This window comes from Dyadobacter jiangsuensis (assembly GCF_003014695.1).
Taxonomy (GTDB): Bacteria; Bacteroidota; Bacteroidia; order Cytophagales; family Spirosomataceae; genus Dyadobacter; species Dyadobacter jiangsuensis.
Genome location: NZ_PYAS01000006.1, coordinates 57,672 through 115,342, shown reverse-complemented (window position 1 = coordinate 115,342; position 57,671 = coordinate 57,672). Strand labels below are relative to the sequence as shown.

Genomic DNA, 57,671 nt, shown 5'->3' with positions numbered 1-57,671 from the left:
AGGGATTGTTTCTTTTTTCAAAGCCAATGGTGGTAGGCTCCATATGGCCGGCGTACACCGTGTAATCGTCGGGCAAAGTGAACATTTGCTCCCGGATACTGCGCAGCAATGTGGCGTGGTCTCCGCCGGGGAGGTCGGTACGACCAATGCTCATGCGGAACAGCACATCGCCACCGATCACGAATTTTTCGGCTTCATTGACCAATGCGACGTGGCCGGGCGCGTGGCCGGGTACGAATATGATTTTGAGCGATGTATTGCCAAATTCAATCGTTTCGCCTTCTTTGATAAAGCCGTCGATTTCAGGCTCTTCAAATGCGGAAAAGCCGTAGTTGGAAGCATAGGTTTTGACGGCCTTCAAAAGCGGCTCATCCAGCTTATGCAGGACAAACGGGATGTCATATTTCCTTTTGAGCGCCGCCACGCCCAACACATGGTCGATATGCGCATGGGTATTTACGATCTGCACGGGTTTCAGACCGTGTTGCTGCACAAAATCCGTGAGTTCGTTTACTTCCGAGCGGTCGTAGCAGCCTGGATCAATGATGATCGCCTCGCCGGTTTCGTCGTATAGCAGATAGGTATTTTCAGAAAATGGATTAAATACAAATGTTTGGACCTGTACCATTCCGGTAGGGATATGTGGATTAATGAATGGGCGCGAATTTACAAAACACTTTACAGTTCTTTGAACCGCGCTATAATGCGGTCGAAGTAAAATATGGTGGTATCCTTATAATCAGAGTCGGTTCCGGCGTAAAACCATAGCTCACCACTGTTGTTGGTGGTTACAGTAACAGGTTGTCCGTCATTGGAATACCTTAATAGCGTATAATAGCGTGTGTCGAGATTGGTGCTGGCAATGCTGCCGCTCAGCAGCACATCCTTGCCCACCTGCGTGCCTGTGCCCTTGTCCAGGTTAAATGCATATACACCCGAGGTCAGTTTCTCAGTCAAAGGCTCAATGGTGGACACGCCCGATTTGAACGTCACCTTGTCGACCACGGCGCTTGCTGTGTATTTCGTTGCCAGATCGACCTGAAGCGTCATTTCATAAGGCTTGTTAGGCTTGAAACCGGTGACGCGCTTCTTGATATAACTGAACATATTGCCTTTGGAATACCTCGACAGAATCCGGAAGCCATATTGGGTGGTATCGAGGCCCCGCGGAAGCAGCGCCGTGGCCGCCACGGTGTCCAACTGGCTCGAATCGGCTGTTGAAGCGTATCCGGCGTATTCGGGAATCCAGCCATTTTCCCCGGTTGTCCCCGATTGGAAATTGGAATCGACGGTAATGCTCGCGTCGAGACTGTCTTCATTACAGCTCCACAATCCGGCCGCAGCCAGGATGGCTATCAGAATATATTTTTTCAAAATGAATAGCAGTTTGCAAAGAGAACGAAAGACCCGGAAACAGCCTTATGCGTTGTAACTGGTAAAATTAAGACAGCGTTCACCAAAAGCCTATCCGATGATGAAAATTGCCGGAATTTTATGCAAATCAGGCTTTTGTACCTTCCATTTCCGAACAGGCATGGTCTTGATCAGCTCGTCCGGCGCAGTGACGTTCGCGGCAATGCACAATGCCAGGTCGGGGGAGCATGCTTCAATCACCGCTTCCAGCAGCTGGTTGTTACGGAAAGGCGTTTCCATGAATATCTGCGTCTGCTGATATTGCCTCGCGTTTCTTTCCAGGTTTTGTAATGCCTTTTTACGCTGTACTTTATCGATCGGCAGATAACCGTGAAATGCGAACGACTGCCCGCTCATTCCGGAAGCCATTAGCGCCAGCAGTATGGACGATGGTCCTACCAATGGCACCACGCGTATCCCCAGCTCGTGTGCAAGGCGCACAGCCACCGCGCCCGGGTCGGCGACGCCCGGGCAACCCGCTTCCGATATAACACCGGCACTTTTGGAAAGGCTTCGCAGCGATGCAACTGTTTCCGTTTCCGGAGTATCCTTGTTCAGTTCAATGAATGTCAGTTCGTCGATCACCTTGCCGAGTTTCAGGCTGCTGATGAAGCGCCGGGCAGTGCGGATATTTTCCACGAAGAAAACATCCAGGTGCTGTATAGCATCTTTAATCTGAGGTGCAAGGACGTCGTTTTGGGTGCCTTCCGCCAGTATTGTAGGGATTAAGTACAGAGAAATCCCGGAATCGTTCATAGGTGTCTCATTTTTTTAATTCTTTCCAACCAAAAGTGCTGATTGTGAATCTACGGAGTAAATAAAATTATTTAATAAGTATGAAAAGACTATTATACATACCCTTGGTCCTGGTGTGGGTATTGTCTTGTAAAAAGGATAGTTTCAATGATCTTTCGCCCAATTCTGCTTTCACGACGGTGTCGGGCATTTGGCATTCCATCGAAGTCGAAAGATCCTCACTCGATAATAAAAGTACGTGGGAGCCAATCGAAGCTGCCAAATCTGATTCATTGATATTTCGAACCGACGGCGTGGTACTTAATGCCGACGGCACGCCACGGTGCTGCGCACCTGCCACGATGATCATCAATGGCACCCTGGTCGATGTGAAGCCAAGCACCGCATTGCCTAATAACCCGCTATGCGAGCTGCTGAACTGCATTCCCTGCCCCAGCTGGGAGATATCGATCAGTGATGATCAACTGATTATCGCTTCGTGTAACTCGCCGAGGGTGAAATACGTCAGATAGCCGTATTCAGAAATTCCAGCAGGGTGCTGACAAACGCTTTCGGCTGCTCAGCCTGCACCCAGTGCCCTGCTCCTTCGATTGTTTTCAGTTGTGCATTCGGAAACAGGTCTAGAATACCTTCCAGATCTTCGTCCAGTACATAATTGGAATTGCTTCCCCGCATGAACAGCGTCGGAGTTTCCACAGGCTTGTCCGATTTGATCTGCGCGCCTACATTAGCCATGTCGGTCGTGAGTAATGGCAGGTTAAAGCGCCACGCGAACCCGCCCTCGTCCTTTCTGTACAGGTTTTTCAGCAAAAACTGCCGCACGCCCAATACCGGTTCATATTCACTCAGCAGCTCATCGGCCTGGTTACGGCTTTCGATCTCATCAATGGGGATCGCATTCAGGCCTTTCAGTATTTTGGTATGATGAATAGGGTAGGCTTTGGGGCCGATGTCGACAACCACCAGGGCATCGAATGTGCCGGGATAAGTCACTGCGTACTCCATTACCGTTTTTCCACCCATTGAATGCCCGATCAGGATCGGAGATTCTATATTTTGTTGGTCCAGGAATTCTCTCAAGTCGGCTGCAAGCGTCGGGAAATTGAGCGGGCCTTCGTGCGGAGAGCGCCCGTGGCCGCGCTGGTCGACCAGATAGACGCGGTAACCCTGTTCGGAAATCGTTTTTCCGATGGTAAGCCAGTTGTCCAGAAAGCCGAACACGCCGTGAAGGATGATCAGGGGCTTGCCAGTTTCGCCTATTTGTTTGAAATTGAGTTGCATAATGTTGTTGAACTTTGGAATAGGGTTGGAGGACCGCCGACAGCTGACGGTCGACCGCCGATCTCTGGTCATCCGCTGTTGGCCAACGACAAGAAATCATGATCGGCGGTCAGCGGTCGGTTGTCGGCCGTCGATCGTCTTACAGCACAAAGGTTGCAAGGAATTCCGGTATGGAAAAAAATCCCGGCTTTCAAAAATTTAACAATTTGTTAAATGCCGGTTACCTCATGGTACAATAATTGCTTGTTTCGTAGATAAAAAATCTTTTTTCTGCCTCCAATCTGCTCTTCAAAAGCCTTTGGCCCTTCTCAGGATTTGTTAATGATTTGATAAAATGAAAAATATTGAAGTATTGGTGCACGAATCTGCATTATTTCAATAGATCAGCTAGTTATGAAGACTAGTATTGCATTTTAGTAGGATTTAGCCTTTTGTTTGTAAATGTAAAAAGCTATTATTTTGCATCAATTATTCATCCTCCTTGAATGAATCCGCTAGTATTCTTACAAACCAAATCACCAAATTTATGAACGGGAAAAGTTTACTCTTCCGGGCGGTGTGCCTCACGGTTACCGCACTTCTATTCTCTCTATTTGGACCGGCGGCGCAAGCCCAGGTTACTTCATCAGCGATTACGGGACGTGTTGCAGACGGCAAAGGCGAGGTGCTCCCAGGCGCCACGGTCGTTGCGATCCACGAACCATCAGGAACAAAATACGGCTCGGTAACCAACGAGCAAGGGCTTTACACAATCCCCGCGGTACGTGTGGGCGGTCCTTACAAAGTGACCGTCTCTTTCGTAGGCTTTAATGAACAATCTCAGGAAAACATTTTCGCTAACCTCGGTACGGCTGCCAACGTCAATTTCGAACTGAAAGACGGCACCACCGACCTCGCGGAAGTGATTGTTACCGGTGCAGGAAGCGATATTTTCAGCTCCGACCGTACCGGTGCCGCTACTACTTTCAACAAAGGCCTCATCACGAGCCTCCCTACACTCGGGCGTACGCTCAACGACATTACCAAGTACAATGCGTACAGCAACGGTCGCTCTTTCGGTGGCCAGGATAGCCGCTACAACAACTTCACCATCGACGGTTCGGTGTTCAACAACGGTTTCGGTCTCGGTAACGAGGCGCAGGCAGGTGGTCGTACGGGTTCTACGGCGATCTCTCTGGACGCGATCGAAGAGGTACAGATCAACATCGCTCCTTACGACGTACGCCAGTCGGGCTTCGCGGGTGCAGGTATCAACGCGGTAACGCGCTCAGGTACCAACGAATTCTCGGGTTCGGTTTTCCACTTCTTCAAAAACAAGAGCCTGGCAGGAAAGAAAATCGACGGTACTGAATTCAAGGTTGCTGAATTCAATGAAAAAACAACCGGTTTCCGTCTGGGCGGTCCGATTATCAAGAACAAATTGTTCTTCTTCGTAAATGGCGAGTTTGTAAAACGTTCAAGCCCCGCACTCGATTACGTATTGAACCGCGGACAATCGGGTAGCAACGTGTCGCGTACGACACTCGCGGACATGCAGGACCTGGCTTCGTTCATGCAAGAGAAGTTTGGTTACAATGTAGGCGCATTGGATGGCTTCAACAACGAGAACACCAGCAAGAAATTCCTCGGCCGTATCGACTACAACATCAGCGACAAGCATAAGCTGACACTGCGTTACTCGCACCACGATTCGGATTCGGACGTGCTGATCAGCCAGAGCAACAGCTCAAACACAGCAGGTTTCGGTAACCGTACCAACTCGCTTTCAGCTATTTCTCCGCAAAACACAGGTTACATCATTCAAGACAATACCCGTTCATTCGTAGCGGAATTGAACTCGAACTTCGGCGGTAAATTTGCCAATAACCTGATCGCTACTTACAACAAACAGATCGAAGACCGTAAATACAAGGCGCCGATCTTCCCGACGATCGAAATCCAGAAAGACGGATCTACCTACACCACCATCGGTTCAGATCCATTTACACCTAATAACCGTTTGGATTACGCGACTTTCAACATCACCGACAACCTGACCTATTTCGCAGGAAAGCATACCCTTACTGCCGGTGCGTCTTACGAGCATTTCAAGTCGAACAACTTGTTTTTCCCGACTTCAAATGGTGTTTGGGTGTTCAAATCGATTCAGGATTTCAAGAATGCGGCGAATGCATACCTGGCTAACCCTAACCTGACAACCGCTCCTGATACCGTCGTTCGTTTCAACTACCGCTACTCATTGCTTCCAGGCGGCGCTGCTCCATGGCAGACATTCAAAACACAGACTTTCAGCTTGTACGTACAGGATGAATTCCAGGCTACGCCAAACTTCAAGCTGACAGCCGGTCTGCGCGCGGACTACATCAATATGCCTAATACTTCCAAGCAGTATTATAATGCCGTTGTAGACACCATTGCATTCAGATCCCCAAATGGTGACCGTTATAATGTGAATACAGGTAATGTTCCAAAATCACGCATTTACCTTTCGCCACGCGTAGGTTTCAACTGGGACGTAAAAGGCGACCGCACCACGCAGGTTCGCGGTGGAACCGGTTTGTTCCTTTCCCGTATTCCTTACGTGTTGATTTCGAATCAGTTGGGTAACAATGGTGTGAACTCTGCTACGGTTGCAGGAGCCAATACTACTGCGTTTCCATTTACACTGGATCCAAGCCGGTACAACCCCCCATTGCCATTGACCGAGCCATTGAAAGGCTATCAGGTGAATGCATCGGACGAAGACCTGAAATTCCCACAAATCTGGAAAAGCAACATCGGTATCGACCAGCAGCTGGGCTGGGGTGTAGTAGCAACTGTGGAAGGTATTTTCAACAAAAACTACAATTCGCTCCGCTACATCGACGTAAACCTGAAAGCGCCTAACGCACAGTTTACAGGTCCTGATACCCGCGATCGATTCCCGGCTTCCGGTCTGAGCGGCAGTGCGGCAACAGCAGCGCGTATGATTTCAAGCCAGGTTTCAAACACTTACGTGCTGACCAACACCAACAAGGGATATTCTTACTCTTTGACTGGTAAACTCGAAAAACCTGCTACCCGCGGTTTCGGTGGAATGGTAGGTTATACTTACGGTATGGCTAAGGACATCGCTTCGGTTTCTTCTACGGTAGAAGGTAACGTACCGGGTGTAAATGGCTTGAACTACCTTGACCTGGCTTATTCAGGTAATGACGTTCGTCACCGTTTTGTAGGTTATGTTTCTTACCGTAAGGAGTATGGTGGTAAATTTGGTGGTGCTACGATGGTAACATTGGGTGGTGTATCTTCAAGCGGTACCAAAATCTCCTACATCAGCTCAACCGATATGAACGGCGATGGTCAGAATAACGACCTCATCTTTGTTCCGAACAAAGCAACCGACATTACTTTCCAGACGCTGACTACCACTGTTGACAAGAAAGTTTACACATTCTCGCCAGAGCAACAGACAGAGGCATTCCAGAAATACATCGACAACCATCCTTATCTGAAAGAACGAAAAGGCAAATATGCAGAGCGTAATGGTGGTGCTTATCCTTGGCTGACTCGTTTTGACATCACTGTGGAGCAGGATTTCTACGTGAAAGTGGGCAAGAAAGACAAGAAGAATATCATCCGTCTCCGTGCCGATATTTTCAACGTTGGTAATATGATCAACAACAAATGGGGTGTAGCGAATCAGGTAACTGCTTCTTCAAACAGTACACAATCCAACCCGCTTAACTTCGCGAGCGTAACCAAAGAAGGTGTTCCTACCTACCGCATGGGTACGCAGGTGGTGAATGGCGAGACAGTTCTGCTTCGTGACGCGTTCGTGAAGTCAAGAACGATCAACGACGTTTGGCAGGCCCAGTTGGGTATCCGTTATATCTTTAACTAGGAATAGCAAGCCTTCTAATAGCAACGAGCCCGCATTATTGCGGGCTCGTTTTGTTTATATCGATCCTTTACTACGGTGCGCTGCACCTTCTACAAATCTTACGGCGCTCTGCGCCTTAACGCTGGACCATAGGTCTTTTTCCTCCTTTCTCCCTTTCTTCCGTTCTCCCTTTCCTCCATCCTCCCTTTCCTCCCTTTCAGTCCTTCTTATAAAAAATACTCTGCACCAAAATCGGATTATCAGTACAGATGATATCCGGCCCGCCCGAGTCCCGGAGCTTTTGGTATAAGGGCCTCGATTCCGCAACTTGAAGCGTATCGATGTTGCCATTGGTGCCGAGTGAAGATGTTACGTTCAAATCGTGAATGCGTTGGTAAAAAGAGCTTTCCTGTAATTCCCGGGGCGTGAGCGCTACAATTTGCTCCAATGGTAAGCCCGACTGCTCAACGGCATCTATATGTTCCGGGCTGTTGAAGCCGACCGCGAGCATGAGCTGCGGCGCTAGTTGATGCGCCAGTTGCGCTTCTTTTAATGAATAGCAGATTAATACGGATTTGTAAAGATTCCCGGTGCCTTGCAACATTTTGATGGTTTGGGTAATGCTCGTTTCCGGCTTTTTGTCGACAATCAGTACGAAATTCTTGCCGGCCGACCAGTTTAACACCTCCTGAAATGTGGGTATGGGGTGTTCCGTCATGGAACCATAGGGATCTTTTAGCCTCAGTTTGCTGATTTCTTTCCACTTCTTCTTACTCAGCAAACCTTTCCCGTTGGTTTTTAATGCAAGGTCGTCGTCGTGAGAGATCACCAGCAGGCTGTCGGCGGTTGCGCGGACATCTATTTCCAGGAGCACGCAAGGGACTTTGGAATAGGTCCGTTCGAAAGTGGCCATGCTGTTGCCGGGATAGCCGTCTTCCGTACCACCCTGATGAGCCATGATTAATGGCGTGGTGCGTTTGCCCGGTTTCAGATAGCTTTTAAGCGCTTCGGCATCTTTGAACCGGCAATCGCCGGTTTGGGCCTGGGCAGTGTGTGAAAGGGCAGCCAATAGCAGCGCTGTAAGGACCTGCCGGGTTGGTTTCTTCATTTTACGTCACATTATTTGATTCGGTATGGAGTGGCCCGTGCTTAGAAGCGTCGCGAATGGCGGAGCCGTTGATAGCGGGGTCGGTGATCGCAGAATCTCCACCTTTTTCGGCTTTCAAAATCGATTCCACTCCTGCACGGTAACCTTCGATGATCAGCCGGGAAATGTCCTCCGAGTTGAAATGCTGCAAATCGAGAAAGAGCGGTGTCAGAGGCCTTACCACCGTCAACTTCATGGGTTTGCCCCGCAAGTTCGAGCGGTCGACGTACGACTCGGCCCATTGGATATTGTTGTTGACGATCTGGTTCACGGTAATATCCCTGACGCGCTCGATCAATGTGATCAGGTTGCGTGTATTGATGCCTTCGGGCTGGTAGAGCAGGGGAGAGTGGCAACCGATCAGGATGATTTCCGTGGCGCCGTCCTCGATGGCCTCACGTATGGGCGCTACCTCGCGTAAGCCACCGTCAAGATAAAGCTGGTCGTTGATTTCAACGGCCGGCATCAGCATCGGTATGGACGAACTGGCGTACACAAAATCCACATAATGCGGGTCCTGCGTGGAAACATATTTCATTTCCCCGGTTTCGATATTTACGGCCCCGGCTTTTACTTTAACAGGCGTATCGCGGAGGTAGTCGTCGTTGAGGTGCTTACGGATGAGGTGGTGCAGCGGCGACGGGTCCACGATGCCGTCGAACCGGCTCATGAGCGTATTCATCCCCAGCATTACCCTGGAGCGCAGCGTAGAAATATCCTGCGGTTGGGTGATATTCTTGATCCAGAATTCGAGCAGCTTACGGCCTGCCAGCGGCCAGTCTATCTTCTTATTTTCGGCCATTTGCTTGCCGGTTTCATTTGCCAGAAATGTGGCATTCAGCGAGCCTACGGAAATTCCGTACACCATTTCAGGTTCAAAGCCATTTTCCAGGACTGCCTGGATCACACCTACCTGAAATGCTCCTTTCATGGACCCTCCGCCGAGAACGAGTGCTTTCATATCGACTGGTTTACGTGGTTTAGTTTGTAATTCGGCCATTGGCCGCGGGGTTTTGCCGGTTTTCGGCGCGTTTGCCTTTGTCCAATTCTAAACATTTTCGGTTTAAAATTGATGTAAACAGAAGATTTTATTCCAAATTTGAAGATCAGAGTTCAGAGGGTTAAACGAACATATTCACAAACTCATGCCCCTGTTCGCGTCCTTTTATTATCAGGAGGGACCTTTTAGCCCTCGTACATGAATATGACCCTTTCAATAAAGGATATCCAGGCTCCTATTGCGGATGAAATGAAAGCTTTCGAGCAGAAGTTTCGCCAGTTTATGAAAAGCGAAGTAATGCTTTTGGACCAGATCATGAACTATATCGTGAGGCGGAAAGGTAAACAGCTGCGCCCGATGTTCGTGTTCCTGTCCGCGGGAGTTTGTGGTGATATTGCCGAATCGACCTACCGCGGTGGTGCGATGATCGAGTTGCTGCATACGGCTACTCTGGTACACGACGATGTGGTGGACGACTCGAACTACCGTCGTGGATTCTTCTCTGTCAATGCATTGTGGAAAAACAAGATCGCCGTACTGGTGGGGGACTACTTACTGTCACGTGGCTTATTGCTTTCGGTCGATCACGAAGAGTTCAAAATCCTGAAAATCGTTTCTACTGCCGTTCGCGAGCTCAGCGAAGGCGAGTTGCTGCAAATCGAAAAGGCGCGGAGACTGGATATTAATGAAGAAGTTTACTACGAAATCATCCGGCAGAAAACCGCTTCGCTGATCGCGTCATGCTGCGCAGTCGGGGCCAGCTCGGTAGGCGCTGCAAAGGAAGTGGTGGACAAAATGCACGCATTCGGCGAGAAGGTGGGTATGGCGTTCCAGATCAAGGACGACCTATTCGACTACGGCGAAGACGAGATCGGCAAGCCGCTGGGCATCGATATCAAGGAGAAAAAAATGACGCTCCCGCTCATTTACGCACTCAACCACGCATCCTGGATGGAAAAACGCCGCATTATCAACATTATCCGCAACGAAAGCCACAAGCCCAACAAGGTAAGCGAGGTCATCGCATTCGTGAAAGAATCGGGCGGATTGCGTTACGCGCAGGAGGTGATGGAAAGGTATGTGAAGGAGGCGCTCACGTTACTTAATGAATTCGCCGATTCGCCGCACCGACGGTCGCTGGAACAGCTCGTTCAATATACGATTGAGCGGAGCAAGTAAAATTTTGAATGAGTGAATGTGTGAATGAGTGAATTTTGAATGACCGAATGATTCAATGGGTTGCCGTGGAATGGAATGCGTGAATCGCGTAGCGATATAATATTGGTAGTAAATAATGTCGCCCGTTTTTCAAAATCCCGTCAGGGATGCAACAACAATAACACGTGGCTGCGTAATTCCGGAGCATTGTTGTTACATGCCTAACGGCATTTAGTGCGGCACATTGACTCATTGCTCATTGAATAGGAAAATATATAAGTAAGTATAATAATATAACTAGCCTTTTAGTTATGTTTGTGTGCTCACTTAATATTGCCTGTCATGAAAATATTCCTAACTATTTTTCTTCTCTTCGCCGGCTTTGGATTGCTGGCGCAGCCTGTGGTGCTCAGTCGCAAAGATGCGGAGGCGAAAAAGCTCTGGCGCAAACTCGACAAGGACTTCGATAGGCCCGATGGCGCTCAACTGGAAACGCCGTTCAGTATGCAAAAGGCATTTCAGGATATGTATGAGCAAATGCTCGACAAAGAGAAATTCAGCAATCTTACTTTTTGGAACACCCTTTACCTGAATGCGGAAGGGAAAATCGACTACCTCATTTTCGACATCGGAACCCAGCGTTTCAGGATGATGAATGGCAATCAGGAGGACGGGCCTAAAAATAAGGACTCGCTGTCGGCTATTATCTCAGCCAAAATTACGCCTTACCTTGCCAAGATCGTCTCGCGGAGGACCGTGGGCTCGAAAGCCGTGCTGACTACATTTGTGAGTTTTCAACCCGAAGCGTCACAAGAACGGGAAACGCAAAAAGACAGCACAATAACCGGCCTGGCGAAGGCGCTGGCGATGAAAGATACGCTGAAAGTAAAGTCGCTGAACCTGGGCCAGAGCCTGTTGACAGCCGTTCCCGACGTGGTATACCGCTTTCCAAATGTGGAAGAGTTGTTTTTGGTTGACAATGACATTGAAACCGTGTACCTCGACATGGCCCGACTGCCGAAACTGCGGCACCTCGATCTGAGCAAGAATATATTGCGGGACAACAGCATTAATATCAGTAAAAACAAGTCGTTGCAACTGCTCAACCTGCAAAAGAACCTCATTACCGACATTCCGCGTGCAGCACGGAATTGCAAAAGACTCGAAACACTCTGGCTCGGAAACAACCGGATAAGCGGCCTGACTGATGCTAGTTTCCGGAAACTGAAACCCGTGAAAGATATTAATTTCTACAAAGCCGAACTCACTGCATTACCCAAAGGCATCGGCAAAATGCGCAACCTGGAAGTGCTGGATGTTTATTATAATAAGCTCGAAACCTTGCCGAAATCAATCACGAAGCTGAAACGCCTGACTCACCTCGCTGTTTCCCATAACCAGCTCACTGCATTGCCCAAGCGTATCGACAAGCTGAAAAGCGTGCATACGCTTTATGCCCATCATAACCATTTGAGCAAGCTTCCCGAGCGCATTACCCGCATGAAGGAATTGCGCATTGTCGACCTCGGATACAACTGGCTCACCACATTTCCGGCCGAACTGGTAGCATTCACCAATTTGCAGGAACTCGATCTGTCGTCCAACAACTTCCCGGATTTCCCCGTGCAGCTTTTGCAGATCCGGAAGCTCGACAAGCTGCATTTACGTGGCAACCCGTTTTTAGGACAGGATGCCGAGCGTAAATACAGCGAGCAGTTGAGTCAGCTTAAAAGCAAGAATATCGAGGTGTTCTATTAAAGATTCCACCAATAGGTGAATTTGAGAACGATCGCGCGGTTCTTGACCCGGAAGTTCTCAGGCAGATAGTTGTCGGTATAAACGATAAAAAGATCGGACGCCGGCTTGTAGCGCCATTGCAGACGGGCATTCAGGTTGATATTGTCGGCCTGGTTGTTGTACTGCATGAATGTCGTGAAAAAGAGGCTGTTCGTAAAGGTCACGTCCACGCGTGGGCCTACGAGCCAGAGCTGGGTGCGTTTCCAGGGCTCGGGAAGGCGGATATCGTTGTAATTACCGGCCATCGTAATGGCTACGTAGGGCTGCACGCGGTAACCGAGCTCAGCTTTGAGGTTGTTGCGCTTGCCATTCTGGTAATACCCGCCCAGGATACCCGATGCGAGGTAGGTAAATCGGTTCTGCGGACCGGAAACGATGTCGAAACCAACGGCTTTCCAGTTGTGTTCGGTACCAGTGGCCAATGTGGAGCCGCCCAGGTTCGTAGGATCGAACGGGCGCAACAAACGCACGTAATTGCTCGAACCCCACAGTGCTATCGTCGCACGGTTGATGAAGTTGATGTTGTAGGACAAAATGAATTCCTTGTCGCTCACATCAAACTTCTTATCCCAGTAAATATTGCTCACGAGCTTGGGGCCGTGGCTGATGATTTTGTTGTGCTTAATGAAAAACAAATAGGCGACGTTGGGGCTGATTTTGTAATAGCCCATCCGCACGGCATTGGGCACGTAACCTACTTCCGCATTGTAATTCTTGCCCACATACTCGTGCTGCCATTGCCATATTAAGTTCGCTTTGGTGAATTTCAGGTCGGCGGCGTGGGTGAAATCGTCGGAGGATTTGCCCGGCGTGAACGATTTCAGGAACATTACCTTTCCGGTCCAGAGGTTTTTGGCGCTCGCCAGGTTAAACTCCGCACCGATGTTCCGGTTGTAACGGTTGGTGGCTGAATGCCTTTCCAGGGTGTAATTAGTCGCGTCTTTGTTTACGAATATGAACCGCACATTGGAACGTGCCAGCAACTGCCGTTGCAATGCGAACACGGCGTAGTTGTTGTGGGGTGTCAGCGTATCGTTGGCGCCGGTTTGCACATCGAGCACACCTATGCGCCAGTTTTTATTGATTTTACCGCTCATTCTGGCACCAAACTGGATCGGCACCCCCAGACCAATGCGCCGCGAGAAGAACGGCCGGATGGTAGCGTACCCGAAATTGGCAAAAAGATCGGCGTTTTCGAGGAAGAATTGCCGGCGCTCGGGGAAGAACAGCTCGAAACGGTCGAGGTTGGTTTGCTGCACGTCCACATCCACCTGTGAGAAGTCGGGATTGACGGTCAAATCGAGATTGAGCGACGGCGTTAATCCGATTTTTACATCACCCCCTATCGTGGGTTTGTATTTGGTAGGAAGGTCGTTCTGGTGGTCCTTGGTCATGCGCATGGCCGCGTAGGGGATCACCGAAATGTTCGGGCCCGGCGTCGGTGGAGGCGTGTCCCACACGAGTACACCCGTATACGCGAGCGACGCGGAGGGGAACTGGCGCGGCACCGGCGCCCAGGAAGATTTTTCGGAGATCGTCAGGTCCTGACGACTGAAATTGATTCCCCAGCGCGAAATACCGGGCTTGTAACGGATACTTTTAAACGGAATGGCTGCTTCCCACACCCATTTGTCGTCCTCGTTCTTCACAGCGCTCACCCATTTATTATCCCAGCTGAGATCGACGGTACCGCCGTCGCCCTGCTGGCCGTCCCAGGGCGCACCTGCCGCATTTGCACCGAATGAAAAACCGTTGGTTTTGTCATCGAAGGTGTCCATAAAAAGCAGGAAGTTATCGTTTTTCCCGAATGCAAAGTCGCGTTTGAGCGACTCGACGATCAATGAGCCATTGACGGGCTTGTAGTTGACCACCAGGATGTACAGGTTGTGTTTGTCATAACACAGTTTCACGTCGGTCAGCGCCTTGGAAAAGCTGGTATCCATCGGCGTGATCATAAAAAAGTCTTTGGCTGTTTCGGTGGCAGACCATGCCGCATCGTCTGCTACGCCATCAATTTTGATGGGTGAAGTGGCAGAATGGATGTGGTACTGGTAGTTTTCGTTCGGCTTCTGGGCAATGCTTTGGAAAATGATGAAACAGAAAATGAAAGGGGTTAGGATAAAGGTACGTAGCACTTGGTTCAGGGGATGTTTAGGAATATAAAAGGTTCATGGATACTCAGTTTCTGAACCAGCGGGAATCAGCATAGAAAGTCCCGAATGGTACCAGCGAAGAAAGGAACGATAAAGCCGATTTTTTGAACGACCAGCTTTTTTCAGTGGCAACCTGGATGAGCAGGAGGACAAAGAGGATGAAGAGTACACCGTGCGCCATGCCCACAATACGCACAGCCTGCGGGATACCCGCAAAGTATTTAAGGGGCATTGCGACGCCCAGGAGTACGATAAAAGAAATGCCTTCAAGAAATGCAATGATGCGCAGGCGGCCTAATGCCGATTTGATCAGTTCGGATACCATAGGAAATCAGAATAGGGAAATACAATTTACCGGCAAAGATACACATCAAGCTCCTTGAAACGCAGGAAGTTCGAAAAAGCTTTTGCCCGGAAATGTTACATTTTGTGATTATGTAACTGGTAGTTTAAATAAATTTTGACAAATATCTGTTTTATAAAATTTTATTCTGCGTAATGTTTGTTTTTAGTCTAAAAATTGCATTATTGGCAATAAGAGCACCTTATTTCGATATTATGAAACGAATCTACCAAACATGGCTTTTCGTGTTCCTCTCCTGTTATTGTTATGCGCAGGGCCTGAAAGTGACCGGGAAGGTTACCGATGAAAAAGGGGACCCGCTGACTGGCGCCTCCGTTCTGGAAAAGGGTACCGGCAATGGTACCGTTACCGATGGAAATGGCGCATACAGCCTTACCGTGGGCTATAACAATGCGACGCTCGTGGTGACCTACGTTGGTTACAACAAACTGGAAAGAGAATTGAACGGCGCTGCCAGCCAGGATTTTGCGCTGGCAGACGCCACGGTACTGAACCAGGTAACGGTGGTCGGTTCACGAAACCTGAACCGCTCCTCGACCGACACGCCCGCGCCCGTGGATGTGATCGACATCCGCGAGGTAACCACCAAGCAGGGGCAGCTGGATGTGAACCAACTTTTACAGTTTGCTGCGCCTTCTTTTAACTCCAACCGCCAGACAGGCTCCGACGGAGCCGACCACGTCGACCCGGCTTCGCTGCGCGGGCTCGGTCCCGACCAGACGTTGGTACTCATCAATGGTAAACGCCGGCATCAGTCCGCATTGGTCAACCTCTTCGGCTCGCGCGGGAGAGGGAACACCGGCACCGACCTGAATGCCATTCCCGCCGCCGCCATCGAGCGTATCGAGATCCTGCGCGACGGCGCGGCTGCACAATACGGCTCGGACGCCATTGCGGGGGTGATCAACATTGTTTTGAAAGAAACGACGAACCAGCTGGCCGTGAATGCAAACGCCGGAATGTTCAAGGCGAAGTATCGTTTCGACGACAAGTCGTTTGATGGATTGAACTACAATGTCAATGCAAACTACGGTGTGAAGATCGCGAAAAAGGGGTTCCTCAACGTGACAGCCGACTATAACTCCCGCGACCATACCAATCGCGCCAACACGGTGGCCAGTGAATCGGACCTTGCCCGCCGGCAGTATGGCGATCCAGAGATCCGCAATGCGGCGGTGTACTATAATGCGAAAATACCGGTAGGCAGTAATTTCCAGGTTTACAGCTTCGGGGGCCTCAACGAGCGTAAGGGTGATGCGTACGCGTGGACGCGCTTCGCGGACGACGACCGGAATATCCCTTCCATTTACCCAAATGGCTTTGATCCGATCATTACCAGTAAGATCAAGGACCGCTCGGTAGCAGCAGGTATTCGCGGCGTCTGGAAATCGTGGGATATTGATTTGAGTAATACCTATGGTTTCAACAAGTTTCATTTTGGAGTTAAAAACTCGCTGAACAGGTCGTTAGGCGAGCGTTCGCAGACTTCGTTCGACGCGGGCGGTTTTCAACTGGGGCAAAATGTGGTTAACCTGAATATCAGCCGGTATTATAAAACCTTTATGCAAGGCCTGAACGTTGCTTTCGGGGCCGAATTCAGAAAGGAACGCTACAAGATCTTTGCGGGTGAGGAGGCTTCTTACCGCAACTATGATCCCGAATTTGCAGGCGGCTCCCAGGGGTTCCCCGGTTATAGCCCGGCGGATGTGACGAACCGCAGCCGTTCCAATGTAGGCGCTTATGTAGATCTGGAAGCCGACGTTACCAAGCAGTTCCTGATAGATGTAGCCGGTCGTTTCGAGCGTTACAGTGATTTCGGTAGTACTTTAAATGGTAAGCTGGGCTTGCGCTATAAGGTTACCGAAGCATTGGCGCTGCGTGGGTCGGTGAGTACAGGCTTCCGTGCGCCGTCGCTGGCCCAGAAGTATTTCAATTCGACATTTACCAATTTCGTGAACGGCCAGCCTGTGGAGGTGCTGCTTGCAAACAACAATAGCGCCGTAACGAAGGCATTGGGCATTCCCCAGTTGAAACAGGAAACATCCTTGAACGGCAGCCTGGGGATCACCTTCACGCCGGCCGCAGGACTTTCTGTAACGGTCGACGGGTATTATGTGAAAGTAAAAGACCGCGTGGTGTTGACGGGCCAATTTAGTGATGACGATGAGGATATCGGCGATTTGCTGAAAGCCCTGCGGGTAGGGAAGGCGCAATTCTTTACCAATGCATTGGAGTACACAACCACCAAAGGAGTGGACGTAATCGTGGCACATTCGGCGGCGCTGGGAGCCGGGAGGCTCAGCACCACCGTAGCTGCGAACTTTAACTGGATGGAATTAGGTCCGGTGAACACGGTACCGAAGCTGGCCGGCAAAGAAGACATTTATTTCGACGAGCGCGAACGCCGTTTTGTACTGGCCTCGGCACCGCCTTCAAAAATCAACCTCACTTTCGACTACTCCGTGAGCAAGTTCAGTGCCATGCTGCGGTTTATCCGTTTCGGCGAAATCAAGTTGGCGAACTGGGACTATATGATCGATACATATAGTCCCAAAGTTCAGACAGACCTTACTCTGAATTATAAGTTTACCAAAAATGTGTCACTGTCGATCGGCGGCAGCAATATCTTCAACGTGTACCCCGACAAGTTCCAGCCCGCCCTGACCGAATCGGGCGGTGCCTGGGACCCTGTGCAAATGGGTAGCAACGGGGCGTTTTTCTTTACCCGGCTTGGATTGAGGTTTTAAACCGCTGTAATCTCTGCCGCTGCCATTTCGCCGGTGACCACCGCGCCTTCCATGAACCCCTGCCAGTCGGCGAGGTGTTCACCGGCGAAAGAGGTGTGCAGGAAAGGTTTCTGCAATGCAGGACGGGTGGTGTACCACTGGTTCAACCCGTACATGGCATATGCGCCTTGTGAAATCTTGTCGGTTCCCCAATAGTAATTGGCTTGCGACTCGATCAACTTTTGAGCCTTCGGGAAATAGGGGTTGAGCGTTTGGCCCAGCATTTGCTTTTTCCAGTCGTCGTTTTGCGCGGAAATGAGCTCAGCTTTTTCCCCGATCGTGTAGGAAATCAGCACGCCCTTTTGCGATGGCTGATTTTTGGTAGCGTGGTAAAAATAATGCGGTGTCTGGTCGGTAATGAGGTCGAAGCTTTCGTCCTTCCAGAAACGTTTTTTGAACAAAATGGCATTCTTGTTGATGCGTGCATATTGCAGCTCGTTAATGGCCTGAATCTTCTCTGCCGGCAAGCCGGGTTCCCATTGAATGTTCCGGATCGCAAATGTCGGAATGGCGCAGATAAGCTTGTCGGCTTCGAAAGTCTTGCCATTTTCGCAGGTTACCTTCACCGTATCTTTTTGTTCGATGCGTTTCACGGCATGGCCGGTCAGCACGCGATCGTTTCCAATCTCTTCCGCAAATTTCTTAGCGAGCATGGTATTGCCGCCCTGCATCTTCAAATCCATTTCGTTCTTTTCGCTGCTTTCTGCGAATGTGGCCAGCGCAATGTAGGCCGATACGTGCCGGATACTCTCGCCGAAATCGGTGCTGTCGAGCAGTTCCCGGAAGATAAGGTCTTTGCCCTCGCAGCCATTGTTGACGAGGTAGCGCCACCAGTCAATGCTGTCGAGTTCGACTTTCTGTTTCTCGTCCAGCTTTTTGTAGCCTTCGAGCAGCGTTTTTATTTTAGCTTTCCAGTTATCCGTGAAATCCCACGCATTGGCCTTGGAATATTGGTTCTGGTAAATGAGATGGGTATCGAACTGGTTGTTGAGGAGTGGTATTTTAAATTGGTCGCACAACGCGCGCACCCGCTCGTGGGAGTTGCCTACCCACTCGGCGCCGAGTTCGACAACAAGGTTTTCTTTGGGATCAATCGTATGGGAGAATACCCTGCCGCCGATACGGTTCCGGGCTTCGAGCACCGTGACATCGACATTTTTCTGTTTCAGGGCATAGGCGGCGGCCAGCCCGGCGAAACCGGCGCCGATCACGATCACGCGGGTTTGTTTGCCAATGTAAATGTTTCCGAAAGAGCGGGAAGAAATAATTGAAGCACCTGCGAGCAGGGCTGATTGGCGCAGAAACTCGCGCCGGGAGGTCTGTTGCGGCTTGTCCATGATGTAATGAGGTCGATTGAGTGCCGCAAATTACAGACCTATATACGCAACTCAAATAAACCTTTAGCGAGAGGCTGGTTTACTTAGTTTCTGGTATTCAAAAGAAAAGCGTTCCGGTTTTTGAAGGCCGGAACGCTTTGTAATGTATTTCAAATGAATCGCTTATGCGGTTTGCACTTTCGGCTTTGCTTTGGCCTTAGGTTCCGCAGCTGCGCTTTCCTTGTTACGCATTTTGACGAAATCCCTGAACCGGCGGATGGTAGCCATCACGAAACCGATAACGAGTACGAATGTACCGAGCCACAGGATGTTGATCAATGGCTTTTCGGTCGCTTTCATGACGATGAAATCGCGCTGGGTGGTATTTACACCGAACGTGAACTGGCCTGTTTGCGGGTTGATTTCGTTGAATTGAATGCGCATGCCCAGCTCGTCGCTTACTTCCGGCTTGCGCGCCACCATGCGGTCGCGGATTACGAAAGAAGGTGTCACCACAAACTCCTTGTCCTTATCCAGCACGCGGATGATCGCCTTCACAGCCGCATCGCCCGGACCGAGTTTGATCCCTTCCACATCTTCGGTGCGCACCACGTTGTCGAGAATGGCCACGTAGTCGTTTACGAAGAATGTATCGCGAAGGTTGATCGTAAAGTTCTCGCTCTGGCTCCAAACCGGCTCTGCGGTCGGGTTGGTCACCATTGAAACGTAGGTGTACAAATCCTTATCCACCTTGCGCTGAATATCCGGCGAAGACACGATCCCTCCCATACGCGGGTTGATCTGCACGCGCGGGAAGAGGGTGAATATCTTGCCCGAAGGCTCGCGGTATTCGATTTCGTAATAGAAGTTTTCAGGGAAGATTTCGAGTGTATCACCCTTTTTGTTGTACTTCTTTCCATCGATTTCAATGTCACGCAAAGCTACGGCGTGGAAATCACCTTCAACAATATCCACCCAGCTCTTTGGAATGTAGCCCGGGATGTTGCGTGGCTCTACGCGTACGTCGCGCCAGGTGAGCATATAATCACCCATTTTCTCAGGTTTGTTGAGCCAGAGGGTGATGTTTTCCTTATTCTCCTTGTTGTCGTTGGCTGTAAATTCCTCACTGCGGGAGATCATCAGGCCTGAGTTGTTGATCGAAACGACTTTGGTATAAGCCGACGAGAACAAAATACCAATCAGCATCAGCGCCACACCAATGTGCGTAATTGCGCCGCCCGAAAGGTTATAATTTCCACGGATAATGTTCAGCAGGATATTGCCGTTCGCCACGATCGCAAAGATCGAAGTCGTTAGCAATGCGATGTATTGAATATCGCGAACCTGTTTGAATGTAATGACCGCCGCGCTGATCAGCAATGCCACCAATAGCGGGTTGTACAATGCCTGCAACTTGCCTTTGCCTGTTTTTTTCCACCAGAAATACTGACCTACGCCCGTCAAAACGATGATCAATGCAAAGAACCAGAGCTGGAATTTGTTATAGTGCGCCACCTGGTCGGCAGGTAGTGCCATATTCAATACGGCACCGAATGCTTCCGCGATTTTGTTATAAACCGGAATGGAAGTGGTAGCGATGATCTGGAAGCCGGAAAGGCAAAGTAGTGTAGCACCGATAAAAATCCAGAATTCCTGTGAGTAGGTCGAAACCTCTTCTTCATCACTCGGCAAAGACTTCCAGCGTGCCACCAGCAAGCCGATCGACACGATCATGAATGTGAAAAGGTAAATCAGCAACTGACCCGAAAGACCAAGGTCGGTGAACGAGTGTACCGAAGCATTACCGAGCACACCGCTGCGGGTCATGAATGTCGAATAAAGTACGAGAATAAATGTCGCGATGGTGAGGATGAACGACGTTTTCAATGCAGTCGCATTCCGTCTTGCGATAATCATTACGTGTACCGCCGCTACGAGTACGATCCAGGGGACGATGGATGAGTTCTCAACGGGATCCCAGTTCCAGTAGCTCCCGAAGTTGAGCGTTTCGTAAGCCCAGTAGGCACCCATTAATATACCCACACCTAAAACCAGTGCCGAAAACAACGACCATGGCAATGCAGGACGGATCCATTCGTGAATCTTTTTGGTCCAAAGGCCTGCTATCGCAAACGAGAACGGGATGAGCGTGCTCGCGAAGCCCAGGAACAGGGTAGGAGGGTGGATCACCATCCAGTAGTTCTGCAACAATGGGTTGAGACCGTTACCGTCTTTCGGGATGAAATTCGGGTCCATTTTGTATACCGGCAAGTCGGGCATTACCTCTTTCAGCAAGAGGAACGGCGTAGAACCGATTTTAAGATCGAGGCCGGGGATTACCACACCGAGGATCATCGACGTGAGAAATGCCTGTACCAATGCGAAAACGGTCATAACCGGTGCTTCCCATGAGCGATTTGAGAAAATCAATATCGCGCCGAGTACCACGTTCCAGAAAATCCAGAGAAGGAAGCTACCTTCCTGGTCCTGCCAGAAACTGGAAATGGTGTAGCCCGTAGGCAGGGACAGCGAGGAGTTTTTCCACGCGTAATGGTATTCGAAATAATGGTTACCGATGATCCAGTAGAGCGAGAACACCACACCGATCACGGCTGCCAAATGCACCCAGAACACGCCGCGCGCAAACTTTTTCCATGTTTGCGTTTCTTCTACGGTACCACCTGCAATGCCCGCCTTGAAATAAGCGAACGTCGCCAGAATGGCCGTTACAAACGCGACTATAACCAGCAGGTGCCCTGCACTTCCGATCGTACTGTGAATCATGATTGTTTTGCAGTATGTTCCGTGGTTTCCATTTTACCGTTTTCGTATTTCGACGGGCATTTCATGAGGATTTTCTCGGCTGAAAATGAGCCGTCCCGCATTTTGCCTACTACTACGACCTGCTCGGATTTGTCGAAATCCTGCGGTTTGGTGTTTTTGTAGACCACTTTCTGTTCCACATTATTGTTATCAACCAATGTGAAAACGAACAGGTTAGGGTCAATTTCGGGGCGGTACTCCATTTCCAGGATCTGGCCCGCAGCGTCTTTTTTGAGTTTGCCTACTACGTGAATGCTCTCACCGTCACCATCCGCAGCCATTTCTTTGGCTTTGGTAAAATCGACATAAGTACTTGCATCACCGGCGGTTGAAACAATAATACCAATTGCAACCGCAATGACCACCAATCCGAATATCTGTATCTTTTTCATAGGGGCTTACTTGATATTGAGGTCTTTTTCAATCTTTTTCAATTTGGAATCGATTCGGAAGAGGTTGACAGCCAATCCTGCGAAAACCACGGCTACTACCGCCACCACGACCCAGATTTTGCCATCGGCACGGAGCCTGTCGGCCATTTCGACGGAAGTGTCGCCCGCCTGTGCGAACAAGTTGCCGGAAACCGCCAGCAACGTCAGGAGGATGAGGGAAATTCTTTTCATTGTATATATGAGTGGACTAAACCTTAACGAAAATTTACTTTGAAACGTTTGTAAATGGGCCAAATTGGGCCAAAATGCTCAGAGCTTGCCCGATTCGATCAATGCTTCCTCCCGCACACGATTGATTTGCTTGATGCGGATTCTCAGCTCCGCAATCCACAATCCGAGCAGGATATAACCGATCACGGCAGGGTAAAATACCTTGCGGATATTGTTGTCGAAATCATAAGATCCGAATGTACTATTGCCGCCGCTGCCCGGGTGCAAAGAGTCGGTGAGGCGAGGCAGGATGTAAATGATCGGGATGAAAACCGCGAATGCAAAAATGTTGTAAACCGAAGAAATCCTTGCACGGCGCTGCTCGTCTTCGAAGGAGCTTCTGAGCAAGAGGTAGGCGAGGTAAATGAGGATACCCACTGCCGCACCATTCAGTTTGGGATCGTTCGGCCAGGGATCGCCCCACGTGTAATTGGCCCATACGGAGCCCGTCAAACAACCTAGTATTCCGAAGAAAATAGCGGCTTTCGCTACTTCGCTCGCGATGTCGTCGTCTTTGATATTGCCCTTCGTTAAATAGCGGATTGAAAATACCATCGACAGCAGCAGCAGCGTCGTCATGGCGAGCCACAAGGCTACATGGAAGTAGGTATTGCGGATACTTTCATTGATAATGGCAAGGCGTGGAACGGGACCGATAAATCCCATGATGATCACGTAGAAGATGATCACAACACAGAGGATTTTCCACCAGATCTTTCTCATTTTAAACTAGTGCTTTAAAAGTTGTGCCCTGTAACCTGTTGTTTTTCAGCTTCTCCATAAATAAGGAAAAAGCAGGTAGCTGAGCGTAATTACTATCAGATCGATCGATAATAGTGTGGTGATTTCATCCGTGCTGACCGACCAGTCGAGACCGTCCATGGCATTTTTGGCCAAACGGATCGTCATAAGCAGCATCGGCAGGATGATCGGGAAACTGAGCACAGCCATGAGCGTGGCGCTGTTGTCGGCCTTCGACGCTATGCCTGCAATGAGTGTGAGAACGGATGCAAAACCGGTGGACGCCAACAGGATGCAGATCGAAAACAGGCCATTGTCCTGAATAGGGTTGCCCATTACAAATGCGTAGAACACAAATCCTAGCACCGACAACACCGCCATAACCAGCGAGTTATAGATGATTTTGGAAATGATAATGGCTTGGGGGCTGCACAGGTTGTAATAGTAGAGCAAGCGCCCGTGGCGTTCCTGCGAAAAACTTTTGGCAATGGCATTGACCGCCGTGAAGAGCAGAATAATCCAGAACAGGGTATTCCAAACGATCGGGGTCAGCTGATTTCTGCGGAGATTAAAACTGAGATAACAAACAAATACGGTACTGACCACGTAAAGCAGCATTCCACTGATGGCATATTTCTGGCGCCATTCCAGTGTTACTTCTTTCCAGATCAGGGTCTTAATCTCGTTCAAGGTGATATGGTGTCGGCTTCGGGCCAGAGGCTTTCCGCTTTCGATTTACTTGTTGATTGTAACCAGCGTCGCTTTTTCCGGCTTCGGTACTTCGTTTCGCGCTGCAAAAGTACGACACAAAGCCGGAGGGAAATAATAAAACGGTCAGGATTTTGAATGATTTGGCGAACGGTAGGCACATTAGCAGGAGTAAAGTTTGATTTACCGACTGAGAGTGCTTTATTTGTACTTTAAATAAAATGAATCTAAATAAGGAACGTATGTCGGCTCGTACCGTTTCCCACCTTAAAAAGGGTGAAAAAGGCATAATCAAATCATTCACAGACCGTGCAATGTCGCTCAAACTGCTCGAAATGGGCTGTTTGCCGGGTTGTGAAGTGCGGCTGGATGCGATTGCGCCTTTCGGTGACCCGATCTGCATCAACGTCGGCGGGCATTACAGCCTGTCGCTCCGTTTGAACGAAGCCGCAGTGATTGAATTAGAGTAAAGATTGCGTTCCGCATACAGCCTCTCCATTGAAACAGGGAAATATTAAAGTTGCGCTGGTAGGTAACCCGAATGCCGGCAAGTCTACGCTATTTAATGCACTCACCGGAATGCGCCAGAAAACAGGCAATTTCCCGGGGGTGACGGTCGAGAAGAAATCAGGGACATTCCGCATTGCCGCCGCCAACGGGCACGACGACGCGCACGTGACGCTGGTCGATTTGCCGGGTACATATAGTATTTATCCCAAATCGAAGGACGAAACGGTGGTGATGGATATCCTGGCCAACCCACAGCACCCCGATTTTCCCGACGTGGTGGTGATTGTGGCTGATGCTTCCAACCTCCAACGGAACCTCTTGCTTTTCACCGAAATCAATGATCTGGGTATTCCGTCGGTATTGGCATTGAATATGCTCGACGTAGCCGAAAGTATGAACCTGACCGTGAATGCGGTACAACTTGCGATGCAGCTCAATGTGCCTGTTGTGCGCATCAATGCGCGTACGGGCGAGGGCATGAAAGGTTTGAAAGAGGCCGTAAAACAGGTTGTGGAGCGCACGGAAAAGCCTGCTCTGCAATATTTCTATCAACCCAAAGACAATGAGATAGGGCTGATCAATGAGGTAAAGGAGATTCATCACCTGGACAATGATTACGTTGCGCTGCAATATGTTTGCCAGCACGATAACTTTTCTTTCCTCGAACAACCTGTAAGGGCCAGGCTTGATGCGCTGATCGAGAAATATGGTTTCGATGAAAACAACTTCCTTGCTAACGAGACCATCGCCCGCTACGAGAAAATCAAACCGATCGTTTCCAAAGCCGTCAAATCCGAAGGCGCTACCGAACAACCCTACTGGACACGGAAGCTGGATAGCATCCTGCTGCACCGTGTTTGGGGATATGTGACTTTTGCATTGGTATTGCTCGTTGTGTTCCAGGCTATTTTCGCCTGGGCGTCTTACCCGATGGATATGATCGATGCCGGCACCGCCGCCGCGATTGAATGGGTGAAAGGCGCGCTGCCCGCGGGAGTCCTGAACGACCTCATTACCGACGGTATCATGGCCGGTATCGGGGGGATCATCATATTCATTCCGCAAATAGCGATCCTTTTTGCATTGGTCGCGATCCTTGAAGAGTCCGGTTATATGGCCCGCGTGATGGTAATCATGGATAAGCTTATGCGCCGTTTCGGGCTCAATGGCCGCAGTGTGGTACCACTCATTTCGGGTGTCGCTTGTGCGGTTCCGGCCATTATGACCACACGCAGCATCAGCAGTCGCTATGAACGTTTGCTGACGATCCTGGTGACGCCTCTGATGAGTTGTTCCGCACGGTTACCCATTTACGCGATCCTGATAGCCGTAGTGGTACCGGAGTCGAAAGTATTGGGGATATTTAATGTACAAGGACTTGTGCTCTTTGGGCTTTACCTGCTCGGTCTGCTGGGTGCATTAGGTTCCGCCTGGCTGCTATCATTATTTATTCCAAGAAAAGAGCCTAGTTATTTCATGCTAGAAATGCCTTCCTACAAGCTGCCGCGCTGGGGGCATGTCGGGTTTACGATGTATGAAAGCGTGAAATCCTTTGTGCTGGAAGCCGGGAAGGTCATTATGGCGATCTCTATTATCCTTTGGGTGCTGGCATCCTACGGCCCGGGAGATAGCATGAATGTGGCCGAGCAGCAGGTTGTGACATCGATGCATACCGCGCCGCAGGAAGAAATAGACGCAGCGGTAGCGTCGGCGCGGCTGGAAAGTTCCTATGCAGGTCAATTCGGCCGTTTCATCGAGCCGGTGATCAGGCCGATAGGCTACGACTGGAAAATCGGCATCGCATTGCTCGCGTCTTTCGCGGCGCGCGAGGTATTTGTGGGTACGATGGCGACGATTTACAGCATCAGCGGTGACAGTGAGGATGTGCTTACCGTAAAGCAGAGACTCATTCAAGAAAAAAATCCGGAAACCGGCGGTCTAATGTTCACCCCCGCAGTTTGTTACTCGCTATTGATATTCTACGTATTCGCCATGATGTGTATGAGCACCATCGCCGTAGTCTACCGTGAAACCCACGGCTGGAAATGGCCGCTCATCCAGCTCGCCTATCTGAGCACGCTGGCGTACGTTTCCGCGTTTGTGGTTTATCAGGTTTTGAGCTAAAATGTATAGAGGGTATTTATTTTGCCTAGTTCGAGATAAAAAAACTGGTTTTTATCAATATCCCCAATCAATGCAAGATGCTCCGAAAAGAGTTCGATCAATGCATCATTTGAAATGTTCCCGAGGCTGACGCGGATTAGCTTTCGGGGTGTTCGACGGAGTAGAAATGAGGCACGGAAATCCTCATCCTTGCTGATGACGATCCATTGATTTTGATCGGCTATCGCGCAAATTTCGGAGTCGTTCGTATGCCATTTCGCAGGTAACTGGTTTACATGCCTGGCGGAATGCCCTTTGCTTTGAAGAAACTTCGATAGTTTAATTGGTATTGAACGTCGCAGAGGGAGTTCATTACGCAGCTTCGTTGATAGCACGACCTGATACCAGCATCTTGGCATAATTTAAGCTAGCCAAAATATCTTTTCTTTCAAGTTCAGGATGATCTTCGAGAATTTCTGCGATCGACATTCCGGAACCCAACATATCGATAATGACCTCGACAGGCCAACGCATTCTCCTGATACAAGGTTTGCCGTGACAAATGCCCGCGTCGATCGTGATTCTTTCGAGATATTCCATAAACCGCAATGGATTGGTTAATCAAATTTAACTCAAATCAAACGAGTTACCAACCCAGGTGCTCTACCACATCCGAAGCAATCAGTGCCGTTTGCCCGCGGGCTTCTGCGGCGCGGTCGCCGGCGAGGCCGTGCTGATATACGCCGAGAATAGCGGCATCAGCCGGGGCGTATTTCTGCGCGAGCAAGCTCGTGATAATGCCGGTGAGCACATCGCCGGTACCGCCGGTAGCCATGCCCGGATTACCCGTCGAGTTGAAATGGACTTCGCCGTTGGGGAGAATAACAGCGGTGTTCGCACCTTTCAGACAGATAACTATTTTGTATTTGGCAGCAAATGCCTGCGCTTTTTCCAGCCGTTCATACTCGTTGCTGCTCTCGCCTGCAAGCCTTTGAAACTCCTTGGGATGCGGTGTTAAAATAGTGTTCTCGGGTAGCTTGTAAAGCAAATGCCGGTTGGTAGCCAGGATATTCAATGCGTCCGCATCGATTATTAAAGGTACTTTGATCTGCTCCAATACTTTTTCAAGCATTTTCCCCGTCGCTGTTTCCTGACCAAGACCAGGTCCGATACCGATCGCAGTAGCCGATGAGAGGTCGGGGATCTTGCTGATGTATTTTTCCGTTTCATCCACGGTCGCCATTGCTTCCGGAACAGAGATTTGCGTGATCTCATACCCACACGCGGGCACGTGCATTGTGAGCAGGCCGACTCCCGAGCGCAGGCAAGCTTTTCCCGAAAGAACCGCAGCGCCCATTTTGCCAAAACTTCCGGCAATGATCACGGCATGGCCAAAGGTGCCTTTGTGTGAGAATTTTTGTCGGGGCTTAATGCGTTTTTCGGCTTCAAACTTGTCGGTGAAATAGTACGGAGTGCCGGTGTCGGCCATGTACCGGGTGCTCAGGCCGATGTCCACCACATGCCATTCGCCAACGTATTCGGCATTCTGCGGAAGCAGAAATGCGAGTTTGGGCAGCTGGAATGTAACAGTGTATCTCGGCTTGACGATCACATCGGCGGGGCCGTTGGGTTGGTCGGTGTAAAGCCCGCTGGCAATGTCGACGGACACAAGCCTGTTTGGTAATGCATTCAGATACTGAATGACCATGCTTAATAAGCCTTCCGCCGGCCGCGACAGGCCGGAGCCGAGCAATGCGTCGATACATACGACTTTGCTGCCCAATTGCGGGAGATCGTTTTCGGAGTGAATGCGGCGGGGCGTGAGGTGGTTGCCAAGCCGCGAGTAGTTCTGGCGAAAATCGTCGGTGGCATTCAAGGTGTATTCCACGACGAATACCTGCACATCGTAGCCACAAGCACTCAGAATGCGCGCGATCGCCAGGCCGTCGCCGCCATTGTTGCCTTTGCCGCAAAAGACAGCAATAGGGCGCGTATTGACATATTGATTACAAAACCAGCGTACAAATGCCTGCGAGGCGCGCTCCATGAGGTCGATGGAAGCAATAGGCTCGTGTGCGATCGTGTAGGCGTCCATCGCCCGGATCTGTTCTACATTGAAAATCTTCATGATAATCACGCGAAAAGCTTTTTGTTACCGACAAATAGTGCTAGATTTGCACTCGTTTTCTCAAAAGCTGTTTTGAATGAAGGGGCGTCACCCCGTCCGCTGGGAGCAAGCTATCATTTTAAATCCATAAAATCACTCGTCATGAGCGAACTTATTAAACTCGTAGAAGCTACGATTGAAAATCGTAAATCCGAGTATCCTGATTTCAAATCAGGCGACACGATCAACGTTCACGTGAAAATCCGTGAAGGTAACAAAGAGCGTATCCAGCAGTTCCAAGGTACCGTTATGCAGCGTCGTAACGTAAACGGAGCTGGCGAAACTTTTACAGTACGTAAAATTTCAAACGGTATCGGTGTTGAGCGTGTTTTCCCAATCCTTTCACCAAGCATCGCGAAAATCGAATTGATTCGTCGTGGTAAGGTACGTCGTTCACGTCTGTTCTTCTTGCGTGGCCGTCAGGGCAAAGCCGCTCGTATTAAAGAGCTTAAAACCACGAAGTAGTCCAAAAGACCTTCGGGAACAAATTTTAAAACCCTGCAAGCGAATTTTTCTTGCGGGGTTTTGTTTTTGAACAAAACCCCGCCGTCAGTTGAAACTGACGTGACTGGATTAAATCTATGACCGTTGGTTTTAACCGACGGCTAACGACCGCTATTATGAGTATCGCTTTTTATAAATACCAGGGTACCGGCAACGACTTCGTCATGATCGACGACCGTGCATTACAATTCCCGGTTTCCAAAGAACTGATCGCCTCGATCTGCCACCGTCGTTTCGGCGTGGGCTCCGATGGCCTTATTCTGCTCCAAAATGCCGAAGGCTATGATTTTCGCATGGTGTATTTCAACGCCGACGGCGGCGAAGGCAGCATGTGCGGCAATGGTGGCCGTTGCGTGGTACGCTTTGCCAACGATCTCGGACTTTTTAAGGATAGTACCAAATTTATCGCTGTCGACGGGGAGCACGAGGCGACTGTCTCGGGGGACACGATCCGCCTTAAAATGTCGAACGTGAATGGCGTGGAGCAATATGAGGAGTACGACTTCATGAATACCGGCTCGCCGCATTACGTGACCTACGTCGAGGATATCAACGAAGCCGATGTGGTAAATATCGGCAGCGAGATCCGATACGGTTCGGTGTACGGCCCCAAAGGCGGTACAAATGTGAATTTTGTGGAGGTAATCGAAGACAACCACCTGAGCGTGCGTACCTATGAGCGCGGCGTGGAAGACGAAACATTCTCATGCGGTACGGGTGTGACCGCCTGCGCGTTATCCGCGCACATGCGTGAAGGATGGGATGGCCCTGTAAAAGTGGAGACGATCGGCGGAACGCTGGCAGTGGAATATGAGGATGCCGGCGAAGGTCAATTTAAAGAGGTTTACCTGATAGGCCCTGCAGTGCGCGTTTTTGAAGGAACGCTCGAAGTGTAGTAGGGATAAATTACAAATTAAAAAGCCTCGCAGATCACAGGGATTTGCGAGGCTTTTTAATTTATTCGGACTCGATAATGCCGCCTTTCACGTGATAAATCTGTTTGTCGGCCCACTCGGGAATGCGGCAGTAATCCATCGCGGCTACTTTGCTGCGGACGCCGTTGGTACAAATGACGACGATCGTCTGATACGGCGCTACCAGAGGCCGTTTTTCCCTGATCTCCGCCAGCGGAATATTGATTCCTCCTTCATTGAATTCCTCAAATTCCCAGCTTTCACGCACATCCACAAGCACGGCGTCGGCACTTTGGGTCAATGCAAGAGCTTGCGGAAGATCGATCTCCGAGTAAGTTTTTCTTGACATACTGCTGATTTACCTGCTCACCGCGTAAGGATGGTCGTTCACTACCGGGATATTCTTCGCGATCAGCTTATGAATATCTTTCAGGTACGGCTTTTCCTCCTTGTCGCAGAACGACATCGCAATGCCTTTCGCTCCTGCGCGGCCGGTCCGGCCAATGCGGTGAACGTACGTCTCCGGAATGTTCGGAATTTCGTAGTTGATCACGTGCGTCAGGTCGTCGACATCGATACCGCGTGCGGCGATGTCGGTCGCTACGAGCACACGGGTGGTCTGGCTTTTGAAATTCTTCAATGCATTCTGGCGGGCCGTCTGCGACTTGTTGCCGTGAATGGCTTCGGACGTCACGCCTGCTTTGCGCAACACTTTCACCACTTTATCAGCACCGTGCTTGGTACGGGTAAATACCAGCGCCGTCGCAATCGATTCGTCTTTCAGAATGTGCAGGAGCAGTGAGTTCTTGTCTGATTTATCTACAAAAAATACGGATTGACGAATCGTGTCGGCGGTAGATGAAACCGGGGTAACTTCTACTTTCGATGGGTTCCTTAAAATGGTACCTGCCAGGGTAACAATTGCCGGAGGCATGGTGGCAGAGAAAAACAGCGATTGGCGCTTGTTAGGCAACAATTTGATAACCTTCTTCACGTCGTGTACAAAGCCCATATCAAGCATACGGTCGGCTTCGTCGAGTACGAAAAATTCCAGTTGATTCAGTTTAATGAACCCCTGGTTAATCAAATCGAGCAAACGGCCCGGCGTAGCGATGAGTACATCCACGCCCTTCGCCAATGCGTCGGTTTGCGGTTTCTGGCCTACACCACCAAAAATAACGGTATGCTTCACACGTGTATGACGCCCGTACGCAGCGAAACTCTCGCCGATCTGGATCGCCAGCTCGCGGGTAGGTGTCAAAATCAATGCACGGATACGGCTTCTTTCAAATTTCCCCACCGGGTTTTCGTGCAGCAATTGCAGCATCGGAATCGCAAAGGCGGCGGTTTTGCCGGTACCTGTCTGCGCGCAGCCCAGCAAATCTTTATTTTCTAAAATAACCGGAATAGCTTTGGCCTGGATGGGAGTGGGAGTGGTGTATCCTTCTTCTTGGAGAGCCCTTTTGATCGGCTCTATGAGTTTTAAATCCTGAAATGTCATTTGGTCTTTTTAATGGCTGCCTGATGATCATCCATTTTAAACGCAGCCTGCATAATATGAATCGGCCTGTCTGGCCAGGTGTATAACAGAAGTATGTTTTTAAACGTTCAGTGAGTATACTTCGCAAAAATAGTCACTATTCACTTAAATTTGATCATCGTTCATCAACGCAGCAACACTATGAGCAGAATTCTTACCCTCACATTTTTACTGTCGCTTTTCTTCGCGGCCGCTCACGCACAGGATGTCCTGGTCCGGAAAAACGGTTCCACCATTGAAGGGAAAGTGGTGGAAGTAGGTATCGACAAGGTTTTGTATAAGATCAGTCAGGAAGCGAATGCGGCCAATTTCGTAGTCAGGAAGAATGAATTGCTGCGCATCGAGTTCGGGAACGGTCAGACAATCTGGTTTGATAAACGCGCCGAGCGTGGTAACGCAAGGAGCCGGGAACGGAATGAGCCCATCGTTCAGGATGAAGAACTGGGTAAGAACAAACTGGATTTTTCACCTTTCAAAGCGTTGGACAGCGGCCCCGGCTTCGGTATCAGCTATGAGCGGATCCTCGACAAACGAGGCTATTTCGGGTTACTCTTGCCGTTTACATTGACCATTCCCGACAGTTATTACCTTCCCTCGATCGGCGAAGATTCCGACGACCAGATGTATTATTTCTCACCCAGCTTGAAAGTTTATCCATTTGGCCAGAAACGCGTTACCTATGCGGTCGGCCCGACGCTGTTTACCGGATTTGGTACAAAATGGCAGTACACCAACAAATACGATCCTTTAAGCGGCGTTACCACCAGCACAGAGGAAAAGCGCGATCGCTTCCGAATGGGAATGATCGTCAATAATTATGTCAACTTCCAGATTACCCCGCATTTTCAGATTGGCCTGAATGCCGGAGTAGGCCCACGGTACCTGGATCGTGAGAAATATCGATCGAGCAGTTATCGTAACGGACGCATGGAAATCACCGGTGAGTTCAACTTCAATCTCGGTTTCCGGTTCTGATCATTTCACGACGCGGAAAATTGGATAGCGCATATATTCCTTTTCCGCATAATCCGAATTTTGGTAGATAAAATCCAGCTGCGCATTACCGCTCTTGGCAAACTCTTGATCGGTTTTGCGTTTCTCGTCGAGCTTTGCTTTCAGGTCGGGTGATTTTTGGAGCAAATCAGCGGCCAGGTCCTCAAAAACATAACCTGAATAATGCTCCTTCGCCTGTAAAATGGTGTCAAAAAAGTTCCATTTGAAAAACGAATCGACAGCCTTCGGTTCGAGGGTTTCGATAATGTAGCGGTTGGTCGACTGGTTCACAGGAACAAACCAGTCGCCTTTTTTGAATGGCAGCTTTTGCTTTTCCGTCCTGATTTTCACCGACGTATGCCAGTAATGCCCTTCAAACGGCTGCTTTGGCGTTTCCAGCTCTTCGATGTAATAAGTTTCCACATCCATTTGAGCGTCTTTGTCGAGGGCTTTCATTTCCACGCCGTTCAATCGCAGCAGCGCGATGATATTATGCCAGCCTTGCGGAATGATATACGCCTCGGGCCGCGTGACTACATCCAGCGGCACATAGGTGTCGTAGAAAGGAATATCCTTCGTAAATGGTTTCGAGCGGTCGTAATGCAGCCTGGGCAAGCCGCTCACTTCACTGGGAATGTACTCCGGCTCGTAGCCTTTGAATGCAATCGTGGATTGTTTTGATTTGTCCACCTGCCAGGTAATGGCAAACTTCTCCTGCTTTTTAACGGCCTCCTTCGCCTCATTCCGCAGTTTCAGCAGCGCCTTCCGATGTGCGGCAAGGAACTTGATATTGCCGTGCAAATAGGCATAGGTCGATTTTACACGCTGATCGTACGGTTTCAGCATATGTGTTTCGGTCATCACCCCGATGGTATGAAACAAAGCCGCATAGCCGGTAGAATACCGTGGCCAGTCGGGGAATTGGACAAAACCTTTGTCGGGTGTCTGCCCGTAAGCATTCACGTAAGGTGTCGCTTCGAAACCGGCATCTTTTAAATGCTTGTACATATAGGGCAGAAAAACCTTGTCGTTGAAATCGCCGAGCGGGCCGCCGAGTTTGTCTTTCTGGGCATAGTCGAGTGTCATTACATATTGGTAATCGGCCCCGTTGCTCACGTGCGTATCCGCGAAGAGATCGGGATCGAGCTCGTGGAAAATGGCCGCGAAACTACGGGCATTGCGCGTGTCGGATTTGATGAAATCCCGGTTCAAATCGTAATTCCGCGCATTTCCACGGAAACCATATTCTTCCGGGCCTGCCTGGTTGGTACGCGTGGTGCTGTTGCGGTTCAATGCGCCTCCGATATTGTAAAAAGGAATAATAGCCACGACAATGCTATCCAGCTCGGGAAATTTGGATGGATTGACGAGCATATCGCGCAACAGCATCATCGAGGCGTCTACGCCGTCGGGCTCGCCGGGGTGAATAGCATTATTGATAAACAGGATAGCTTTCCCCTGGGCTTTCAGCTTTTTAATGTCGAAGACCTTGTTTTTCGAATACAATAGCAAATGTAACGGCCGGCCGCTGTCGGTAGGGCCTTTCTCCTGCATTTGTACCTGCGGGAAGTTTTGTGCCAGCTGCCGGTAATAGGCAATACCCTCCTGGTAGGTTGGAGTTTGCTTGCCGCCGCTTTTTTCAAAACGGGTCTGGTACTGGGCTACGGCGTGAAACGCAATGGCCGGTAGGATAGTCAGGAGAATCAATGTCAGTTTAGATCGCATGAATGGAGTGAAATATCAGTGTTTGTACTGTTCGAGCAGGTGAAGGTAGGGGTGTAGGCCGTGGTGGATAAAAACGTTTTGATCCGAATCTTCAAACTGCTTATAGTACGTATTATCGGCGAGGAGTACGATCGTCGGGCCGGTGCGTACGTAGTTGCTGCTTTTGTAAAAGGCCGGCGACTGGTATTCCGGCAAGTTTTTAGATACAATCTTCCCTGCAAACTTCCCCAGGTATTTCTCGTAGTTGCGCTGTGCCTTTTCGCTGGGCTTTTTCATCCCCTTGTAAGCGTGCCGCATGCCGATGCGCGCAATGAGTTTTTGCTTCTTGATAATGCCGTCGATATTCTTGAAAGGATTGGTATTGTTGAAATCGCTGAGGATCTGCACAGAGAATGGGACTTCTGGCACCCAGTCTGCCGAGTTGACCACATTATAGCCCCAGCCGCCGTCGACCAGGTGCTCGTACTCGTAGGCGAAGTAGGTATTACCCACTTTCGGCGCCGCGCTGGCGTAGGTTTTGAAACGAATATCTTTCGGCAAGGTTCCCTGCTTTTGGAGCGAATACAAATGCGCCGTCATCAGGTAACTGAGCGCCCCGCCCTGGCTGTGCCCCATGATGAGGAAGTCCGTGACGCCGGTTTTGTACAATGAATCGATTCGGGGAACGATATCCCGGGCGAGATAAGCTGCACCTACCAGCCATCCGATATGCACGGCTGCTTTGGGGGTATCGGCCAGATGGTATTTAAATGTATAGTCTTTGGAAATTTGCAATTCCCCGCGGGCCGGTACCATCGCAGCGTAGAAATTTTCCAGCCAACCCACGGCATTCAACGTCGTGCCGCGGAGGTTGATCACCCCCACTGGCGAAGATTTGCTTTTCCATAGGCCCCACCGATTGTCGAGGCCCATTACCGGCGACATGTAAACGGAATCGTACTGCGTAGGTCGCGGGATTTTGAACTTCTGACGGTTGCTCATCGTGGTGTCGTACAGCAGCGCGTGCGCATAAACAAGTTCCTGGTATTCGGCTTTATCGAAACCGGGTTTCAGTTTCGCAACTTGTGAAAACCCAGGCTGGAAGGTAGATACAGCGGATATCAGAACAACAACAGGGAAGAAATGCCTGATCAGGCACGGTTTGAAACTTGCCAGGGTCTTTTGCATGGTCGATAGGAAGCGTTGAATAACGAGGCAAACTTTGAGTCGCTAATGTAGGAAAACAATCGATGTAACCCGATTTTCATGCTTCTAAATCGCTTTTCAGGCATGTTTTTAGTCACTCCTTTCAAATTAGAATACTATTAGAGTTTACCGGCGCCGCCCGTTTCGCCTTGAATGCGGGCCGGAGATTCGTTATTTTTGGTTAGTCTAAAAAATATTTTCATGGAGCTGTATTACTCTTTTTCCGCATTAATCGTCCTCTCTGCGATATTTTCCTACCTCAATTCCCGGTTTCTGAAATTGCCTCCGTCCATTGGCGTCATGGTGATCGCATTGATGGTCTCATTGGGGCTCATCGCTACCGATAGCATATTTCCACGCACATTTATCCGCATTTCAACGCTTATCGCGAGTGTCGATCTGACTGAAATACTCATGGGGGCGATGCTCAACTTTCTGCTTTTTGCCGGGGCCATCCATTTGCATTTGGAAGATCTTCGGGAGCAGCGTTTGCCGGTCATTATTTTTTCCACCGTCAGCGTGGTGATTTCCACATTCGTGATCGGTTTTCTGATTTACTATATCCTGCCGTTGATCGGAATAAGCATTCCGCTCATCCAATGCCTCGTTTTCGGCGCGTTGATTTCCCCTACGGACCCTATTGCGGTGCTCGGGATTCTCAAACAGGCGGGTGTTCCCAAATCACTTGAAACGAAGATCGCCGGCGAGTCGCTTTTCAATGACGGTATGGCGGTCGTAGTTTTCATTCTGATGCTTGCGCTGGCGCGGGGCGAGGAAGTAAATACGTCGTTTGCAGGTATTGCAGGCCTTTTTGTGAAGGAGGCAATCGGCGGTATTTTGCTGGGCTTGCTGCTCGGTTTTTTGGGTTCCAAAATGATGTACCGGGTGGATGGCTACAATGTACACGTGCTCATTACGCTTGCGATCGTGATGGGCGGGCACCTGGCTGCGCAGGCATTGCACATGTCAGGCCCGCTGGCGATGGTGGCGGCTGGTCTGGTAGTAGGAAATTATGGCAAAAACCCCGGTGCCGTTTCGGATACCGAACGCGACTACATCGATAAATTCTGGGAGCTCATTGATGAAATCCTGAACGCGATCTTGTTCCTGATCATCGGTTTCGAATTGCTCCTGATCCCGGATATGAAACAATATGGCTGGGCGGGACTGGTGGCGATCGCGGTGGTGCTTTCGGCGCGTTTCATTTCCATTTACATTCCGGTTAAGCTGATTCCTTTTAAGACGCGCTTCGGGAAGAAATCGATTACCATATTGGTATGGGGAGGTTTGCGCGGAGGTGTTTCCATTGCATTGGCATTGTCCATTGACCAGGATCTCCATAAAGACCTACTGTTGGCAATTACCTATTTCGTGGTGCTGTTCTCGATCATCGTGCAGGGGCTCACGGTAGGCAAACTAACCGACCGCCTGCCCGACGATGCGGAAGCGGCTGCCTAGGAAGCCGGCCCGGCAACGAGCTGGTTGAGCAACGTATTGATCTTGTTCAGCCAGATCGTTTGCCCCTCGCAAGTCCAATGCGAATCGCCTTTCATATACGAAGAACGGCCCATACGACGAAAATCTCCAAGGACGTCGATATATGGAATGTCGAGTTTGGGGTGATTGTACACCCGTTCGATAAGGTTATTGTAAACGCCGTAATCGGGGCTGAGCACCGAGGTTTTGTTGGGGATAATGGAGAGAATCACATTGTCGAAACCCAGTGAATCCGCAAAATCGCGGCTTGCATGCAGGTTTGTGATCATGGAATCCAGCTCTGTCTCGCGCACAGGTGTGAACGACGACGTGACTTCCGGAGTATCGGTATCCATATAATACACAATGTCGCGATCATTATTGACAAGGGTCACGCCGGAAGCGGTCCTGTCGAAAAAGCGTTGGTTGAAATCCGATTTCCATTCTTTAATACGCAATGTGAAGTCGTTCTGGAAAAGGAAACCGTCGAGCCTGTCGGCGGTATGTGAGCCTTTGAAAGCCTCGTCGAGCTGGTGCATGAGCTTGGTGGAAGCACCGTTTTGAATAAATGTCGCCGAGTCGGGAACGAGTACATGAAGGGCCGATGAAGCGAATTTCTGGCGGAAATGCCGCTCTACGCTTTCCATCAGCAAGATATTATGCTGAGTTGTGTCCAGTTTGATATGCAGGAAATCAGACCATTTTACCCAGGTGTATTCATCCACCGGAAAATCGTTCTGTCCAACTCTTCCTTTCTCCGTAAAACTATCGCCGATAATGTACAAATGCACTTTCTTAGCCGATTGCGGCCGAGCCGGCGGTACATAGCCGGCGCATTGATGACGCGGATCACGGAATGCTGATAGGGTAGAGAGCTTGTATAAATCGCCATACTGGTAGCCGTCTTCCACAACCTGTTCTTTCCACAGCCAGGGTAAAATGGTCGGGCTCAGACCCACGATCCAGATGAGGCAGCCGATAGCCAGCGCGATATATCTTAAAATTTTCATAGCATTATCTCAACTTGATCGACCAGACCTGTATTTTCTTTTCCGACCGGCTGAATATCAATAATTTGTAATAGCCCGGCTGATACGTAAGCTGCACCGGCATTTCCGACGGGATCGCTTTGTCTCCCAGGCGCCTTCCATTCATATCAAAAACAGTGGAATAACTCCCTGATTTGATCGTGATAAACCGGTTATCGACCCCGAAGAAGTGGTACTGGATCACCGAATTTGGCAAAATATCCTTGATCTCGAACAGCTCGCGGCCGTCTTTGGTAATAATAGCGGTTTTCGAGTTAACCGATCGCACCAATATCCAATCGAGGGAATTGCGGTCGAAAAGGATCCGGAAACGCGAACCCGGTTCCGGCCGCAGGAGCTGTCGGCGAGACGTGATTTTGCCATCCAGGCTAATGCGGATCAGCTCACCGGATACGCTCACGCCTGCGAGCTCAGGTTGGCCTGTTTGCGGGTTTTGCGCCCAGGTGAAAGGGCTTTCGGTTCGTGTCAGAATGTCGACGGGGAAGCCAAGGCGCACCGTACCATTTTCTTTCAGCAAATAGATCTTTCCGTTCTGCTGCGTGACAATGAAGCCACGGTTACCGATCTGATTCAGCGCTACTACCGGCCCGACGATCTTTTCAAAACGGATAGAATGGTTTAGCCGTTTGAGCGGACGGGTCACACTTTCCCAAACGAATAGTTCTTCCGCCGAGCTCTTGACGATAAACCGGTTACTGCCGTCCTCGCCGCCATCGATGAGGTACAATGCCGAGATGAGGTCGGAGGTCGGCAAATGTGCCTGGAAAGTCGAAACATTGGAGGAGTCGTCTTCATCCAATGCGTATACCGTGCGCCCCGTGGCGAAAATGCGCTGCTGGCGGCCAATGTTCAGGAAGTCGACCTTGTAAGCCGCCGCACCAATCGCGCCGTTCAGTTTGGCGATGGTTTCGGTTTTACCCTCCCGCAGATTATTGGTTCGGAGCAGATTGTGTTCCTTGTCGGTCAGCAATATTTCCGAGCTTCCGTCGATCGGGTTTTGCAATGCGGCCAATTCCGAATCGTAAATGTCCGGCCATTCAATATCAATATTCAGGAATGTACGGTTGAGTACCTTGCTGGCGGTTTGCCTTTTTTTGGGATGGAACGTAAGCACGGGAAATGCTTCGCTGCCTTCGAAACGGCATTGCAGCGTGATGGACTCCATTTTGGCCGTGAGGTCGCTGTACTTTTTGCTCACCTGCGTCTCCTCGCCCGACTGCGCTTTCCGCAGGTTCACGATCATCGAAAGCTGCGCTTCGTTGTTCACATTGGTCAACACGCTGTCGTATTCCGGGGATTGCTGCCAGGTGATCTGGTTTTCGTAATCAACAATGTAGTTCTGCAAAACCTGTGAGTTGTTACTTATTACCAGGTAGGGAGCAATGTATGTAATGTAGCTGCGCGGGAAGCCGGTGAACATCGGTCCGTAAAGGCCTGCCGGGAGTTCGGGCACCGGTACCGAGTAAATATCGTACCCCTGGTATTGGTCGTTCGAAACGTTGCTTTCCTGGTTGGCCAGCTGCGCGAGCTTTTGCAGTACGGGCCTTACTTTGTCATAGTTGGAGAACTCCGCCAGTAGGATTTTGCCGTCGGTAATGCTGTTGTTTTCTTCCAATTGGCATAACACAAACTCCGAACCGATGTTGTCCACCAGCACATTGCTTTCGCCGGCAATGTAATAGTTGAGCTTATCCCAGGCAGGCGATTTGTATTTTTTATGCCATTTCAAAAATGCCTCCTTGAATGCCGCTTTGTCGGACGCCGCTGCGCGGTAAAGAAACGAAGTCTGCTGAGACACATGCTTGTGCCCGATAAACGGCGTGCCGGGATTGTTTTTCAGGATTTCGGCCAGGTAATAATCCGGCGCGTCGGCACCATCTGATTTCACCACCAGATTTCCCTTCTTTTCCGCTTTTTCAATGTGAAAATCCTGGTAAGCCGGGAAGCTTTTTCCAAATTCGGCGAGTGTAGCCACGTTTTCCATCGACATCACCGATTTCCAGGCGTCGGTGCGGAGGTAAATGCTCGTGCCGTAATCCGAGTCGTTGATATTTGAAAAGCGCGAACGCAACCGGAACGAACTGATATTGAGCGACGAAGCACGCACGGCGTCTTCGATCAGATCGCCATAATAGCTGACGATCAGGTAATGATCTTTCACCAGGTAGGAAAACAACGGCCGGGAGTTGGCGTCGATGGCGTCGGTAATGCGGTGGTCCTGGAAATTGTGGTGCAGAAGCCGGATGTTGGCGTGCTGCGGGCTGGCTAGCCATTTGGTTTCTTCCTCGGTGACGGGAATGTACATGATCACCCCCCATTCCGTGCTGGTACGCGGGTGGTACGAGTAGGAGAGGGCTTTGCCTTTCAGGAATGTTTTGAGTTTTTTGGCATCTTTCGTCAGCAGGTTGAGCAAAGTCAGGTTGTCGCTGGCGATGTCGAGGAGAGGAAGCCGTTTGAGATCAAGTGCAGCTTCTGTGGCCGTGTAAGCCGAATCTTGCAAATGCTCGCTGGTGATTACCACCACGGCATTGGAGGGGATGAATTGCCAGGCTGCCGACGAACCCCTCGACCATTTGAACAGGAAATATCCTGCTGATGCGGTAAGCACGATCAGCAGGATAGCAATCAGTTTTTTTTTCGACACAAGCCTGTTTTTTAAGCGCGGATCGCTTTCACTTTATCATTCAGTTCGAGGCGAAACCGCAAGAGTTCTTTAAAGCTTCGGATGCAAACTTTCCACAGGTTCCATTTCACAATTGAAACGGTGCCGGTTTCCCGGTCTTTATGGGTGATAGGGATATCGAACAGCTGCTGCCCTGATTTTTTAGCCATCACAGCCAGGAAGATGTTCGGAGCGAACGGTTCCGGGTCGGGCAGCTGGTTCATCAGTTTTTGCAGGAATGTTCCTTTAATCAGACGGAACGGGATATTGCTGTCCATGATGAATGTACCATAAACAGTAGAGATCGTGCCGCGGAGGAATTTCGTGATAAAGAGGCGTACGCCGGCGTCATGCCGAACCTGGCGGTAGCCGAGTACGAATTGGGATTGGGAGCGTTTGTCCCAGAGTTTGTCAAAATCTTCGGAAACGAACTGGTCGTCGCTGTCGGTCTGGAACACATATTCCGAACCTACTTCCAACGCCTTGCGGTAACCGTTCACGACCGCATTGCCATGCCCGCCGTTTTTCTGATGGACAACCGTCAGATTGTCGATCTTTTTGTCCAACTCATCCAGTAATACCTTCGTATTGTCTTTCGAACCGTCGTTGATGACGATCAGGGTAGTGTTATCGTTGGGGAATTTAGTTTTGAGGAAGGAGGTCCAATTATAAACTACTTTTTCGATACAATCCTGCTCATTGTATGCGGGCATTACTATACTCAGAAGATATGACATGCAAAAGCGTATTTGGTATGTTGCGCGAAATTAATAAATAAAGCCTGTAACCGGGCTATGGGGTTTCATTATTTAGTAAGCGTACTTGTCTTTCAAGGCGTTAATCGGTTTCTCGAAAAAGTGCCAGGAAACCGACGCCACTAAGACAGTGAGCGCCACTACGACCGTTGCTTCGAACGCAATATTGCCTTCTAAGCTGGGGATATATTGATATATTTTCCGGAAAAGCCTGACCGTCGGGTGCATGGGACCGCTGTGAAAATGGTTGTATACAAAATTGTGGTACAGGTACAGGCCATAGCTGATTTTGCCAAGATAAATACACACCGGATTTTCCAGGAACGCGGCCATCCAACCCTTGAAACCCATCACAGCGCGTCCTATGAGCATAAACCCGAAAATGGACGACATGGTTCTGTCGAGCACCACGTACGGGAAGTTGAACGGCTGTGCCAGCGATTTGGCCCACCATTGAACCAGCACCCAACCCAGGAAACCAAGCAATACCGGCCACGATTTGTTAAAAAACTTAACAAACAAATCATTCTTGTAAAGCTGCATCCAGGCCATGAGCCCGCCCAACGCGAAAGAATCGAAGCACGTGGGTGTGGATACATAGGTTACTGTCCATTCGCCCATGGTGACGAAATTGGTCCCTGGTATTCTGCCCGAATAGAAAATGTAAGCGCGCAGGAGAATGCTGAAAACACCCATCAGGCCCAGCACGGGCACCAGTTTATTCCTTGAGATAAAAAATATAAGGAAAGGGAAGAAAAGATAGACCTGCTCTTCCACGGCTAGTGACCACAAGTGGTCTACTGAACCCAGCCAGGTTTTATGAAGAGCAATGTAAATGTTGGTTCCGTACAATGCGAGCCAGGGCAATTTGTCGCGAACTGGCGGTACATTGAAGATAAATAGCAACGCGATGATCAGGTAGTAGACCGGGAAAATCCGGATCGTTCTGCGGATCAGGAATTTACGCAGGTATTTTTTGAAACCTCCCGGTGTTCCGTAAGTTTTCTCTTTGCTTTTGAGCAAAATACGGGAGATCAGGAAACCGCTGAGCACGAAGAAGATCGTTACCCCCAAAGCGCCAAACGGAATGATATTGATCTCCACGATCAGGTGATCGAGCAGAACAAGCCCCACTGCAATAAAGCGCACGCCGTCAAGTTGAATAATGTGTCCTTCCGAATTGGTGCGCATGGTTACCAGTTAACTTTCACTTCTTTTTTATGCGATTCTTTGACCGTCACACGCTGTTCTTTGAACAGAATGCCGGTTTCCTCGCCCTGCTGGCGGATAAGCGCCACTTTATAACTTCCCTTGTCCATTTCGGAGAACGGGATATCGGCATAGAAGCCCGGGGCGAAGTAATATTGTTTCAGGAACAGCTGCTTGCGGCTCGTGTTGCGCGTGCGCAGGGCGGGGAAAATGTAGTAGCATTTATCCGAGCTCAGCAGCACGTACACGCCGCTATCCTGCAATCGCTGGCTGGTGAATGTGGTGTTGCTCACCTTAATCGATGCAGTATCGCTGGTAATGGTGGTTTTGTCGTACAAATCGACCATACCCCGCGAGCTTCCCGCATAGTTCTGACGGTCTGCAACGGAAATCAGCGGCAGCCATTTGTCGTAAATGACCGGCGTTTTCTCCATAATATTAGCCGCAAACGATGTATCTGCCGGATATTTCAGCGACTTGTCGGTAAACGTCCAGTTGAATTGTGCGGTTACCATCTGCTTTCTCAAATTGTAAGCGTCCACCAGATGGTAATGATAGCTGAATACATTGAATGTGACCGCCAGAGCGATAATTGCGGTAATGTAAGGCGATAGGAAACTGCCGCGGATCGGGACCACAACATAGATGTAGGCGATGATCAGCAGGAGCACCGAGTATATCTTAACCTTGCTGGCAATAAGTACATCGAATCCGAAACCCGCGCGGCCGTGAACGACAATCGCGGCAGTACCGAGAATAAACAATATTGCCCCCAGGCAGAACAGGTCGGTAGTGCGTTCGAACTTGTTGGAATGCTTATTCTTGATAATCCTGAAAAGCGTCGTTGAACCAATGGAAATAGCGACGAGGAATAAAATCACACCCAGGAAAATACAAACCTTAATGTGATTCAGAACCGGAATACATTCTGCAAATGAGCCCAGGAACGCCATGTAGCCTTTGACAAGTTGCAGCAGCGAAGCTTTTGATTCGGGGTTGTAGTCGGGTTGTTTATACCAATAAAAATAGCAGAAGATCTCGGCAATGCTGATGATGGTCCACAATGCAAAGCGCTTTCTATTCCCCGCAAGAAATAGCAAACCAGCCCCAAGCGGCAGCACCATCAGCCCATTGCCGCTGGTAAGCACGGTTACCACGCTTAATAATATGGCGATGGTAAATGGCAATACTTTGGGATTGATGACCAGATACAGTGTCCAGAGGACGAGTGTTACCACCCCGAAATTCTGCACTGCCGACATGCCCCAGTACATATTCTCCCAAAACGCCAGCGTCATCCACAGGAATGGAATGGGTACCAATGCAAAAAGGGGCTTTTTGTTCTTTTTGAGCAGGTCGTAAAACAGCGGGATCGCTGCCAGGAGCAGGATGTTGCCCGCGGTCATCAGATGCCGGTAGTTGAGGTGCCCGAAAATAGCGTAGTCGATCCAGGCGAACAGGCGCGTCAGCGCAATGCGGTGCTCGTTATGCTGCCTGAAAAGTGCCAGGATTTTCTCTTTCCAGCCGCCAGCCTGCGCATATTCGGCGATGAAGTTTTTCAGCGCATGGTCGTCCCATTTGGGAATATTGATGGCATAGTAATCCCATACCGTGAAATAAATGGCAACGGGTAACAACAGGATCAGGCTCAGAATAATGGTAAAAGCCTTTTTCGTCATGCCGGGATCATTAGTTGGCTGATGCTCGACAGGATCGAATCTGCGTCAAGTCCGGAAAGCTTCTGATGATAGCTTTGGCTGCCGTAGCGGCTGTTGGGATATCCTTCCGCTTTGAGACTTTTAAATACCGAAGGGAAGATACCTTTTTCCAGCAATTGAACGGAAAGTTGTTGCGCAAGCCCGCCCGTGCTGATATGCTCTTCGGCAACGAGAATCGCAGGCGCTTTTTTCACCAGCGTGATCAGCTCGTCCGTCAGTTCCAGCGGGAAATGCAGGGCAGTCACCACGTTCACCTTTTCGGCAAGCTCGGGTGCCAGCGCCAGTGCAGACAACACGTTATTGGCAACCGGTCCCAATGCAAAAACGGTCGTTTCGGCATGGGCAGGCTGGTGAATCACTTTAAAAGAACCCGTGATGTAGCTGTTCGCAGGAGTGGTTTTTCCGGCGCCCAGGCGCAGGTATGCAGGACGGGCGTCCGAGGCGATCTGCCGCACAACCGGAACTACTTCGTCGGCAAATGCAGGTACCCACACCTGGGCATTCTGCTGGCCGCTCAAACACGCGAGGTCTTCGATCGTGTGGTGGCTGCTGCCCATGATCCCGTAGCCATATCCGCCGCCGTTACCGACCAGGAACACCGGCAGGTTGTTGAAACAGACGTCGTTACGGAACTGTTCGAGGCAGCGGTACACGATGAATGGCGCAATGCTGTAACAGAACACTTTATATCCTTTGTGCGCAAAGCCGGCAGCTACACCCACCATATTCTGCTCCGCAACACCGGCATTGATAAACCGCTTGCCCATTTTGGCCTGCAAGTTTTCCAATGCATTATATCCTAGATCGCCTGTGATGAAGATAACGGAGTCGTCCTCTACCGCAAGCTCTTCGATGGCCGTTGAAAATTCTTTTCTCATCGTTAAGTGGGCGCTACGCCGATTGATTGCTTAACTTAAATGGAATGGCTGCCTAACCGGCTGATACCATGCAATTTATTACTTTCTCAGTTGTTTTACCAAAGCCCGGATCTCGTCGGCAGTTTTATAGGCCTTCGGTCCCCGGCGTATTCTGGTGCGGATATACTTGGGCCGCTTTTTAGTTTCTTCGAATATCTTGGTAATGTATTCTCCCAAAAACGAAATACCCAGGATGGTGAGCCCGCCGAAGAATACGATCAGGATAATTACGGTACTAAGCCCTCTTGGCGTATCCGGGAAGAAAAAGAATTTAGCCAGTATCTGCCATACTATTCCCAGAATGGAAAGCGCCGTGAGCCCGAATCCGGCATAACTCATCAATTCCAACGGTGCGAAACTGAATGAGAAGATCGCCTTTTTCGCCCACCAGATATTCTTCGTCCAGTTGTTGGTCGATACGCCGAACATCCTCTCAGGACGCACGTAAGGTACGCCGGTTTGCTTGAAACCTACCCACGCACGCAAGCCGCGCAGGAATTGCTCGGTTTCAGGCAGATCCACCAATTCCTTCACCACTTTGCGGTCGATCATCGAGAAATCGCCGGCGTCACGCGGGATGGGAATGTAGCTCAGCCCCTGGAATACCTTATAGAATGTCTTATAGAAGAAATGAATATGCGGTTTCATCTCGCGCTGCACGCGCACGCCGTACACGACGTCGTATCCATCCATCCATTTTTCGTAGAATGCAGGGATAATTTCAGGCGGATCCTGCAAGTCGCCGTCCATGAGCACCACGCAGTCACCCGTCGCGATCTCCATCCCGCTCAGGAATGCCGATTGTGAGCCGAAGTTACGCGAGTGGCTGATGCCTACCACGTTAGGGTCTTTGTCGCAAATCGCATTGATGACTTCTTCCTGGTTATCAGGCGAGTTGTCATTTACAAATATGATCTCGTAGCGGACTTTCAGTTCATTGAACGTCTTCACCAGCCTTTCGTACATGAACGGGATCGCCTGCGCGTCCTTGTAACATGCGATGATCGCCGTGATAACCGGGTTCAGTTTTGGATTTTCAAAAGCAGGGATCAACCTCGACTCATATTGCACAGCATCCTGCCATTGGCTGTAACGGATCAAGCCGTCTTCGAGAGATGTTTTCGCTTTCCAGCCGAAATCGTTTTCGAATGCAGTAGGGTCTCCAAACCATTCGGCAAGGTCCCATTTGCGGTTCGACATGCTGCCCCATTCAGGTTCTTTGGCAATCGAAAACGCCTTGCGCGTCACGTCCACGAGGTCGCCCATTGTAGTTTTACGACCGGTAGCGATGTTATAGGAGCGTCCCGATTTTTCGTCGTCGATTTTCAATGCCGCATCCAGAAACGCCTCCACACAATCTTCCACAAACACAAAATCGCGGCTGATATCCGGAGACACCAGCGAAGGTAAATTTTTCTTACGTGCATTCTCGATCAGACGCGGGATCAGGCGGTCGGGCTCTTCCCAATAGCCGTAAATCGAGTACAAGCGCAGGTTGAGTGTTTTCAGGCCCGCGACTTTGGCATAATATTCCAGGAGATACGCCGCCGACACCTTGGAAACCGCATAATGGCTGTTCGGCTCTACGCGGTCGGTTTCTTTGGGCGATGTACAGTTGAAACCATACTCGGAACTGCTTCCGGCATGGATGTAAACCATATCCTTCGTGCAGTTTTGGAGGATGTTGACCGTCCCGAGGACGTTAGTTTCGTAGGTCAGGTTTACATTACTCTGCTTGCTGTACGCACCATAGGCCGCAAGATTGAAAATCGTCTGCGGTTTATATTTTTCAAATACCTCCTTGATGGAGTTGTCGGAAAGAATGTCGCAGTGAATGATGTTTTCAAACGGGACATTCAGCAGTTTCAGACGCCATGCTTTGGTGGCATCGTGCGTCACTGCATAACAATCCTTCCGGATTTTGAATATGTCATTGAAGAGATTGGCGCCAATGAAGCCGCTGGCACCGAAAACAAAAACTGGCCCTTTTAATTTCTCTATTTTATCGCGGTAAACCGGTAAATGGTCAAGCATTCGTCAATTCATTAAGATAACGTTCTTTTACTTCCAGCGTAGCTTGCTCATACTGGTCTTTATTCATGGGCAGGTAATGCCATTCCAATTTGTTTTCCATATAAGAAACCCCTTTTCCTTTCACGGTATTGGCGATAATGGCTTTCGGGAGACCGTTTTTGTGCTCCTTTAACTCAGTGATTGCCGCGCTGATGGCCGAGATATCGTGACCATCCACTTCCACCGTTTCAAAACCGATCGCTTTCCATTTTTCAACGGAAGCAGTTTCTCCCAAAACCTTATCCGTAAAGCCGAAACCTTGCAGGCCATTCTTATCGATGAGCATGATCAGGTTATCGAGCTGGTTCTGGATAGCGTAGTGAGCAGCTTCCCAGGTGGTACCTTCGTTGGTTTCCCCATCAGACAACAGCGTGAAAGAATACGTTGCATCGTCAGCGACCTTTGCAGCGTGGGCAATGCCCGTTGCAATCGGTAACCCGTGGCCCAGCGAGCCGGTAGCAAACGGAATACCCTTGTACTGGCGTGGCGCAGGGTGGGCGGGCAATGTGGTGCCGTCGAGGTAGAATGTATCCAACTCTTCGTCGGTAATTTCCCCCAGCGTATTCAGGCATGCGTAGAGTGCAGCCGCGGCGTGGCCTTTGGAAAGAATGAAAGTATCGTCGGTCGACTTTTGAAGGAAAAGAACAGCGATCATCAGATCGATGCAGCTGAGTGAGCAACCGATATGGCCCGCATTGGCCTGATGGTAAAGGCCCAATATTTTCAGGCGAAGCTCGCCGCTCAACTGTTTAGGGTCTTTTAATATCTCTTCTGCTGTCATGCCTGATGTTGTATGTCGATGTAAGGAATTGCCTGCAAAATAAAGGCCAGATCTCCGGTTTTAAGTCCGCAATATACAAAATGTTATTGGACGGCTCTGCCAAAACAGCCTTGCCGCTTACTCAAAACCGTAACGCTTGCCGGTCAGTTTCATGATTTCCAGGGGCTCGGAGCGTCCCTGTTTTTTGATCCATATCCGCTCTGCCTGATCCATATCCATCACCTGCACATACTGCGCATCCTTGGGGAAATACAGGTTGGTAATCTGTGCGTCGTGGATCGAATAGGGCAGGAATGTCCGGTCCATTTCGGAAAGCACCTCGTAGCGTGGAGCCGGGTAAAAGATGGTATCGCCAGGTTGATAGTTTGCTTCTATCTTCTTGGCAGCCTCCCAGTATGGGTTGGGCACGCGTGGAACGGCAAAGTAGCCGTATTTCGGCGAGCGGTCCTCATAGAATTCTTTTAATCTTAATCCCACAAAATAGAGCTGGGCAGAGAGGAATACGAAAATGAGCACCCGGAACTCATGCTTCAATGTGGTGTAGTATTGGAGCAACAAGCTTAGCAGAATGATCACGTAAGGAAATGAAAAACCCGAATACCGCTGCATAATGCCATAAGTGTGTCCATTCTTGAACGACATCAGGATGAGAAACAGCGTCGGTACGAGCGCCATCATGTAAAGCATCCACAGCCGTGCCTTTTGCTGGCGATCCGCATTCTTATGCAAATCAGGAATGAAGGACAAGGCGAACAAGCTGACGCTGAGAATGCAGAATTGCAGTTTGTGATTATTGTAAAAAAACGCGACGACAATCACGAGCAAATACGGGAAGCGGGGTGTAAGCCACGCCGGCGTGTTGATCTTGTCCTTGAAACGATACCAGCAAATCAGTACAAGTGCTACCGCCAATGCCACAACCACATTCTTTTTTCCTCCCAGGGCGTCGGTAAGGCCGTTGGTGAAAATCACGAGGTCGGCGAAAATGGGCAGCGATTTGTTAAAGACATTCAATGGTGTTGCAGGCATGATATTCCCGAATGCCTGCCCACCGGTATCAGCCATTCTTTTATATAATGCAGCCTGATATTGCAGGGAGGATAATGTGTAAACGCCGCCTCCGAACAGCAGCCACCAGGCCACACCCGAAAGTGCAAACACCGCCGCAATCGCCATACGAATCCAGCCTTTGAGCGTTCGGAGGAAAAACAATGCGTATAATGCATGCGCCAGCAGGACAGCGATAACGAGAAAATGGCTGAGCAAGCCGAGACCCGCTGAGAGCACGTAACCTACATAGAGCCAAAGTGTATTTTTATTGGCTTTATTTTCAATGATTTGTAAAAAGAAATACGTCGCAGCCAGTGTCAGGAAGAACGTCAGGGAATAGTTGCGTGCCTGATGGCTGTAAGCGATGAAAAATGGTTCGATGGCCGTAATGCCCGCCGCTATCAGTGCGGTATTGACGCCGAAGAAGCGTTTCGCGAACAGGTACGTCAGTCCGATAATCAGCACACTGAAAATGACCGAAAATAGACGAATCGAATAGTCGGAGAAGCCGAAAATGTCGATCCACGGATGCAGGAGCGTGTAATAGAACGGACTGTTCCCGATATCGCTGCGGGTCATGGCTTCGTAGTAATCCTCGATGGACTTCGGAGCCCAGAATTCGGCAGGCGTGAATGCCTTTGGTGTATAAATTTCGTTTGCCGTGAATGACCGTAGCACCTGCTTTTGCGGATGGGCCGGTGTTGTCCAAAAACGGGAATCAGACAATTCACAGATAGCAAAAGCTTCTTTCTGATTCGCCCCTTCCAACACAATGCCCTGGCTGACGAGCAATGTGCTCACTTCATCGAAGAAAATACTGTATCGATCGAGGTTATGAAGTCTCAACGCAAGACCTGCAACGAGAATGAGGGTGAGTATGAGCCTTGACCGCAGGGTTTCTTTGGTTTGGTTGGGAGACATTAGTGCGTTCGCTGATGGACGCCGCGAAAATAACGAAATTTCCCGTTATAGGATATTTTTTAGATTTTAAGAATCGTAAACTCTACTCTGCGGTTCTTTTGACGGGTCTGTTCGGTGAGGTTGCTGGCAATAGGCCTGGTAGGGCCCCAGGCTTTGGTCTGGATGCGCTTGCCGTCGATACCTTTGGACAAAAGGTATTTTTTTACCTGCTCCACACGGTCGGAGGAGAGCTTGATATTCTTTTGCACTTCCCCCTGATTGTCGGTATGGCCTTCCAGTAAGATCTCCATCGTAGGGTATGCCTTCATGGTTTCGGCGATCTTGTCGAGCTCGGCGAATGACGACGGGATTACTTCCGCACTGCTTTGGGAAAACATCGTGTTGCTGAGCCGGATCTGCTGGCCTGCCTTAATAGGTTGCAAATAGATGTTCTTCCGGATCGAACGGAAACCGGTTTCTGCACTCAGATCCATCTCCTCCGACACGGGGAAGAATCCCTCGCCCGAAGCGGTAATGCGGTATATTTCTTTCAACGGAAGTATCAACCGGTACTCGCCGGTTTCGGGGTCAAAGCTGGCGGTTGCGAAGGAAGCGTTTGTACTTTTGATATCAGCGGTAATATCGGATTTTACCGGTTTATTGGTTTCCGCTTCCAGTACGTTCCCACTCACAACCACTACTGGGTCCGGCTTGATCTCGGGCGTCATGCGGATGCGGAAAATGTCTTCCTGGCCTACCACCTTATCGCTGGCGCTGAAATAGGCATAATCTCCGGTCGCGGGGATGTTGATGAATGCATCCCAAAGCGGCGAGTTCACCGCCGGGCCCAGGTTCTCAGGCGTCGACCAGTTGAGCCAGGTGTCGTCAAGACGGCGGGTGAGAAAGAGGTCGCCCTGGCCATAGCCGGAATGCCCGGAAGAGGAAAAGTATAAAGTCTTGTTGTCTAATGCCAGGAAAGGGGTATTCTCATTATCGGCGCTGTTGATCACGCTGCCGAGGTTTCGAGGTTCCGACCAAGTATTGTCTTTTTGTAAAAACGAAATGTAAAGATCTTTGCCGCCCTCGGTGTCATTCCCCTGAACCGCCATAATGAGCACGTTTTCAAAAGGGGAAACCGAAATTTCAAAGTATTTCGCTGTTTTGAGGAAGTTTGTGATCTTCCATGAACGCGGTACCGACCACCCCGATTTGGTTTTGAAGGAACGGGAAAATCCGAAATACATATTGCCGTCCGCTCCGTACTCATTGATGAGGTAGATGGTTTTGCCGTCCGCCGAAATGCTCGTCATCGCATTTTCGCCTGCATTGTTGATCGGCGGTCCGATATTGACGGCGTCCGTCCACTCACCTTTGTCGTTGAGTGTCGAATACCACACGTCCTGATGCCCAGCGGAGCCGATATTCCCCTCAAAATCGTTTCTTGTGAAATAGAGCGTCTTACCATCCGGAGAGATAATAGGTGCTACTTCCTGGCCTTTGGAATTGATCGCCTTGCCCATGTTCTCTTTTTGTGCTTTCAACTGAGAAGCCACAAAGTTGATTTTGGCTTCAACAGGCGTTATGTCCGACGAGATTCCGATTGCATCGATCTGATTGAAACCCGAAACCTTGCCTGGTTGCAACACTATTTTTACCGCGTTGGCCTGGATATTCTGTTTGGGGAATATGTGAAGCATACGCCCTTTCACGGTTTGCTGTGCAGCCGGCGTTTCCGAAACAAGGTATTCTTTGCCCGCCCCATCATAGGCATACACGCGCACAACAGCGCCCGGATTGAAATTCTCGGCAATTGCGATCTGTTTCAGGGGAATGGTTTTGTCAAACCCGACTTTGATCCACTCCTCGTTGCGCCCGTCGGCATCGGCGGGTGACCAGGCACACGGGCTGTCGCCAAAATCAGGTAGCTTGTTTGGAACACCCAGGATTTGTTTGGCCCGGTACGCGTGGCCAATCTGCGACGGCCTGTACTCGGAAGAATACCCCAAAACCTTGTTGGCCCACAACACCTCCTGGCAGTATGCGAAAAGCGGCATTACTGCCATTAATATGCTGAAAAGGGTGTTCTTAAATCTCAAACGCATGGGGTGATCAGATACCGGCCGGGCTATTCTATATCTGGTAATATATTAATAATACAAAAAAAAGCCAAACTTACTGCTTGGCGCCAATAAGGAGTATCCAGTCCCATTCCGGTTGTAATTCGGGCGGCTGCACGGTCGCTTCTTCATCGAGTTTCAGGTCCTTGCCGTTCCATCTTTTACCGGTGCGGGGGCTATACCAAACCGCTCCGAACTGGCTGCCTTCCAGGTGTTTGAGGTCGATGCGTACCGGTCGCGAGGTAGGAATGTACAGCATGGCCATCTTTTTATTCGAAAGCGAAACAATGCCTATTTCGGCCTTATCCAGTGAATCCACCAGCAAATCGGGCGTATCAGGCTGCATATATTCCCACGGAATGCCTTTGAGGATTTTGACGAGCTGGTGAATATACTCTGCGCCGTCCTTCGTGATGTTGACTTTCCAGGTAGGGTTGAAGTTCTTAATCGTACTCATATGGCAGAAACCCGCCGCCGAACTGAGAATGGACTGATACGCCTGGTTGCGGATCAGCGTCGACTGATCCGTAATTTCTTTGGGAAACTCCGAATTGGCGATCAGGAAGGGCCGCAATGCAGCCTCGGCCGAATTTTTCTGCCAGTTGGCCAACGCGGCATATTCGGCCGGAGTTACCGTTGAATCCGGAATAATGAATTTGAGGTCCGAATGGTTGGGGGAATTGTCGTTCACGCTCGTGGGCGAACAGGTATTGAGCGATGCCACGATCTGCCCGTCGGATTCTGCCCGGATACCTTCCGAAATGGCTTTGAATTGTGAGGCACTCTGGTACTCCTCTTCACTGACGATCCAGATGATGTTGTAATATTTGGCAAAATGCTTTCCCACATAAGCGCCGTAACTTTTCCACACATCTTCCTTTTGTGTATCGAAAACCGTGTTCCAGCTCTGTCGGGACACGACAATCCCTACCACCAGGTTCCGCTCTCTGGCTGCTATGACGATCTTTTCGAGGTAATCAAAGTAGGCTTTGTTAGGTTGCGTCAGATCGCTATTGTCTAGAAACGGCGCGACTTTATTGAAATTTCGCTGATTGGGCAATGCGGGGAGCAAATGTACCAGGAAGGTGTTGAACGACTGCGACTTGCGGATATCCATATATTGTACCGCTTCGGCATAGCTCAACCGCCTTAGCATCTGCCACGCCACATCCGCCACCATCAGAAACGGTGTTCCGTGGTTATCGGTAATGTGTCTGCCGTTCGGGCTGATTTTCAACGGAAATTTAGGGGGCGCCTGATCTTCCTTTTGAAATACAAACCCCAGCGAAATCAGGCAGGCCAGTGCAAGACCCGCTAACGATTTAGACTTATTCATGGTGTCAGCTCAATGAATGCTAGCTATTTCCCAGCTCGGCGATCGTTTGGACAGGGTCGGGCGAGGTGAAAACGAAGCTGCCTGCTACGAGGATATCCACGCCTTCGCGCACAAGCCGGGGTGCATTGTTGAGGTTAACGCCGCCATCGACTTCTATCTTGAAATTATAGCCGAACTTTTTGCGGTAGCCATCCAGCGTCGCAATTTTTCGGTAGGTGTTTTCAATGAATTTCTGGCCTCCAAACCCGGGGTTCACCGACATAATCAGGATCAGCGAAACATCGCCCATAATCTCGCTCAGAACTTCCACCGGTGTATGGGGGTTGAGCGCCACGCCTGGTTCGGCGCCAAGCTCCTTAATATGCTGGATTGTGCGGTGCAGATGCGGGCACGCCTCATAATGCACAGTAAGCCCGGATGCACCTGCATTACGGAAGGCTTCGAGATAGCGGTCGGGTTGTTCGATCATCAAATGCACATCCAGCGGCTTTTGGGCATGCCGGTGAATGGCTTCGCACACGGGAAGCCCGAATGAAATGTTGGGGACGAACATGCCGTCCATGATATCAACGTGAATATAACCTGCGGAACTGCTGTTGATCATTTCGACGTCGCGTTGCAGGTTTGCAAAATCCGCGGCCAGTATGGAAGGGGCAATTTCAGCCATGAAATCAGAAGCTAGTAATGATTAATGAGGCCGAAATTAGTGAATTTATGGGCAATGCGGGTTATTGTACAATCACATTCACCGGAAATGAGAGTGTATCGAGCACCTGCGACCTGACCGTGTCATGGCCGGAAAACGAGCCCGATAACATATAATGGCCGTCAACCAGCGTGTAGACTTCAATGCATATCTTCTCCGGAAACACGATCCAGCATTCGGGAACGCCGTAACGTTCGTAAATGTCTTTTTTAATCACCATATCCATTTTCTTTGAGCCGGGCGACACGATTTCGACGACCAGATCAGGCACGCCGCGAATCCAGTCCTGCATGATATCCCGGTTCGCATTGGATACAAAAAAAATGTCAGGTTGCAGGTGATTGTAATCCTGTTCCAGAATTACATCGAATGGAGCGGTAAAAATACGGCCGAGACAGTGTGTTTTTACATGGCTTGTCAGGAGAAAGACAAGTTCTCCCGAAGCCGATTGGTGGGGCATTTTCGGGCTAGGCGACATGACTTCCTCCCCGTTTATAATCTGCGTCAGGTCCGGATTGTAGTAAATGGTCGGTTCCAGGGTTTTCATATGCTTGGCCGTTTTGAACGAAAATACAAAAAATGTGTGACATACTGAGCGTGTGAACGATAGGTGAATGTCCCATTGATACGTCGTGATTCGCATTTGGTAACACCTCAATTATCCAATGCTCAAAATTTGAATTAAATCTTAAATTTGGGCCGAATCATCAAGCCGCCGTGACCATTATGAATCCCCAACAACGAATCCAGGAGCTCTCCGAAAAGCTACATTATTACAATGACCGCTATTATCAGGACAGCGTGTCGGAAATATCGGATTATGACTTTGACCAGTTGCTCAAAGAACTGCAAGCGCTGGAAAATGAATATCCCGAGTTGAGGCAAGAGGATTCGCCCACGCAGCGGGTTGGCGGGACAGTTACCAAGTCGTTCAATGCAGTGTACCACCGGTACCCGATGCTGTCGCTGGATAATACCTATAACGAAGAAGAACTTCGGAGTTTCGACGATCGTGTGCGCCGCGGGCTCGACGGCGAGGCTTACGAATACATCTGCGAGTTGAAATTCGACGGGATATCGCTCAGTTTTACCTACGAAAACGGCGTTCTCGTACGCGGCGTGACGCGTGGCGATGGTACGCGCGGAGACGAGATCACCAACAATGTTAAAACGATTCGCTCACTGCCTTTGCGCGTGAAGGCCGAAGGCATTCCACCTGTTTTCGAGATCCGTGGTGAAGGGTTTATGCCCATATCTTCTTTTCAAAAACTCAATGAGGAGATGGAAACTTTGGGCGAGAACCAATATGCTAACCCACGCAATGCGGCTTCCGGTTCTTTCAAATTGCAGGATTCGGGCGAAGCAGCGAGGCGGGGGCTCGATAGCTACATTTATTCATTCCTCTCGGACGATGAGTTTTTCAAAAGTCATGAAGAAAGCTTACTGGCTTTGAAATCATGGGGTTTCAACGTGTCGCCGGGCTGGAAGAAGGTTTCCAATATCGATGAAGTGATTGAATACATTCACGAATGGGAGGAAAAGCGGGCACATCTGCCACTGGCTACCGACGGGATCGTGATCAAGATCAATTCTTTTGAGCAGCAAAGGGAGCTCGGTTTTACGGCCAAAAGCCCACGCTGGGCGATTTCCTATAAGTATAAGGCAGAAAACAAACCGGCGGTGCTGCGGATGGTGACCTATCAGGTCGGCCGCACCGGTGCCGTGACGCCCGTTGCCAATCTCTGTGACTTGTCGGAACGCGCATTGCCCTACAACCAGGTTAAGGGCGTGCATTTATCGGGAACGCGCGTGAAGCGGGCGACGCTACATAATGCGAACGAACTGGAAAGGCTCGGTATCCGGATTGGCGACACGGTTTTTGTGGAAAAAAGCGGGGAGATTATCCCGAAAATAACCGGTGTGGATGTTTCGCAGCGCGAAAAATACGAAACCGAAGAAATTATTTTCCCTACCCATTGCCCCGAGTGCAATTCCGAATTGCAGCGTAATGAGGGCGAAGTTGCATTCTTCTGTCCGAACGATAGCCATTGCCCGCCGCAGCTGAAAGGTCGTATCGAGCACTTCATTCACCGCAAAGCGATGAATATCGAAAGTCTGGGAGAAGGCAAGATCGAGCTGCTTTTTGACCTCGATCTCGTGCGTACGCCCGCGGACTTGTACGATCTCAATTACGATAAATTGCTGGGCCTGGAAAAGAACCTGCTCAACGAAGAAACCGGAAAGGTGAAAAAGATCAGTTTCCGGGAGAAAACAGTTGATAATATCCTGAAAGGCATCGATTTGTCGAGAACCGTGCCATTTAAGAATGTCCTTTTCGGGTTAGGCATTCGCTTCGTGGGGCAAACCGTTGCAGAGAAACTGGCCGCCTATTTCAAATCCATGCAGGCATTGCGGGCTGCGAGTTACGAACAACTCACAGCGGTGCCCGAAATCGGCGGGCGCATTGCATTGAGTATCGAATCGTTTTTCTCCGTTCCGGAAAACCAGTTGTTAATTCAGCGATTGGAGCAAGCCGGTTTGCAAATGGAAAGCGATGAAAAGCCCGTAGAGATTGAAAGCGACCTGCTGGATGGTAAGACGTTTGTGATCTCCGGTGTTTTTGAAAATTTCGAACGCGACGAGTTGAAAGAGAAGATCGAAGCGAATGGTGGAAAGGTACTCAGCGGGGTGTCTGGAAAGCTCAATTACCTGCTCGCAGGAGCAAATATGGGGCCTTCCAAGCTCGAAAAAGCACGGAAACTGGGCGTTACGATTATCTCCGAGGAAGAATTTTTAGCAATGATTGGAAATTAAGTAAAGAAAATAGCCCCGGAAGGCTAACTTTGTGTTTTAAAATCTAACAATTATATAAGTAAATAATGCCATTGGACCAACGTTTCAAAGGGGTAGGGGCCGCGCTGATCACACCTTTTGATGAACAGAATGAGATTGATTATCCGGGTCTGAAAAGACTGATCGACCTGGTGACGGAAGGTGGTACGGACTACCTCGTAGTACAAGGAACAACTGGCGAGTCGCCGACAGTTACTTCCAAGGAAAAGCGTGATATCCTGGCATTTACAATAAAGAACAACTACAAGAAGCTGCCGATCGTTTACGGTATCGGAAGCAACAATACCCAGGAGGTACTGAATACGATTAAAGAAACCGACTTCACGGGCGTGGATGCGATTCTTTCGGTTTGTCCTTACTATAACAAACCAACCCAGGAAGGTATTATCGCGCATTTTACGGCCATTGCGGACGCTTCGCCGGTGCCGGTATTGCTCTATAATGTTCCCGGACGTACCGTT

Annotated in this window: 47 protein-coding genes (2 of these 47 cut by a window edge); 13 read left to right on the top strand and 34 right to left on the bottom strand. The window is 49.8% G+C overall.

Annotated elements, in window-relative coordinates:
* From CLV60_RS13830 to CLV60_RS13820, 3 genes are all read right to left on the bottom strand, one after another.
* Positions 1-628: the 5' portion of an MBL fold metallo-hydrolase gene (locus CLV60_RS13830; protein WP_106595961.1), read on the bottom strand. It extends 11 nt beyond the left edge of the window; the window shows 628 of its 639 coding nt (coding positions 1-628); its start codon is at positions 626-628; its stop codon lies beyond the left edge, outside the window.
* Between the two features lie 50 nt (positions 629-678).
* The gene (locus CLV60_RS13825) at positions 679-1,374 is read right to left on the bottom strand and encodes a hypothetical protein (RefSeq protein WP_106595960.1); all 696 of its coding nucleotides are present in this window, start codon (positions 1,372-1,374) and stop codon (positions 679-681) included.
* Positions 1,375-1,464: 90 nt separating this feature from the next.
* Complete coding sequence (locus CLV60_RS13820; protein WP_106595959.1) at positions 1,465-2,169, bottom strand: SAM-dependent methyltransferase; 705 nt, start codon at positions 2,167-2,169, stop codon at positions 1,465-1,467.
* An 80-nt stretch (positions 2,170-2,249) separates the two neighbouring features.
* Between CLV60_RS13820 and CLV60_RS13815 the strand changes: the two genes are divergently transcribed.
* Positions 2,250-2,681 (top strand): hypothetical protein, encoded by a 432-nt coding sequence (locus tag CLV60_RS13815; protein WP_170118778.1) that lies wholly within the window; start codon positions 2,250-2,252, stop codon positions 2,679-2,681.
* Here CLV60_RS13815 and CLV60_RS13810 read toward each other — a convergent pair.
* Positions 2,674-3,450 carry an alpha/beta fold hydrolase gene (locus CLV60_RS13810; RefSeq protein ID WP_106595958.1) on the bottom strand — a complete coding sequence of 259 codons (777 nt, stop codon included), beginning with the start codon at positions 3,448-3,450 and terminating at the stop codon, positions 2,674-2,676. The two genes, CLV60_RS13815 and CLV60_RS13810, sit on opposite strands and share 8 nt — an antisense overlap.
* 526 nt (positions 3,451-3,976) lie before the next feature.
* On the opposite strand from CLV60_RS13810, the gene CLV60_RS13805 reads away from it, so the two are divergent.
* Positions 3,977-7,333: a TonB-dependent receptor gene (locus CLV60_RS13805; RefSeq protein WP_170118777.1), complete on the top strand. Its 3,357-nt coding sequence runs from the start codon at positions 3,977-3,979 to the stop codon at positions 7,331-7,333.
* Between the two features lie 196 nt (positions 7,334-7,529).
* Here the strand turns inward: CLV60_RS13805 and CLV60_RS13800 are convergent, their stop codons facing one another.
* Complete coding sequence (locus CLV60_RS13800; protein WP_106595957.1) at positions 7,530-8,420, bottom strand: glycerophosphodiester phosphodiesterase family protein; 891 nt, start codon at positions 8,418-8,420, stop codon at positions 7,530-7,532.
* A gap of 1 nt (position 8,421) precedes the next feature.
* Positions 8,422-9,420 (bottom strand): patatin-like phospholipase family protein, encoded by a 999-nt coding sequence (locus CLV60_RS13795; protein WP_106595956.1) that lies wholly within the window; start codon positions 9,418-9,420, stop codon positions 8,422-8,424.
* A gap of 243 nt (positions 9,421-9,663) precedes the next feature.
* Here CLV60_RS13795 and CLV60_RS13790 point away from each other — a divergent pair, with 243 nt between their 5' ends.
* Positions 9,664-10,638, top strand: coding sequence for a polyprenyl synthetase family protein (locus CLV60_RS13790; protein WP_106595955.1), 975 nt, complete (start codon positions 9,664-9,666; stop codon positions 10,636-10,638).
* Positions 10,639-10,959: 321 nt separating this feature from the next.
* Complete coding sequence (locus tag CLV60_RS13785) at positions 10,960-12,375, top strand: leucine-rich repeat domain-containing protein (protein ID WP_229210965.1); 1,416 nt, start codon at positions 10,960-10,962, stop codon at positions 12,373-12,375.
* Here the strand turns inward: CLV60_RS13785 and CLV60_RS13780 are convergent.
* Positions 12,372-14,549 carry a DUF5916 domain-containing protein gene (locus tag CLV60_RS13780; RefSeq protein WP_106595954.1) on the bottom strand — a complete coding sequence of 726 codons (2,178 nt, stop codon included), beginning with the start codon at positions 14,547-14,549 and terminating at the stop codon, positions 12,372-12,374. The genes CLV60_RS13785 and CLV60_RS13780 overlap by 4 nt on opposite strands.
* 43 nt (positions 14,550-14,592) lie before the next feature.
* Positions 14,593-14,892, bottom strand: a complete 300-nt coding sequence (locus CLV60_RS13775; protein ID WP_106595953.1) for a DUF3817 domain-containing protein — start codon at positions 14,890-14,892, stop codon at positions 14,593-14,595.
* A gap of 233 nt (positions 14,893-15,125) precedes the next feature.
* On the opposite strand from CLV60_RS13775, the gene CLV60_RS13770 reads away from it, so the two are divergent.
* Positions 15,126-17,678 carry a TonB-dependent receptor gene (locus CLV60_RS13770; RefSeq protein WP_106596218.1) on the top strand — a complete coding sequence of 851 codons (2,553 nt, stop codon included), beginning with the start codon at positions 15,126-15,128 and terminating at the stop codon, positions 17,676-17,678.
* On the opposite strand, the gene CLV60_RS13765 is transcribed toward CLV60_RS13770, so the two are convergent.
* The 6 genes from CLV60_RS13765 to CLV60_RS13740 form a co-directional block, all read right to left on the bottom strand.
* Positions 17,675-19,054, bottom strand: a complete 1,380-nt coding sequence (locus tag CLV60_RS13765) for a flavin monoamine oxidase family protein (RefSeq protein WP_106595952.1) — start codon at positions 19,052-19,054, stop codon at positions 17,675-17,677. The two genes, CLV60_RS13770 and CLV60_RS13765, sit on opposite strands and share 4 nt — an antisense overlap.
* A gap of 162 nt (positions 19,055-19,216) precedes the next feature.
* Complete coding sequence (gene ccsA, locus CLV60_RS13760; RefSeq protein ID WP_106595951.1) at positions 19,217-21,817, bottom strand: cytochrome c biogenesis protein CcsA; 2,601 nt, start codon at positions 21,815-21,817, stop codon at positions 19,217-19,219.
* On the bottom strand, positions 21,814-22,248 hold the full coding sequence (locus CLV60_RS13755; protein WP_106595950.1) for a cytochrome c maturation protein CcmE domain-containing protein: 435 nt from the start codon (positions 22,246-22,248) through the stop codon (positions 21,814-21,816). Before CLV60_RS13755 ends, ccsA (CLV60_RS13760) begins: the two co-directional genes overlap by 4 nt.
* A 6-nt stretch (positions 22,249-22,254) precedes the next feature.
* The gene (locus tag CLV60_RS13750) at positions 22,255-22,479 is read right to left on the bottom strand and encodes a CcmD family protein (protein ID WP_106595949.1); all 225 of its coding nucleotides are present in this window, start codon (positions 22,477-22,479) and stop codon (positions 22,255-22,257) included.
* 78 nt (positions 22,480-22,557) lie between these two features.
* Positions 22,558-23,241, bottom strand: a complete 684-nt coding sequence (gene ccsA, locus CLV60_RS13745) for a cytochrome c biogenesis protein CcsA (protein WP_106595948.1) — start codon at positions 23,239-23,241, stop codon at positions 22,558-22,560.
* A 45-nt stretch (positions 23,242-23,286) separates the two neighbouring features.
* A complete protein-coding gene (locus tag CLV60_RS13740) occupies positions 23,287-23,949 on the bottom strand; it encodes a heme exporter protein CcmB (RefSeq protein WP_177193984.1) in 663 nt (220 codons plus the stop codon).
* A gap of 260 nt (positions 23,950-24,209) precedes the next feature.
* On the opposite strand from CLV60_RS13740, the gene CLV60_RS13735 reads away from it, so the two are divergent.
* Together CLV60_RS13735 and feoB are read left to right on the top strand one after the other, a co-directional pair.
* Positions 24,210-24,437, top strand: coding sequence for a FeoA family protein (locus tag CLV60_RS13735; protein WP_019942477.1), 228 nt, complete (start codon positions 24,210-24,212; stop codon positions 24,435-24,437).
* Between the two features lie 28 nt (positions 24,438-24,465).
* On the top strand, positions 24,466-26,601 hold the full coding sequence (gene feoB / locus CLV60_RS13730; protein WP_106595947.1) for a ferrous iron transport protein B: 2,136 nt from the start codon (positions 24,466-24,468) through the stop codon (positions 26,599-26,601).
* Here the strand turns inward: feoB and CLV60_RS13725 are convergent.
* The 3 genes from CLV60_RS13725 to CLV60_RS13715 are packed head-to-tail and all read right to left on the bottom strand — an operon-like array spanning position 26,598 to position 28,708.
* Entirely contained in the window at positions 26,598-26,999 is a 402-nt protein-coding gene (locus CLV60_RS13725) for a DUF5615 family PIN-like protein (RefSeq protein WP_229210963.1), read from the bottom strand. The two genes, feoB and CLV60_RS13725, sit on opposite strands and share 4 nt — an antisense overlap.
* On the bottom strand, positions 26,953-27,180 hold the full coding sequence (locus tag CLV60_RS13720) for a DUF433 domain-containing protein (protein WP_106595946.1): 228 nt from the start codon (positions 27,178-27,180) through the stop codon (positions 26,953-26,955). Before CLV60_RS13720 ends, CLV60_RS13725 begins: the two co-directional genes overlap by 47 nt.
* 46 nt (positions 27,181-27,226) lie before the next feature.
* Positions 27,227-28,708 carry an NAD(P)H-hydrate dehydratase gene (locus CLV60_RS13715; protein WP_106595945.1) on the bottom strand — a complete coding sequence of 494 codons (1,482 nt, stop codon included), beginning with the start codon at positions 28,706-28,708 and terminating at the stop codon, positions 27,227-27,229.
* Between the two features lie 141 nt (positions 28,709-28,849).
* Between CLV60_RS13715 and rplS the strand changes: the two genes are divergently transcribed.
* The gene (rplS, locus tag CLV60_RS13710; protein WP_015814531.1) at positions 28,850-29,212 is read left to right on the top strand and encodes a 50S ribosomal protein L19; all 363 of its coding nucleotides are present in this window, start codon (positions 28,850-28,852) and stop codon (positions 29,210-29,212) included.
* A 155-nt stretch (positions 29,213-29,367) separates the two neighbouring features.
* The gene (gene dapF / locus CLV60_RS13705) at positions 29,368-30,147 is read left to right on the top strand and encodes a diaminopimelate epimerase (protein WP_106595944.1); all 780 of its coding nucleotides are present in this window, start codon (positions 29,368-29,370) and stop codon (positions 30,145-30,147) included.
* A gap of 61 nt (positions 30,148-30,208) precedes the next feature.
* On the opposite strand, the gene CLV60_RS13700 is transcribed toward dapF, so the two are convergent.
* Positions 30,209-30,514, bottom strand: a complete 306-nt coding sequence (locus tag CLV60_RS13700; protein WP_106595943.1) for a rhodanese-like domain-containing protein — start codon at positions 30,512-30,514, stop codon at positions 30,209-30,211.
* Positions 30,515-30,523: 9 nt separating this feature from the next.
* Entirely contained in the window at positions 30,524-31,666 is a 1,143-nt protein-coding gene (locus tag CLV60_RS13695) for a DEAD/DEAH box helicase (protein ID WP_106595942.1), read from the bottom strand.
* A 180-nt stretch (positions 31,667-31,846) separates the two neighbouring features.
* Here CLV60_RS13695 and CLV60_RS13690 point away from each other — a divergent pair, with 180 nt between their 5' ends.
* Positions 31,847-32,680, top strand: a complete 834-nt coding sequence (locus CLV60_RS13690) for a hypothetical protein (protein WP_106595941.1) — start codon at positions 31,847-31,849, stop codon at positions 32,678-32,680.
* On the opposite strand, the gene CLV60_RS13685 is transcribed toward CLV60_RS13690, so the two are convergent.
* On the bottom strand, positions 32,681-34,423 hold the full coding sequence (locus CLV60_RS13685) for a M14 family metallopeptidase (RefSeq protein ID WP_106595940.1): 1,743 nt from the start codon (positions 34,421-34,423) through the stop codon (positions 32,681-32,683).
* Positions 34,424-34,438: 15 nt separating this feature from the next.
* Positions 34,439-35,590 carry a lipase family protein gene (locus CLV60_RS13680; RefSeq protein ID WP_106595939.1) on the bottom strand — a complete coding sequence of 384 codons (1,152 nt, stop codon included), beginning with the start codon at positions 35,588-35,590 and terminating at the stop codon, positions 34,439-34,441.
* A gap of 219 nt (positions 35,591-35,809) precedes the next feature.
* On the opposite strand from CLV60_RS13680, the gene CLV60_RS13675 reads away from it, so the two are divergent.
* Positions 35,810-37,066, top strand: coding sequence for a cation:proton antiporter (locus tag CLV60_RS13675; RefSeq protein WP_106595938.1), 1,257 nt, complete (start codon positions 35,810-35,812; stop codon positions 37,064-37,066).
* On the opposite strand, the gene CLV60_RS13670 is transcribed toward CLV60_RS13675, so the two are convergent.
* The 13 genes from CLV60_RS13670 to CLV60_RS13610 all read right to left on the bottom strand — a co-directional run bounded on the left by CLV60_RS13670 (position 37,063) and on the right by CLV60_RS13610 (position 54,904).
* Entirely contained in the window at positions 37,063-38,094 is a 1,032-nt protein-coding gene (locus CLV60_RS13670; RefSeq protein WP_106595937.1) for a hypothetical protein, read from the bottom strand. The genes CLV60_RS13675 and CLV60_RS13670 overlap by 4 nt on opposite strands.
* Positions 38,095-38,098: 4 nt before the next feature.
* A complete protein-coding gene (locus CLV60_RS13665; protein ID WP_106595936.1) occupies positions 38,099-40,777 on the bottom strand; it encodes a DUF3352 domain-containing protein in 2,679 nt (892 codons plus the stop codon).
* An 11-nt stretch (positions 40,778-40,788) separates the two neighbouring features.
* Complete coding sequence (locus CLV60_RS13660) at positions 40,789-41,532, bottom strand: glycosyltransferase family 2 protein (protein ID WP_106595935.1); 744 nt, start codon at positions 41,530-41,532, stop codon at positions 40,789-40,791.
* Positions 41,533-41,604: 72 nt separating this feature from the next.
* Positions 41,605-42,741 carry an acyltransferase family protein gene (locus tag CLV60_RS13655; RefSeq protein WP_106595934.1) on the bottom strand — a complete coding sequence of 379 codons (1,137 nt, stop codon included), beginning with the start codon at positions 42,739-42,741 and terminating at the stop codon, positions 41,605-41,607.
* A gap of 2 nt (positions 42,742-42,743) precedes the next feature.
* Entirely contained in the window at positions 42,744-44,438 is a 1,695-nt protein-coding gene (locus tag CLV60_RS13650) for a hypothetical protein (protein WP_106595933.1), read from the bottom strand.
* Entirely contained in the window at positions 44,435-45,355 is a 921-nt protein-coding gene (locus CLV60_RS13645; protein WP_106595932.1) for a transketolase family protein, read from the bottom strand. Before CLV60_RS13645 ends, CLV60_RS13650 begins: the two co-directional genes overlap by 4 nt.
* Positions 45,356-45,433: 78 nt before the next feature.
* Positions 45,434-47,428 carry an NAD-dependent epimerase/dehydratase family protein gene (locus tag CLV60_RS13640; RefSeq protein WP_106595931.1) on the bottom strand — a complete coding sequence of 665 codons (1,995 nt, stop codon included), beginning with the start codon at positions 47,426-47,428 and terminating at the stop codon, positions 45,434-45,436.
* Positions 47,421-48,248, bottom strand: coding sequence for a transketolase (locus CLV60_RS13635; RefSeq protein WP_106595930.1), 828 nt, complete (start codon positions 48,246-48,248; stop codon positions 47,421-47,423). The genes CLV60_RS13640 and CLV60_RS13635 overlap by 8 nt, the downstream gene beginning before the upstream one ends.
* A 117-nt stretch (positions 48,249-48,365) precedes the next feature.
* Positions 48,366-50,219: a glycosyltransferase family 39 protein gene (locus CLV60_RS13630; RefSeq protein ID WP_106595929.1), complete on the bottom strand. Its 1,854-nt coding sequence runs from the start codon at positions 50,217-50,219 to the stop codon at positions 48,366-48,368.
* 59 nt (positions 50,220-50,278) lie between these two features.
* Complete coding sequence (locus tag CLV60_RS13625; RefSeq protein WP_229210962.1) at positions 50,279-52,300, bottom strand: OmpA family protein; 2,022 nt, start codon at positions 52,298-52,300, stop codon at positions 50,279-50,281.
* Between the two features lie 70 nt (positions 52,301-52,370).
* On the bottom strand, positions 52,371-53,651 hold the full coding sequence (locus tag CLV60_RS13620) for an apiosidase-like domain-containing protein (protein WP_106595927.1): 1,281 nt from the start codon (positions 53,649-53,651) through the stop codon (positions 52,371-52,373).
* Positions 53,652-53,670: 19 nt separating this feature from the next.
* Positions 53,671-54,318, bottom strand: a complete 648-nt coding sequence (rpe, locus tag CLV60_RS13615; RefSeq protein WP_106595926.1) for a ribulose-phosphate 3-epimerase — start codon at positions 54,316-54,318, stop codon at positions 53,671-53,673.
* 61 nt (positions 54,319-54,379) lie between these two features.
* Positions 54,380-54,904 (bottom strand): Uma2 family endonuclease, encoded by a 525-nt coding sequence (locus tag CLV60_RS13610; RefSeq protein ID WP_106595925.1) that lies wholly within the window; start codon positions 54,902-54,904, stop codon positions 54,380-54,382.
* A 179-nt stretch (positions 54,905-55,083) separates the two neighbouring features.
* Here CLV60_RS13610 and ligA point away from each other — a divergent pair, with 179 nt between their 5' ends.
* Positions 55,084-57,171, top strand: coding sequence for an NAD-dependent DNA ligase LigA (gene ligA / locus CLV60_RS13605; protein WP_106595924.1), 2,088 nt, complete (start codon positions 55,084-55,086; stop codon positions 57,169-57,171).
* A gap of 65 nt (positions 57,172-57,236) precedes the next feature.
* A protein-coding gene (gene dapA, locus CLV60_RS13600) for a 4-hydroxy-tetrahydrodipicolinate synthase (protein ID WP_106595923.1) crosses the window boundary here: on the top strand, positions 57,237-57,671 show its beginning. 456 nt of this gene lie beyond the right edge of the window; only the first 435 of its 891 coding nucleotides appear in the window; the start codon lies at positions 57,237-57,239; the stop codon falls past the right edge of the window.

Coding starts and splice junctions, on each gene's coding strand:
- CLV60_RS13820 (WP_106595959.1), bottom strand. CDS start 2,169: ATGAACGATTCCGGGATTTCTCTGTACTTAATCCCTACAATACTGGCG.
- CLV60_RS13815 (WP_170118778.1), top strand. CDS start 2,250: ATGAAAAGACTATTATACATACCCTTGGTCCTGGTGTGGGTATTGTCT.
- CLV60_RS13810 (WP_106595958.1), bottom strand. CDS start 3,450: ATGCAACTCAATTTCAAACAAATAGGCGAAACTGGCAAGCCCCTGATC.
- CLV60_RS13805 (WP_170118777.1), top strand. CDS start 3,977: ATGAACGGGAAAAGTTTACTCTTCCGGGCGGTGTGCCTCACGGTTACC.
- CLV60_RS13800 (WP_106595957.1), bottom strand. CDS start 8,420: ATGAAGAAACCAACCCGGCAGGTCCTTACAGCGCTGCTATTGGCTGCC.
- CLV60_RS13795 (WP_106595956.1), bottom strand. CDS start 9,420: ATGAAAGCACTCGTTCTCGGCGGAGGGTCCATGAAAGGAGCATTTCAG.
- CLV60_RS13790 (WP_106595955.1), top strand. CDS start 9,664: ATGACCCTTTCAATAAAGGATATCCAGGCTCCTATTGCGGATGAAATG.
- CLV60_RS13785 (WP_229210965.1), top strand. CDS start 10,960: ATGAAAATATTCCTAACTATTTTTCTTCTCTTCGCCGGCTTTGGATTG.
- CLV60_RS13775 (WP_106595953.1), bottom strand. CDS start 14,892: ATGGTATCCGAACTGATCAAATCGGCATTAGGCCGCCTGCGCATCATT.
- CLV60_RS13770 (WP_106596218.1), top strand. CDS start 15,126: ATGAAACGAATCTACCAAACATGGCTTTTCGTGTTCCTCTCCTGTTAT.
- CLV60_RS13765 (WP_106595952.1), bottom strand. CDS start 19,054: ATGGACAAGCCGCAACAGACCTCCCGGCGCGAGTTTCTGCGCCAATCA.
- ccsA (WP_106595951.1), bottom strand. CDS start 21,817: ATGATTCACAGTACGATCGGAAGTGCAGGGCACCTGCTGGTTATAGTC.
- CLV60_RS13755 (WP_106595950.1), bottom strand. CDS start 22,248: ATGAAAAAGATACAGATATTCGGATTGGTGGTCATTGCGGTTGCAATT.
- CLV60_RS13750 (WP_106595949.1), bottom strand. CDS start 22,479: ATGAAAAGAATTTCCCTCATCCTCCTGACGTTGCTGGCGGTTTCCGGC.
- ccsA (WP_106595948.1), bottom strand. CDS start 23,241: ATGAGAAAGATCTGGTGGAAAATCCTCTGTGTTGTGATCATCTTCTAC.
- CLV60_RS13735 (WP_019942477.1), top strand. CDS start 24,210: ATGTCGGCTCGTACCGTTTCCCACCTTAAAAAGGGTGAAAAAGGCATA.
- CLV60_RS13725 (WP_229210963.1), bottom strand. CDS start 26,999: ATGCCAAGATGCTGGTATCAGGTCGTGCTATCAACGAAGCTGCGTAAT.
- CLV60_RS13720 (WP_106595946.1), bottom strand. CDS start 27,180: ATGGAATATCTCGAAAGAATCACGATCGACGCGGGCATTTGTCACGGC.
- CLV60_RS13715 (WP_106595945.1), bottom strand. CDS start 28,708: ATGAAGATTTTCAATGTAGAACAGATCCGGGCGATGGACGCCTACACG.
- rplS (WP_015814531.1), top strand. CDS start 28,850: ATGAGCGAACTTATTAAACTCGTAGAAGCTACGATTGAAAATCGTAAA.
- dapF (WP_106595944.1), top strand. CDS start 29,368: ATGAGTATCGCTTTTTATAAATACCAGGGTACCGGCAACGACTTCGTC.
- CLV60_RS13700 (WP_106595943.1), bottom strand. CDS start 30,514: ATGTCAAGAAAAACTTACTCGGAGATCGATCTTCCGCAAGCTCTTGCA.
- CLV60_RS13695 (WP_106595942.1), bottom strand. CDS start 31,666: ATGACATTTCAGGATTTAAAACTCATAGAGCCGATCAAAAGGGCTCTC.
- CLV60_RS13690 (WP_106595941.1), top strand. CDS start 31,847: ATGAGCAGAATTCTTACCCTCACATTTTTACTGTCGCTTTTCTTCGCG.
- CLV60_RS13685 (WP_106595940.1), bottom strand. CDS start 34,423: ATGCGATCTAAACTGACATTGATTCTCCTGACTATCCTACCGGCCATT.
- CLV60_RS13680 (WP_106595939.1), bottom strand. CDS start 35,590: ATGCAAAAGACCCTGGCAAGTTTCAAACCGTGCCTGATCAGGCATTTC.
- CLV60_RS13675 (WP_106595938.1), top strand. CDS start 35,810: ATGGAGCTGTATTACTCTTTTTCCGCATTAATCGTCCTCTCTGCGATA.
- CLV60_RS13670 (WP_106595937.1), bottom strand. CDS start 38,094: ATGAAAATTTTAAGATATATCGCGCTGGCTATCGGCTGCCTCATCTGG.
- CLV60_RS13660 (WP_106595935.1), bottom strand. CDS start 41,532: ATGTCATATCTTCTGAGTATAGTAATGCCCGCATACAATGAGCAGGAT.
- CLV60_RS13655 (WP_106595934.1), bottom strand. CDS start 42,741: ATGCGCACCAATTCGGAAGGACACATTATTCAACTTGACGGCGTGCGC.
- CLV60_RS13650 (WP_106595933.1), bottom strand. CDS start 44,438: ATGACGAAAAAGGCTTTTACCATTATTCTGAGCCTGATCCTGTTGTTA.
- CLV60_RS13645 (WP_106595932.1), bottom strand. CDS start 45,355: ATGAGAAAAGAATTTTCAACGGCCATCGAAGAGCTTGCGGTAGAGGAC.
- CLV60_RS13640 (WP_106595931.1), bottom strand. CDS start 47,428: ATGCTTGACCATTTACCGGTTTACCGCGATAAAATAGAGAAATTAAAA.
- CLV60_RS13635 (WP_106595930.1), bottom strand. CDS start 48,248: ATGACAGCAGAAGAGATATTAAAAGACCCTAAACAGTTGAGCGGCGAG.
- CLV60_RS13630 (WP_106595929.1), bottom strand. CDS start 50,219: ATGTCTCCCAACCAAACCAAAGAAACCCTGCGGTCAAGGCTCATACTC.
- CLV60_RS13625 (WP_229210962.1), bottom strand. CDS start 52,300: ATGCGTTTGAGATTTAAGAACACCCTTTTCAGCATATTAATGGCAGTA.
- CLV60_RS13620 (WP_106595927.1), bottom strand. CDS start 53,651: ATGAATAAGTCTAAATCGTTAGCGGGTCTTGCACTGGCCTGCCTGATT.
- rpe (WP_106595926.1), bottom strand. CDS start 54,318: ATGGCTGAAATTGCCCCTTCCATACTGGCCGCGGATTTTGCAAACCTG.
- CLV60_RS13610 (WP_106595925.1), bottom strand. CDS start 54,904: ATGAAAACCCTGGAACCGACCATTTACTACAATCCGGACCTGACGCAG.
- ligA (WP_106595924.1), top strand. CDS start 55,084: ATGAATCCCCAACAACGAATCCAGGAGCTCTCCGAAAAGCTACATTAT.